At 64.7% G+C, this 57,671-nt stretch carries 46 protein-coding genes, 2 tRNA genes and 5 pseudogenes (2 of these 53 cut by a window edge); 23 read left to right on the top strand and 30 right to left on the bottom strand.

Going from position 1 to position 57,671, the window contains the following annotated elements; genetic code table 11:
• From minD to CSV86_RS03160, 6 genes are all read left to right on the top strand, one after another.
• Nucleotides 1-356: the 3' portion of a septum site-determining protein MinD gene (minD, locus tag CSV86_RS03185; protein WP_009407487.1), read on the top strand. It extends 457 nt beyond the left edge of the window; 356 of the gene's 813 nt are visible here — the last part of the coding sequence; the start codon falls outside the window, past its left edge; the stop codon is at nucleotides 354-356.
• A gap of 3 nt (nucleotides 357-359) precedes the next feature.
• Entirely contained in the window at nucleotides 360-617 is a 258-nt protein-coding gene (gene minE / locus CSV86_RS03180) for a cell division topological specificity factor MinE (protein ID WP_009407485.1), read from the top strand.
• 93 nt (nucleotides 618-710) lie between these two features.
• Complete coding sequence (locus CSV86_RS03175; protein WP_009407483.1) at nucleotides 711-1,346, top strand: RluA family pseudouridine synthase; 636 nt, start codon at nucleotides 711-713, stop codon at nucleotides 1,344-1,346.
• A gap of 187 nt (nucleotides 1,347-1,533) precedes the next feature.
• Nucleotides 1,534-2,823, top strand: a complete 1,290-nt coding sequence (locus CSV86_RS03170) for a M18 family aminopeptidase (protein ID WP_009407481.1) — start codon at nucleotides 1,534-1,536, stop codon at nucleotides 2,821-2,823.
• A gap of 130 nt (nucleotides 2,824-2,953) precedes the next feature.
• Nucleotides 2,954-3,124, top strand: coding sequence for a hypothetical protein (locus tag CSV86_RS03165; protein ID WP_009407479.1), 171 nt, complete (start codon nucleotides 2,954-2,956; stop codon nucleotides 3,122-3,124).
• Between the two features lie 49 nt (nucleotides 3,125-3,173).
• Nucleotides 3,174-5,327, top strand: a complete 2,154-nt coding sequence (locus tag CSV86_RS03160; protein WP_009407477.1) for a mechanosensitive ion channel family protein — start codon at nucleotides 3,174-3,176, stop codon at nucleotides 5,325-5,327.
• Here the strand turns inward: CSV86_RS03160 and CSV86_RS03155 are convergent.
• Nucleotides 5,324-6,037 (bottom strand): UTRA domain-containing protein, encoded by a 714-nt coding sequence (locus CSV86_RS03155; RefSeq protein ID WP_009407475.1) that lies wholly within the window; start codon nucleotides 6,035-6,037, stop codon nucleotides 5,324-5,326. The genes CSV86_RS03160 and CSV86_RS03155 overlap by 4 nt on opposite strands.
• A gap of 345 nt (nucleotides 6,038-6,382) precedes the next feature.
• On the opposite strand from CSV86_RS03155, the gene CSV86_RS03150 reads away from it, so the two are divergent.
• The 6 genes from CSV86_RS03150 to CSV86_RS03125 all read left to right on the top strand — a co-directional run bounded on the left by CSV86_RS03150 (nucleotide 6,383) and on the right by CSV86_RS03125 (nucleotide 11,690).
• Nucleotides 6,383-7,447 carry an ABC transporter substrate-binding protein gene (locus CSV86_RS03150; protein ID WP_009407473.1) on the top strand — a complete coding sequence of 355 codons (1,065 nt, stop codon included), beginning with the start codon at nucleotides 6,383-6,385 and terminating at the stop codon, nucleotides 7,445-7,447.
• A gap of 146 nt (nucleotides 7,448-7,593) precedes the next feature.
• Nucleotides 7,594-8,400, top strand: a complete 807-nt coding sequence (locus tag CSV86_RS03145) for an alkaline phosphatase family protein (protein ID WP_009407471.1) — start codon at nucleotides 7,594-7,596, stop codon at nucleotides 8,398-8,400.
• Nucleotides 8,397-9,239, top strand: coding sequence for an ABC transporter permease (locus tag CSV86_RS03140; RefSeq protein WP_009407469.1), 843 nt, complete (start codon nucleotides 8,397-8,399; stop codon nucleotides 9,237-9,239). The genes CSV86_RS03145 and CSV86_RS03140 overlap by 4 nt, the downstream gene beginning before the upstream one ends.
• The gene (locus tag CSV86_RS03135; RefSeq protein WP_009407467.1) at nucleotides 9,226-10,023 is read left to right on the top strand and encodes an ABC transporter permease; all 798 of its coding nucleotides are present in this window, start codon (nucleotides 9,226-9,228) and stop codon (nucleotides 10,021-10,023) included. Before CSV86_RS03140 ends, CSV86_RS03135 begins: the two co-directional genes overlap by 14 nt.
• A gap of 1 nt (nucleotide 10,024) precedes the next feature.
• On the top strand, nucleotides 10,025-11,014 hold the full coding sequence (locus CSV86_RS03130; RefSeq protein ID WP_009407465.1) for an ABC transporter ATP-binding protein: 990 nt from the start codon (nucleotides 10,025-10,027) through the stop codon (nucleotides 11,012-11,014).
• A 22-nt stretch (nucleotides 11,015-11,036) separates the two neighbouring features.
• Nucleotides 11,037-11,690 carry an HAD family hydrolase gene (locus tag CSV86_RS03125; protein ID WP_009407463.1) on the top strand — a complete coding sequence of 218 codons (654 nt, stop codon included), beginning with the start codon at nucleotides 11,037-11,039 and terminating at the stop codon, nucleotides 11,688-11,690.
• Between the two features lie 85 nt (nucleotides 11,691-11,775).
• Here CSV86_RS03125 and CSV86_RS03120 read toward each other — a convergent pair whose 3' ends face one another.
• Complete coding sequence (locus tag CSV86_RS03120; protein WP_009407461.1) at nucleotides 11,776-12,738, bottom strand: NAD(P)H-quinone oxidoreductase; 963 nt, start codon at nucleotides 12,736-12,738, stop codon at nucleotides 11,776-11,778.
• Between the two features lie 138 nt (nucleotides 12,739-12,876).
• Here CSV86_RS03120 and CSV86_RS03115 point away from each other — a divergent pair.
• Nucleotides 12,877-14,978 (top strand): annotated as a pseudogene (locus CSV86_RS03115) (carboxy terminal-processing peptidase).
• A gap of 133 nt (nucleotides 14,979-15,111) precedes the next feature.
• Nucleotides 15,112-16,868 (top strand): annotated as a pseudogene (locus tag CSV86_RS03110) (bifunctional diguanylate cyclase/phosphodiesterase).
• Nucleotides 16,869-16,977: 109 nt separating this feature from the next.
• Here the strand turns inward: CSV86_RS03110 and CSV86_RS03105 are convergent.
• The 8 genes and pseudogenes from CSV86_RS03105 to CSV86_RS03070 form a co-directional block, all read right to left on the bottom strand.
• Nucleotides 16,978-17,346: a hypothetical protein gene (locus CSV86_RS03105; RefSeq protein WP_009407455.1), complete on the bottom strand. Its 369-nt coding sequence runs from the start codon at nucleotides 17,344-17,346 to the stop codon at nucleotides 16,978-16,980.
• Nucleotides 17,343-17,687: a helix-turn-helix domain-containing protein gene (locus CSV86_RS03100; protein WP_037062307.1), complete on the bottom strand. Its 345-nt coding sequence runs from the start codon at nucleotides 17,685-17,687 to the stop codon at nucleotides 17,343-17,345. Before CSV86_RS03100 ends, CSV86_RS03105 begins: the two co-directional genes overlap by 4 nt.
• Before the next feature lie 100 nt (nucleotides 17,688-17,787).
• The gene (locus CSV86_RS03095) at nucleotides 17,788-18,228 is read right to left on the bottom strand and encodes a YkvA family protein (RefSeq protein WP_009407451.1); all 441 of its coding nucleotides are present in this window, start codon (nucleotides 18,226-18,228) and stop codon (nucleotides 17,788-17,790) included.
• A gap of 275 nt (nucleotides 18,229-18,503) precedes the next feature.
• On the bottom strand, nucleotides 18,504-19,265 hold the full coding sequence (bamJ, locus tag CSV86_RS03090; protein ID WP_009407449.1) for a BamJ family beta-barrel-assembly machinery protein: 762 nt from the start codon (nucleotides 19,263-19,265) through the stop codon (nucleotides 18,504-18,506).
• Nucleotides 19,266-19,442: 177 nt separating this feature from the next.
• Entirely contained in the window at nucleotides 19,443-20,375 is a 933-nt protein-coding gene (gene pcaQ / locus CSV86_RS03085) for a pca operon transcription factor PcaQ (protein WP_009407447.1), read from the bottom strand.
• A gap of 133 nt (nucleotides 20,376-20,508) precedes the next feature.
• Complete coding sequence (nirD, locus tag CSV86_RS03080; protein WP_009407445.1) at nucleotides 20,509-20,868, bottom strand: nitrite reductase small subunit NirD; 360 nt, start codon at nucleotides 20,866-20,868, stop codon at nucleotides 20,509-20,511.
• A pseudogene (nirB, locus tag CSV86_RS03075) lies at nucleotides 20,868-23,425 on the bottom strand (nitrite reductase large subunit NirB). The gene nirD and the pseudogene nirB overlap by 1 nt, the downstream one beginning before the upstream one ends.
• A gap of 347 nt (nucleotides 23,426-23,772) precedes the next feature.
• Nucleotides 23,773-27,524: pseudogene (locus CSV86_RS03070) on the bottom strand (bifunctional nitrate reductase/sulfite reductase flavoprotein subunit alpha).
• Nucleotides 27,525-27,954: 430 nt separating this feature from the next.
• Between CSV86_RS03070 and CSV86_RS03065 the strand changes: the two are divergent.
• Nucleotides 27,955-28,650, top strand: coding sequence for a DUF1266 domain-containing protein (locus CSV86_RS03065; RefSeq protein WP_009407438.1), 696 nt, complete (start codon nucleotides 27,955-27,957; stop codon nucleotides 28,648-28,650).
• Nucleotides 28,647-31,349: a DUF805 domain-containing protein gene (locus CSV86_RS03060; protein ID WP_009407437.1), complete on the top strand. Its 2,703-nt coding sequence runs from the start codon at nucleotides 28,647-28,649 to the stop codon at nucleotides 31,347-31,349. Before CSV86_RS03065 ends, CSV86_RS03060 begins: the two co-directional genes overlap by 4 nt.
• Here the strand turns inward: CSV86_RS03060 and CSV86_RS03055 are convergent.
• The 3 genes from CSV86_RS03055 to CSV86_RS03045 form a co-directional block, all read right to left on the bottom strand.
• On the bottom strand, nucleotides 31,297-32,988 hold the full coding sequence (locus tag CSV86_RS03055; protein ID WP_009407436.1) for a molecular chaperone HscC: 1,692 nt from the start codon (nucleotides 32,986-32,988) through the stop codon (nucleotides 31,297-31,299). The genes CSV86_RS03060 and CSV86_RS03055 overlap by 53 nt on opposite strands.
• 146 nt (nucleotides 32,989-33,134) lie before the next feature.
• Nucleotides 33,135-33,211 (bottom strand) — tRNA-Asp (locus CSV86_RS03050).
• A 16-nt stretch (nucleotides 33,212-33,227) separates the two neighbouring features.
• Nucleotides 33,228-33,303, bottom strand: a tRNA-Val gene (locus tag CSV86_RS03045).
• Nucleotides 33,304-33,462: 159 nt separating this feature from the next.
• On the opposite strand from CSV86_RS03045, the gene rdgC reads away from it, so the two are divergent.
• Both rdgC and sugE read left to right on the top strand, forming a co-directional pair.
• The gene (gene rdgC / locus CSV86_RS03040) at nucleotides 33,463-34,383 is read left to right on the top strand and encodes a recombination-associated protein RdgC (RefSeq protein WP_009407434.1); all 921 of its coding nucleotides are present in this window, start codon (nucleotides 33,463-33,465) and stop codon (nucleotides 34,381-34,383) included.
• Nucleotides 34,384-34,625: 242 nt separating this feature from the next.
• Nucleotides 34,626-34,943, top strand: coding sequence for a quaternary ammonium compound efflux SMR transporter SugE (sugE, locus tag CSV86_RS03035; protein ID WP_009407432.1), 318 nt, complete (start codon nucleotides 34,626-34,628; stop codon nucleotides 34,941-34,943).
• Here sugE and CSV86_RS03030 read toward each other — a convergent pair.
• A complete protein-coding gene (locus tag CSV86_RS03030) occupies nucleotides 34,940-36,814 on the bottom strand; it encodes an MFS transporter (protein ID WP_009407430.1) in 1,875 nt (624 codons plus the stop codon). The genes sugE and CSV86_RS03030 overlap by 4 nt on opposite strands.
• A gap of 181 nt (nucleotides 36,815-36,995) precedes the next feature.
• Entirely contained in the window at nucleotides 36,996-38,129 is a 1,134-nt protein-coding gene (locus CSV86_RS03025) for a TDT family transporter (protein ID WP_009407428.1), read from the bottom strand.
• A gap of 246 nt (nucleotides 38,130-38,375) precedes the next feature.
• On the opposite strand from CSV86_RS03025, the gene CSV86_RS03020 reads away from it, so the two are divergent.
• On the top strand, nucleotides 38,376-41,852 hold the full coding sequence (locus CSV86_RS03020) for a PAS domain-containing hybrid sensor histidine kinase/response regulator (RefSeq protein WP_009407427.1): 3,477 nt from the start codon (nucleotides 38,376-38,378) through the stop codon (nucleotides 41,850-41,852).
• On the opposite strand, the gene CSV86_RS03015 is transcribed toward CSV86_RS03020, so the two are convergent.
• Both CSV86_RS03015 and CSV86_RS03010 read right to left on the bottom strand, forming a co-directional pair.
• On the bottom strand, nucleotides 41,824-43,218 hold the full coding sequence (locus CSV86_RS03015; RefSeq protein ID WP_376699744.1) for a DNA recombination protein RmuC: 1,395 nt from the start codon (nucleotides 43,216-43,218) through the stop codon (nucleotides 41,824-41,826). The two genes, CSV86_RS03020 and CSV86_RS03015, sit on opposite strands and share 29 nt — an antisense overlap.
• Before the next feature lie 190 nt (nucleotides 43,219-43,408).
• Nucleotides 43,409-43,723 (bottom strand): annotated as a pseudogene (locus CSV86_RS03010) (sel1 repeat family protein); the annotation flags it as partial.
• 963 nt (nucleotides 43,724-44,686) lie between these two features.
• Here CSV86_RS03010 and CSV86_RS03005 point away from each other — a divergent pair.
• The 3 genes from CSV86_RS03005 to CSV86_RS02995 all read left to right on the top strand — a co-directional run bounded on the left by CSV86_RS03005 (nucleotide 44,687) and on the right by CSV86_RS02995 (nucleotide 47,083).
• Nucleotides 44,687-44,911, top strand: a complete 225-nt coding sequence (locus CSV86_RS03005; RefSeq protein WP_037062346.1) for a hypothetical protein — start codon at nucleotides 44,687-44,689, stop codon at nucleotides 44,909-44,911.
• Nucleotides 44,912-45,184: 273 nt separating this feature from the next.
• Entirely contained in the window at nucleotides 45,185-45,667 is a 483-nt protein-coding gene (locus CSV86_RS03000; protein WP_009407423.1) for a hypothetical protein, read from the top strand.
• Between the two features lie 147 nt (nucleotides 45,668-45,814).
• Complete coding sequence (locus CSV86_RS02995; protein WP_009407421.1) at nucleotides 45,815-47,083, top strand: OmpP1/FadL family transporter; 1,269 nt, start codon at nucleotides 45,815-45,817, stop codon at nucleotides 47,081-47,083.
• 51 nt (nucleotides 47,084-47,134) lie between these two features.
• Here the strand turns inward: CSV86_RS02995 and CSV86_RS02990 are convergent, their stop codons facing one another.
• Entirely contained in the window at nucleotides 47,135-48,070 is a 936-nt protein-coding gene (locus CSV86_RS02990) for a LysR family transcriptional regulator (RefSeq protein ID WP_009407419.1), read from the bottom strand.
• A 122-nt stretch (nucleotides 48,071-48,192) separates the two neighbouring features.
• Here CSV86_RS02990 and CSV86_RS02985 point away from each other — a divergent pair, with 122 nt between their 5' ends.
• Nucleotides 48,193-48,459, top strand: a complete 267-nt coding sequence (locus CSV86_RS02985; RefSeq protein WP_009407418.1) for a DUF2798 domain-containing protein — start codon at nucleotides 48,193-48,195, stop codon at nucleotides 48,457-48,459.
• 4 nt (nucleotides 48,460-48,463) lie between these two features.
• On the opposite strand, the gene CSV86_RS02980 is transcribed toward CSV86_RS02985, so the two are convergent.
• The 12 genes from CSV86_RS02980 to bluB form a co-directional block, all read right to left on the bottom strand.
• Nucleotides 48,464-49,012, bottom strand: a complete 549-nt coding sequence (locus CSV86_RS02980; RefSeq protein WP_009407417.1) for a glutathione peroxidase — start codon at nucleotides 49,010-49,012, stop codon at nucleotides 48,464-48,466.
• Between the two features lie 39 nt (nucleotides 49,013-49,051).
• Entirely contained in the window at nucleotides 49,052-49,174 is a 123-nt protein-coding gene (locus tag CSV86_RS32660; protein ID WP_009407416.1) for a hypothetical protein, read from the bottom strand.
• Nucleotides 49,171-50,373, bottom strand: a complete 1,203-nt coding sequence (locus tag CSV86_RS02975) for an MFS transporter (protein WP_009407415.1) — start codon at nucleotides 50,371-50,373, stop codon at nucleotides 49,171-49,173. Before CSV86_RS02975 ends, CSV86_RS32660 begins: the two co-directional genes overlap by 4 nt.
• Nucleotides 50,374-50,435: 62 nt before the next feature.
• Entirely contained in the window at nucleotides 50,436-50,840 is a 405-nt protein-coding gene (locus CSV86_RS02970; RefSeq protein WP_009407414.1) for a MarR family winged helix-turn-helix transcriptional regulator, read from the bottom strand.
• A gap of 43 nt (nucleotides 50,841-50,883) precedes the next feature.
• A complete protein-coding gene (locus CSV86_RS02965) occupies nucleotides 50,884-51,612 on the bottom strand; it encodes an adenosylcobinamide-GDP ribazoletransferase (protein WP_009407413.1) in 729 nt (242 codons plus the stop codon).
• Between the two features lie 143 nt (nucleotides 51,613-51,755).
• Entirely contained in the window at nucleotides 51,756-52,325 is a 570-nt protein-coding gene (gene cobC / locus CSV86_RS02960; RefSeq protein ID WP_009407411.1) for an alpha-ribazole phosphatase family protein, read from the bottom strand.
• Nucleotides 52,322-53,377: a nicotinate-nucleotide--dimethylbenzimidazole phosphoribosyltransferase gene (gene cobT / locus CSV86_RS02955; protein WP_009407409.1), complete on the bottom strand. Its 1,056-nt coding sequence runs from the start codon at nucleotides 53,375-53,377 to the stop codon at nucleotides 52,322-52,324. The genes cobC and cobT overlap by 4 nt, the downstream gene beginning before the upstream one ends.
• Nucleotides 53,374-53,895, bottom strand: coding sequence for a bifunctional adenosylcobinamide kinase/adenosylcobinamide-phosphate guanylyltransferase (cobU, locus tag CSV86_RS02950; protein WP_009407407.1), 522 nt, complete (start codon nucleotides 53,893-53,895; stop codon nucleotides 53,374-53,376). The genes cobT and cobU overlap by 4 nt, the downstream gene beginning before the upstream one ends.
• 1 nt (nucleotide 53,896) lies before the next feature.
• Complete coding sequence (locus CSV86_RS02945; protein ID WP_009407405.1) at nucleotides 53,897-55,351, bottom strand: cobyric acid synthase; 1,455 nt, start codon at nucleotides 55,349-55,351, stop codon at nucleotides 53,897-53,899.
• Nucleotides 55,348-56,340, bottom strand: a complete 993-nt coding sequence (gene cobD, locus CSV86_RS02940; protein ID WP_009407403.1) for a threonine-phosphate decarboxylase CobD — start codon at nucleotides 56,338-56,340, stop codon at nucleotides 55,348-55,350. The genes CSV86_RS02945 and cobD overlap by 4 nt, the downstream gene beginning before the upstream one ends.
• Nucleotides 56,333-57,241: an adenosylcobinamide-phosphate synthase CbiB gene (gene cbiB / locus CSV86_RS02935; RefSeq protein WP_009407401.1), complete on the bottom strand. Its 909-nt coding sequence runs from the start codon at nucleotides 57,239-57,241 to the stop codon at nucleotides 56,333-56,335. The genes cobD and cbiB overlap by 8 nt, the downstream gene beginning before the upstream one ends.
• A protein-coding gene (bluB, locus tag CSV86_RS02930; protein WP_009407398.1) for a 5,6-dimethylbenzimidazole synthase crosses the window boundary here: on the bottom strand, nucleotides 57,238-57,671 show its 3' portion. 217 nt of this gene lie beyond the right edge of the window; 434 of the gene's 651 nt are visible here — the last part of the coding sequence; its start codon lies off the right edge, out of view; its stop codon occupies nucleotides 57,238-57,240. The genes cbiB and bluB overlap by 4 nt, the downstream gene beginning before the upstream one ends.

Below are 57,671 nucleotides of genomic sequence, written 5' to 3'. Positions count from 1 at the left end.
ACCGCATGCTCGGCCTGCTGGCCAGCAAGTCGCGCCGCGCCGAACGCAACGAAGACCCGATCAAGGAACACCTGCTGATCACCCGTTACCACCCCGAGCGCGTGAGCAAGGGCGAGATGCTGGGCGTCGAAGACGTCAAGGAAATCCTCTCCGTCGCGCTGCTGGGTGTCATCCCCGAATCCCAGGCCGTGCTCAAGGCCTCCAACCAGGGCGTCCCGGTCATCCTCGACGACCAGAGCGATGCCGGCCAGGCGTACAGCGACACTGTCGACCGCCTGCTGGGCAAAACCGTGGAACACCGGTTCCTCGACGTACAGAAGAAGGGATTCTTCGAGCGCCTGTTTGGAGGCAATTGAACCATGAACCTTTTTGACTTCTTTCGTGCCAGCAAAAAACAGAGTTCCGCGTCGGTTGCGAAAGAGCGTCTACAGATCATCGTGGCGCACGAGCGCGGACAGCGCAGCACCCCGGACTACCTGCCGGCCCTGCAGAAAGAACTGCTGGAAGTGATCCGCAAGTACGTCAACATCGGCAACGATGACGTGCAGGTGGCGCTGGAGAACCAGGGCAGTTGCTCGATACTCGAACTCAACATCACCCTGCCCGAACGCCCCTGAGCGTCTGCGGGTAACCTGCCACGGCGACGGCCGGGCCCGGGCTGCACATGCCCGGGGCCGACCGTCGCCGTTGGCGTTTGCAGAGAACACGCAATGCCGCTGTCCAACGTCGAGATCCTCCATCAGGATGCCGCCATCCTGGTGGTCAACAAGCCAACCCTGCTGCTCTCCGTGCCTGGCCGGGCCGAGGACAACAAGGACTGCCTGATCACCCGTCTGCAGGAAAACGGCTACCCCGATGCGCTGATCGTCCACCGACTGGATTGGGAAACCTCAGGGATCATCCTGCTTGCCCGCGACGCCGACAGCCACCGCGAACTGTCCCGGCAATTCCACGACCGCGAGACCGAGAAGGCCTATACCGCCCTGTGCTGGGGCCAGCCGGAGCGCGACAGTGGCAGCATCGACCTGCCGCTGCGCTACGACCCGCCCACCAAGCCGCGGCACGTGGTGGACCACGAACAGGGCAAGCATGCCCTGACCTTCTGGCGCATCGTCGAGCGCTGCGGCGACTGGTGCCGGGTCGAACTGACGCCGATCACCGGGCGCTCGCACCAGTTGCGCGTGCACATGCTGTCGATCGGTCATCCATTGCTGGGTGACCGGCTGTATGCCAATCCCGAGGCGCTGGCGGCCCATGAGCGGCTGTGCCTGCACGCCTCGATGCTGAGCTTCACCCACCCGGTGGCGGGCGAGCGCCTCACGTTCGAGTGCCCGGCGCCGTTCTGAAGTGACCCCGATCGCTGGCAAGCCAGCTCCCACAGGGGTTTGAGTCAGCCACAAAAGGTATGTACGACGCGGGCCTGTGGGAGCTGGCTTGCCAGCGATTAGGCCATCAGCATCACCCTCGGAGCCGGCCATGTCGCTCCCAGACCATCTGCGCTAAACTCGCGCCCACTGCTGTCTGGAGTGACTTATGCGCGACGCCCTGAACCAAGGCCTGATTGATTTCCTCAAAGCCTCTCCCACGCCCTTCCATGCCACCGCCAGCCTGGCCCAGCGCCTCGAGGCGGCCGGCTACCAGCGCCTGGACGAACGCGACAGCTGGGCCACGGTGCCTGGCGGTCGGTATTACCTGACCCGCAACGACTCCTCGATCATCGCCATCAAGCTCGGCCGCCATTCGCCGCTGCTGGACGGCATCCGCCTGGTCGGCGCGCACACCGACAGCCCGTGCCTGCGGGTCAAGCCGCAACCCGAGCTGCAGCGCCACGGTTTCTGGCAACTGGGGGTGGAAGTCTACGGCGGCGCCCTGCTCGCGCCCTGGTTCGACCGCGACCTGTCGCTGGCCGGCCGCGTCACCTTCCGCCGCGACGGCAAGGTAGAAAGCGCGCTGGTGGACTTCAAGCTGCCCATCGCGGTGATCCCCAACCTGGCGATCCACCTCAACCGTACCGCCAACGAAGGCTGGGCGATCAACCCGCAGACCGAGCTGCCGCCGATCCTGGCCCAGGTGGCCGGTGACGAGCGCGTCGATTTCCGCGCCCTGCTCACCGAGCAACTGGCCCGCGAACACGGCCTCAACGCCGATGTGGTGCTGGATTACGAACTGAGCTTCTACGACACCCAGGACGCAGCCCTGGTCGGCCTGCACGGCGAGTTCATCGCCGGCGCGCGCCTCGACAACCTGCTGTCCTGCTACGCCGGCCTGCGTGCCCTGCTCGACGCCGACAGCGACGAAACCTGCGTGCTGGTGTGCAACGACCACGAGGAGGTCGGCTCCTGCTCGGCCTGCGGTGCCGATGGCCCGATGCTGGAACAGACCCTGCGCCGCCTGCTGCCGGACGGCGACGAGTTCGTCCGCACCATCCAGCGCTCGCTGCTGGTCTCGGCGGACAACGCTCACGGCGTGCACCCCAACTACGCCGAGAAGCACGACGGCAACCACGGTCCCAAGCTCAACGCCGGCCCGGTGATCAAGGTCAACAACAACCAGCGCTACGCCACCAACAGCGAAACCGCCGGGTTCTTCCGCCACCTGTGCATGGCCGAGGAAGTTCCGGTGCAGAGCTTCGTGGTGCGCAGCGACATGGGTTGCGGCTCGACCATCGGCCCGATCACCGCCAGCCACCTGGGCGTGCGCACCGTCGATATCGGCCTGCCGACCTTCGCCATGCACTCGATCCGCGAGCTGTGCGGCAGCCAGGACCTGGCCCATCTGGTCAAGGTGTTGACGGCGTTCTATCGCAGCCGCGAGCTGCCATGAAACCGGGGCGGGGCGCTCTGCCCCGCCGCATCCCCCCTGGCGGAGCCGGCGCTTTGTGACGCCAGTCAACCTCGCGCTGTCATTTAGCGCCTATGCTCAAGCCAGACTTTTCGCAGCAAGGAGAAGGATCTTGAGTCTGTCCACGTTCCAGTCGATGTTCCTGCCGGTCCTCGCGGGCCTGATTCTGTTGACCATCGGCTTCAACAAGCGGGAAAACAATTCCGGTGTGCTGATGATGTGGCTCGGCATGCTTTCCATACTTGGCATCATGGTCTGGAAGATCCTCGAGAAACTCGACTGACGGATGCTCTACACTGCGCCGATTACCTGTGTTCGAGGTTGATCGTCCAGTGTCCGCCCTTTTGCGCTGTTTCACCCTGCTACTGCTGATCTTCGCTGCCCAGGCCCAGGCCGCCGGCCTGCCGAGCCTGCTCGGCGGCAGCACGCCGGCCCAGCCCCAGGCCAGCGAACCCCTGGGCAAATCCCTCGACGAAGTCATCACCACGCTGGAAAACGACCAGCAACGCACGCGCCTGCTCAACGACCTGAAGAAGCTCCGCGACAGCACCCGCCAGGCCCAGCCGGACCCTGAGCAGGGCGTGCTGGGCCTGATCGGCGGCACCTTCGCCGAACTGGAAAAGCAGTTCAGCGGCGACGCTAGCCCGTTCAAGCGCTGGGCCGACGAAATGGAACTGGCGGGGGTCGAACTCGCGGCGCTGAAAGTGCCGGTGCAGCAATTGCCGGGGCTGCTGTTCGGCTTCATCGCCATCCTCGCCTTGTGGAGCCTGCTAGCCTACGCCTTGAACTGGGCCAGCCACCGCTTGCGCGTGCGCTTCGGCCTGACCGAGGAACTGCCCCAGCATCCCCGCACCTGGGACCTGGTGCGCTTCGCCCTGCGCAAGCTGGGGCCCTGGCTGGTGGCGCTGATCATCACCGTGTACCTGAGCTTCGCCCTGCCCTCCTCGCTGGGCAAATCGATGGCCATGGTCATCGCCTACGCCCTGGTGGTGGGTACCCTGTTCTCGGCCATCTGCGTGATCGCCTTCTCCCTGCTCGACGGCCCGCACCGCCACCGTGCCCTGCATATCCTGCGGCACCGGGCCTTCCGCCCGCTCTGGCTGATCGGCAGCTTCGCCGCCTTCGGCGAGGCGATGAACGACCCGCGCCTGTACCTGGCCCTCGGCACCCACCTGGCCCATGCCCTGGCGACCCTGGCCAATATCCTCGCGGCCCTGTCCACGGCGCTGTTCATCCTGCGTTTCCGCCGCCCCATCGCCCACCTGATCCGCAACCAGCCGCTGGCCCATCGGCTCAAGCGCCGTGCCCTGAGCGACACGATCGAAGTCCTTGGCAGTTTCTGGTACCTGCCGGCCTTGGTGCTGGTGGGCATCTCGCTGTTCGCCACCTTCGTTTCCGCAGGTGATACCAGCACAGCCCTGCGCCAGTCGTTGATGTGCACGGTGCTGGTGATCCTGTGCATGGTGATCAACGGCCTGGTCCGTCGCCACGCACTCCGGCAGCAGCGCAACAACCGGCGCCAGGCGGTGTACGCCGAGCGCCTGCGCAGCTTCGCCTACACCCTGGTGCACCTGGGCGTCTGGCTGGTATTCATCGAACTGGGCCTGCGGGTCTGGGGCCTGTCGCTGATCAGCTTCGCCGAAGGCGAAGGCCATGAAGTGGCAATCCGCATGGGCGGCCTGGCCGGCACCCTGATCGCCGCCTGGCTGGTGTGGATCCTCGCCGATACCGCCGTGCACCACGCCCTGACCCGCTCGCGCAAGGGCCTGGCCAACGCCCGGGCGCAGACCATGATGCCGCTGATCCGCAACGTACTGTTCGTGACCATCGCCATCATCGCCCTGATCATCGCCCTGGCGAACATGGGCATGAACGTCACCCCGCTGCTGGCGGGTGCCGGTGTCATCGGCCTGGCCATCGGTTTCGGCGCGCAATCGCTGGTGGCCGACCTGATCACCGGCCTGTTCATCATCATCGAGGACTCCCTGGCGATCGACGACTACGTCGATGTCGGTGGCCATCTCGGCACCGTCGAGGGCCTGACCATCCGCACCGTGCGCCTGCGCGATATCGACGGCATCGTCCACACCATCCCGTTCAGCGAGATCAAGAGCATCAAGAACTACTCCCGGGAGTTCGGCTACGCGATCTTCCGCATCGCCATTCCCTACAACATGGGCATCGACCAGGCCATCGCCCTGATTCGCGACGTCGGCCAGAAGATGCGCAGCGACCCGTTGCAGCGCCGCAATATCTGGTCGCCGCTGGAGTTGCAGGGCGTGGAGAGTTTCGAATCCGGCTCGGCGGTGCTGCGGGCGCGCTTCAAGACCGCGCCGATCAAGCAATGGGAGGTATCGAGGGCCTTCAACCTGGCGCTCAAGCGCCAGCTCGACGAGGCCGGGCTGGACCTTGCCACCCCGCGCCTGTCGGTACAGGTGCTGACCACTGCCGGCGGCACCGCGGCCGAGGGTAGCGAAAAGGCCTAGCCCGCATCGGCGCGGATGCGGATCGCATCGTGCCGCCAATACTCGAGGTCGCAGTCGATCAGTCGCCCCGTCTGGTCGCTGTTGACCCGGGTGATATGCAGGCCGGCGCTGCCCGGTGACACCTTCAATGCCGAGGCCGCCGCGGTCGGCAGCGCGGTTGGCAGGATCTCGAAGCACACCCGCCCGTAGCGGATGCCATAGTGACGATCATAGATCTCGGTCAGCGACTGGCCCAGGTCGTGTTCGAGGATGCCGGGAAAGTAGTCCGGGTTCAGGTAATGCTCGGCATAGAGCACCGCACGCCCGTCGATGCGGCGCAGGCGGCAGATCTGGATCACGCTGGACAGTGGCGGCAGCTTCAGGCGCGCGCAGATCGCCGCGGCCGCCGGTTGCAGGCGCGCCGAGAGCAGTTCGGTAGCCGGGATGCGCCCTTGCTCGCGCACCATGGCATGGAAGTGACTGCGCTCGATCAGGTCGTAGGTCAGCCGTTGCGGGGCGACGAACCAGCCTCGCCGCTCCTCGCGGTAGATCAGGCCCTGGGCCTCCAGCTGGACCAGCGCTTCGCGCAGGGTAATCCGGGTGGTATCGAATACTTCACTGAGCTTGCGTTCAGCCGGCAGCTTGCCTCCGGGCGGGAGCAGGCCGTGTTCGATCTGCTCCTGCAGGGCATGGCAAATGGCTGTAACGGCACGGGGCGGCGGTGCATGCATCAAGGGCTTCCTTCTGGACTAGTCCAGCCGCACCCGATGCCCTGCAAGGGTGCATCTGGCCTGGCCGGAAAAACGTGTTGAGCTTAGGCAAAGCAGATGAACCTGAGATGACAAGTGCGCCCAACGGTCATTCCCGCCCGGGCTGGAGGCCAAGGCCATCGTGCGCTCAACCGTGGTCTACGCTGTATTTCCAGAGTCGGTCGGCAACGCCCGGCAAGGCTGTGCGACATCAAACTGTCACGCAACATGCCTACCTTGGCTCAGGTATTGCTGACCTAGACCAACCGAAACGCAACAACGCCCCAACCTCTCATGTCGTGCAAGGCACCCATTAAGGAGCTTCGGATGAAACAGCTTTTCCTGGCCTCTCTGTTAGGCGCGAGCATTGCCCTGTCGCATGCGGCCGTGGCCGCCGACACCGACCTCAAGGCCCTGGAGGACGCCGCCCGCAAGGAAGGCACCGTCAATAGCGTGGGCATGCCCGATGCCTGGGCGAACTGGAAAGGAACCTGGGAAGACCTGGCGAAGAAATACGGCCTCAAGCATATGGACACCGACATGAGCTCGGCCCAGGAAGTGGCCAAGTTCGACGCCGAGAAGGACAACGCCAGCGCCGACATCGGCGACGTCGGCGCCGCCTTCGGCCCGATCGCCGTGGCCAAGGGCGTGACCCAGCCGTACAAGCCGAGCACCTGGGACCAGGTCCCGGCCTGGGCGAAGGACCAGGACGGGCACTGGGCACTGGCCTATACCGGCACCATCGCCTTCATCATCAACAAGCAACTGGTGAAGGAAGAGGACATGCCGAAAACCTGGCATGACCTGGAAAAAGGCAAGTACAAGGTCGCCATCGGCGACGTCGGCACTGCCGCACAGGCTGCCAATGGCGTACTGGCCGCCGCCATCGCCTACAAAGGCGACGAGAAGAACATCGAGCCGGGCCTGCAACTGTTCACCAAGCTGGCCCAGCAGAAGCGCCTGTCGCTGGCCAACCCGACCATCCAGACCCTGGAAAAGGGTGAAGTGGAAGTGGGCGTGGTATGGGACTTCAATGGCCTGAGCTACCGCGAGCAGATCGATCCCAAGCGCTTCGAAGTGCTGATTCCGGCCGATGGCTCGGTGATCTCCGGCTACACCACCATCATCAACAAGTACGCCAAGCACCCGAACGCCGCCAAGCTGACCCGCGAATACATCTTCAGCGATGCCGGGCAGACCAACCTGGCGATCGGCCATGCGCGCCCGATCCGTGCCGAGCACCTGAAGCTGCCGGCTGACGTCCAGGCCAAGCTGCTGCCGAACGAGCAATACCGCGCCGCCCAGCCGATCAAGGATGCGGCCGCGTGGGAAGCGACCTCCAAGGCACTGCCGCAGAAGTGGCAGGAGCAGGTCATCATCGAGATGGAGTGAGGCCTTAGCAGGGACCGTGTGGGAGCGGGTTCATCGGACCGCCGAACCGCCGCGATTGCGTCGGTGGATTCACTATCGCAATCGCGGGTAAACCCGCTCCCACAGGGACCGCGCAAGGCTGCACACACGGTCCTCCGGAGCCCTACATGAAGCACAAAGTCATCCTGGTCCTGCTCGACGGCCTCAACCACCAGGTCGCGCACCATGCCATGGGCCACCTGCACGCCTGGGTCGAAGCCGACCGCGCCGCCCTCTATCGCCTGGAGTGCGAGCTGCCAGCCCTGTCCCGGCCGCTGTACGAATGCATCCTCACCGGCGTTGCGCCGATCGACAGCGGCATCGTGCACAACCAGGTGTCGCGCCTGTCGAACCAGCGCAGCATCTTCCACTACGCTCGTGAAGCCGGCGTGCCCACTGCCGCCGCGGCCTATCACTGGGTCAGCGAGCTGTACAACCGCACGCCCTTCGACCCGGTCCGCGACCGCCATACCCACGCGCCGAAGCTGCCGATCCAGCACGGTCTGTTCTACTACGCCGACCATTACCCGGACTCGCACCTGTTCGCCGATGCCGAATACCTGCGGCGCAAGCACGACCCCGGTTTCCTCCTGATCCACCCGATGAACATCGACGACGCCGGCCACCGTCATGGCCTGGACAGCAGCCAGTACCGCAACAGCGCGCGCTCGGCCGATATCCTCCTGGCCGACTACCTGGCCACCTGGCTCGCCGAGGGTTACCAGGTGCTGGTGACCGCCGACCACGGCATGAACAACGACCGCTCGCACAATGGCCTGCTCCCGGAGGAACGGGAAGTACCGCTGTTCGTGTTCGGCGACGGTTTCAGCCTCGACCCCACGGCCAAGCCCCTGCAGACCGAACTGTGCGGCACCGTCTGCCAGTTGCTGGGCGTGGCCCACGACAAACCGCTTTGCCGGGAGCTGCTCTCGTGAATCCGTTTTCCCGCGGCAAATGGCTGGCGTTGCTGTGCCTGCTGCCCTTCGCCCTGTTTTTCATCATCTTCCAGATCGCCCCGCTGGCCTGGGTGGCGATCCACAGCCTGCAAGCCGAAAGCGGCTGGGGCCTGGACAACTTCAGCAAGATCCTGGGCTCGAAGTTCTATCGCCAGGCCATCCAGCACAGCCTGGAGATCAGCTTCTGGTCGAGCCTGTTCGGCATCCTGGTGGCGGTGCTGGGCAGCTATTCGTTGCAACGGGTGGACTCGCGCCTGCGCGACTTCGTCAATGCCTTCGCCAACATGACCAGCAACTTCTCGGGGGTGCCGCTGGCCTTCGCCTTCATCATCCTGCTGGGCTTCAACGGCGCCCTGACCCTGGCCCTGAAACAGGCCGGGCTGATCGAGGATTTCAACCTGTATTCCAAGACCGGGCTGATCATCCTCTATACCTATTTCCAGATTCCTCTCGGCGTACTGCTGCTCTACCCGGCCTTCGACGCCCTGCGCGAAGACTGGCGCGAGTCCGCCGCCCTGCTCGGTGCGAGTCCCTGGCAGTACTGGCGGCATATCGGCCTGCCGGTGCTGACGCCGGCCCTGCTGGGTACCTTCGTCATCCTCCTGGCCAACGCCCTCGGTGCCTACGCCACGGTGTACGCGCTGACCACCGGCAATTTCAACGTCCTGCCGATCCGCATCGCCGCGCTGGTGGCCGGCGATATTTCCCTCGACCCGAACCTGGCCAGCGCACTGGCGATCATCCTGGTGGGCCTCATGACCCTGGTGACCCTGGTCCATCAATGGCTGCTGAAGAGGAGCTACCATGTCGCGCGCTGAACCCGCACGCAGTGCCGTCTACCACCGGCTGGTGGTCTGGGCCCTGTTCCTTGTCCTGCTGCTGCCGCTGGCCGGCACCCTGCTCTACTCCATTTCCACCAGTTGGTCGGCGAGCCTTCTGCCCAGCGGCCTGACCTTCAAATGGTACCTGGCGCTGTGGAGCGATCCGCGCTTCCTCACCGCTTTCGCCCAGTCCCTGCTGGTCTGCGTCGGCGCCCTGGTCCTGTCGGTGCTGCTGATCCTGCCGCTGCTGTTCGTCGTGCATTACCACTTCCCCAGGCTCGACGGACTGATGAACATCCTCATCCTGCTGCCGTTCGCGGTGCCGCCGGTGGTGTCCTCGGTGGGCCTGCTGCAGCTCTATGGCTCCGGGCCGATGGCCATGGTCGGCACGCCCTGGATCCTGATCGGCTGCTACTTCACCGTGGCCCTGCCGTTCATGTACCGGGCAATCACCAACAACCTCCAGGCCATCAACCTGCGCGACCTGATGGATGCCGCCCAACTGCTCGGCGCCAGCACCTGGCAGGCGGCGTTCCTGGTGGTGCTGCCGAACCTGCGCAAGGGCCTGATGGTCGCCCTGCTGCTGTCGTTCTCCTTCCTCTTCGGCGAGTTCGTCTTCGCCAACCTGCTGGTGGGTACCCGCTACGAAACCCTGCAGGTGTACCTGAACAACATGCGCAACAGCAGCGGCCACTTCAACAGTGCCCTGGTGATTTCCTACTTCCTCTTCGTGCTGGTGCTGACCTGGGCAGCCAACCGCCTGAACAAGGACAAAACCTGAAATGAGCTTCGTCAGCATCCAGAACCTGGAAAAGACCTACGCCGGCAGCCCGGTGTTCAAGAACATCAATTTCGACATCGCCCGCGGCGAATTCATCACCCTGCTCGGCCCGTCCGGCTGCGGCAAGTCGACCCTGCTGCGCTGCATCGCAGGCTTGACCCCGGTGGACAGCGGCAGGATCCTCCTCGACGGCACCGACCTGGTTCCACTGAGCCCGCAAAAACGCGGGATCGGCATGGTGTTCCAGAGCTATGCGCTGTTTCCCAACATGACCGTGGCGCAGAACGTCGCCTTCGGCCTGCGCATGCAGAAGGTCGCCAGCCAGGACAGTCGGTCGCGGGTGGAGGAAGCCCTGCGCATGGTCGAGTTGCAGGACTTCGCCGCGCGTTATCCGCACCAGCTGTCCGGCGGCCAATGCCAGCGCGTGGCCCTGGCCCGCTCGCTGGTGACGCGCCCGCGCCTGCTGCTGCTCGACGAACCGCTGTCGGCCCTCGACGCACGCATTCGCAAGCACCTGCGCGAGCAGATCCGCAGCATCCAGCGCGAGCTGGGGCTGACCACGGTGTTCGTCACCCACGACCAGGAGGAGGCGCTGACCCTGTCGGACCGCATCTTCCTGATGAACCAGGGCCGGATCGTCCAGAGCGGCGACGCCGAAACCCTCTACACCGCGCCGGTGGACGCCTTCGCCGCCGGGTTCATCGGCAACTACAACCTGCTCGATGCGGAAAGCGCCAGCCGCCTGCTGGAGCGCCCGGTGAGCTGCCGCCTGGCGATCCGCCCGGAAGCCATCGCCCTTAGCCTGGACGGAGCCCTCGACGGCCAGGTGCGCAGCCACAGCCTGCTCGGCAATATCATCCGCTACCGGGTCGAGGCCCGTGGCGTCGAGCTGTCGGTGGACGTGCTCAATCGCTCGTCCGCGGATCTCTATCCGGACGGGCAACGGGTATCCTTGTCGATCGATCCAACTGCCCTGCGCGAAGTCGCGTAGGGATGCACGGGAGTTTTGCGTTATGGCTTTAGCGATCTTCGATCTGGACGAAACCCTGATCCACGGCGACTGCGCTTCGCTGTGGAGCGAGCAGATGGCCCGCCTGGGCTGGGTCGATGGCCCGTCGTTCCTGCGTCGCGACCATGAGTTGATGGAGGCCTACGGCAAGGGCCACCTGGCGATGGAGGACTACATGGCCTTCAGCCTGGAGCCGGTGGCCGGCCGCACGCCGGAGGAAGTCGAGCATCTGGTCGAACCCTGGGTCGAGGACGTCATCGAGCCGATTATTTTCAGCGATGCCTGCCGGGCGATCGCCGAGCACCGGCGCCTGGGCGACCGGATCCTGGTGATCTCGGCCTCGGGCACCCACCTGGTGGGTCCGATCGCGGCGCGGCTGGGGATCGATGAGTTCCTGGCCATCGACCTCGAGGTAGTCAATGGCGTGTACAGCGGGCGCACCCAGGGTGTGCTGACCTACCGGGAAGGCAAGATCACCCGGCTGCTGGAGTGGCTGGATCAGGAAGAGGAGAACCTGGAGGGGGCGAGTTTCTATTCGGACTCGCGCAATGATCTGCCGCTGCTGCTGAAGGTGGACCACCCGCATGTGGTGAATCCGGATCCAGTGCTGCGCGAGCACGCCGAGAAGAATGGCTGGCCGATTCTGGCCTGGAGCTGATGCTTAGTTCTTGAGGGCCTCATCGCTGGCAAGCCAGCTCCCACACCTTGTGGGAGCTGGCTTGCCAGCGATGAGGCCCTCAAAATCATACAAGGCTCGGATCAACCACCAGCACCAGCTTCCCGGAAACCTGGTTCCCCGCCAGTTCCTCGAACGCCGCCTGGGCATCCGCCACCGGATAACTGCCCACCAACTGCGGTTTCAGGCGCCCTTCGGTGAACAGCGGCCACACCTGCTGGTGCAGATCGCTGAGCAGGTCGGCCTTGAACTGGTCACTGCGGTTGCGCAAGGTCGAGCCGGTCAGTTGGATACGCTTGCCCAGCACCTGGGCCAGGTCCAGATTCGCCTCGCGTCCACCCATCAGGCCGATGATCACCCAGCGCCCGTCGCGGCCCAGCACCTTCAGGTTCAGCTCGGTGTAGCTGGCGCCCACCGGATCGAGCACTACATCGAAGGGCGCGAAGTCGTTCAGTGCCTCGAGATCGACGCCGCGCACCACACCGCCGATGGCGCCCAGGCTTTCGCAATAGGCCAGGCGATCGGCGGAGCCGACACTGACCCAGCACGGGCTGCCGAACGCCTTGCACAACTGGATCGCCGCCGAGCCCACACCGCTGGCACCGGCATGCAACAGCACCTTCTCGCCCGGGCGCAGGCCTCCGAGCTGGAACAGGTTGAGCCAGGCCGTGGCATACACTTCGGGAATCGCGGCAGCCTCGTGCAGGCTCAGGCCTTCCGGCACCGGCAGCACATGGCGCGCATCGACCACCACTTCCTCGGCCATCCCGCCGCCGGCCAGCAGCGCACAGACCCGGTCACCCACCTGCCAGGACGCCCCGGCCCCCACCTCGGTAATCACCCCGGAGCACTCCAGGCCAAGGTACTCGCTGGCCCCGGGCGGCGGCGGATAAAGCCCGGCACGCTGCAACAGGTCGGCACGGTTGAGGCCCGCGGCGGCAACCCGGATTCGCACTTGACCTACATCGCAGGTTGGACTTGTCGCCTCAACCCACTCCACATGGCCTTCAACGCCTTGCAATGCCTTCACAGTGCCTCCATAGTTGATGTCAGACGGGGCCTGGAGCTGCTAGCTCCAGGCTTTTTGCATTCTGCGCCCGGCTCTTTGGAGCCGGCGAATCAAAGACGGCCCACTATGCGTTATCAATTGCCCCTGCGTCGAATCGGCATGAAGCACTTCTTCTCCAGCACCGCCCTCGCCTTGCTGATCGGCCTTGGCAACCTGCCGCTGGCAGATCATGCCCTGGCTGCTGCCACCGCCCCGGCGGCCAACAGCTGGGACTCGCTTCAGCCCGACCGCGACCAGGCGATGGCGAGCGTCAACATCGTCGAGCTGCTCAAGCGTCGTCACTACAGCAAGCCGCCGCTGGACGACGCCCGCTCGGTGATCATCTACGACAGCTACCTCAAGCTGCTGGATCCGGCACGCAGCTACTTCCTCGCCAGCGATATCGCCGAATTCGACAAGTGGAAGACCCAGTTCGACGATTTCCTCAAGAGCGGCAACCTCGAACCCGGCTTCGATATCTACAAGCGCTACCTGGACCGGGTGAAGTCGCGTCTGGACTTCACCCTGGCCGAGCTGGACAAGGGCGTCGACAAGATCGACTTCACCACCCACGAAACCCTGCTGGTTGACCGCAAGGACGCCCCTGGATCAAGACCGGTGCCGAGCTGGACGACCTCTGGCGCAAACGCCTGAAGGACGAGGTCCTGCGCCTGAAGATCGCCGGCAAGGAACCCAAGGCCATCCAGGAACTGCTGGTCAAGCGCTACAAGAACCAGCTGGCGCGCCTGGGGCAGACCCGCTCGGAAGATATCTTCCAGGCCTACATCAATACCTTCGCCCAGTCCTACGACCCGCACACCAACTACCTGTCGCCGGATAACGCGGAAAACTTCGACATCAACATGAGCCTGTCGCTGGAAGGCATCGGCGCCGTCCTGCAGAGCGATAACGACCAGGTCAAGATCGTCCGCCTGGTACCCGCCGGCCCGGCCGCCAAGACCAAGCAGGTCGCGCCTGCCGACAAGATCGTCGGGGTTGCCCAGGGCGACGGCGAGATGGTCGACGTGATCGGCTGGCGCCTGGATGAAGTGGTCAAGAAGATCCGTGGCCCGAAAGGTTCGGTGGTGCGGCTCGAGGTGATTCCGGCGAGCAACGCGCCGAACGACCAGACCAGCAAGATCGTCACCATCACCCGCGAAGCGGTGAAGCTCGAAGAGCAGGCGGCGAAGAAATCCGTGCTGGAGCTCAAGCAGGACGGCCACACCTACAAGATCGGCATCATCGAACTGCCGGCCTTCTACCAGGACTTCAAGGCCATGCGTGCCGGCGACGCCGAGTACAAGAGCACCACGCGGGACGTGAAGAAACTGCTCGGCGAGCTGAAGAAAGACAACGTCGACGGCGTGGTGATCGACCTGCGCAACAACGGCGGCGGTTCGCTGCAGGAAGCCCAGGAGCTGACCAGCCTGTTCATCGACAGTGGTCCGACCGTGCTGATCCGCAGCGCCGATGGCCGCCTGGCCGTGCTCGAGGACCAGAACCCCACCGGCGCCTTCTACCGTGGCCCGCTGGCGGTGCTGGTCAATCGCCTGTCGGCCTCGGCGTCGGAAATCTTTGCCGGCGCCATGCAGGACTACCACCGGGCCCTGATCATCGGTGGCCAGACCTTCGGCAAGGGCACCGTGCAGAACCTCGAACCGCTCAATCACGGCGAGCTCAAGGTCACCATGGCCAAGTTCTACCGGGTTTCCGGCCAGAGCACCCAGCATCAAGGCGTACTGCCCGACATCGATTACCCGTCGATCATCGACACCAAGGAAATCGGCGAAAGCGCACTGCCCGAGGCCATGCCCTGGGACACCATCCGCGCCGCGATCAAGCCGACCAGCGATCCGTTCAAGCCGTTCCTGGCCCAGCTCAAGGCTCGCCATGACGCCCGCAGCGCCAAGGACGCCGAGTTCGTCTACATCCGTGACCGCCTGGCCCTGACCCAGAAGCTGATGAGCGAGAAGACCGTCAGCCTCAACGAGGAAGAACGCCGCGCCAAGCACACCGCTATCGAGAACCAGCAACTGGCCCTGGAAAACACCCGGCGCAAGGCCAAGGGCGAAGAACCGCTCAAGGAGCTGAAGAAGGAAGACGAGGATGCGATCCCCGCCGAGCCGGACGACAGCAAACCGGAAGACGACGCCTACCTCAGCGAAACCGGGCGTATCCTGCTGGACTACCTGAGCCTCAACGCCTCGGTGGCGAAACACTGAAGAAAGGCTAATCGATAATGGCGAAATACCATGATCGAGTAGCATTGCGTCATTAAACAGTCATCAAACTGTCGTGAAATAAGGGACTGAGCGCTATCGGCGCCCAGTCCCTTTTTTTCAAGGTAGCAGCGAGATGACCATGACCGAACAGCTCAGCGCATTGAGTTCCATCCTGACTCAAGGCGGCTTGCACAGCCTGTTCCAGCCCATCGTCTGCCTTTCCGAACGGCGCATCCTGGGTTACGAAGCCCTGAGCCGCGGCCCGTCCAACAGCCCCTTGCATTCACCGATCAACCTGTTCGCGGTGGCCCGTCATGCCGGGCGCCTGACCGAGCTGGAGATCGCCTGCCGGGAAAGTGCCTGTCGGCGTTTCAGCCAGCAGAAACTGGAAGGCAAGCTGTTCCTGAACGTCTCTCCCGAGTCGCTGCTCGAACCGCAGTACCAGTCCGGGCTGACCCTGAAGTTGCTGCAGAACCTTGGAATCCCGGCGAGCCGGGTGGTCATCGAACTTACCGAACAGACCCCGACCGACGATTTCCAACTGCTTTACAACGCCCTGCACCACTACCGCGACATGGGATTCTCCATTGCCCTGGATGACCTCGGCGCCGGCTATTCGAGCCTGCGCCTGTGGTCGGAACTGCGTCCGGACTACGTGAAGATCGATCGCCATTTCATCGACGGCATTCATCTGGATGCGGTAAAGCGCGAGTTCGTCGGGTCCATCCTGCAGATCGCCAAGGCATCGCGGGCCAAGGTGGTTGCCGAGGGCATCGAACTGCCCGAGGAACTGGCGGTGCTGACCGAGATGGGCGTGGACCTGGTCCAGGGTTACCTAGTCTGCCGGCCCCAGGAGCATCCGCCGAAGGACGTCACGCTGCTGCTTCCCGGTTCGATGCTGAACAGCCTGCCGGTGCTTGGCGACGAAGCCTCCGATCTCGGCGCACTCCTTATCGACCAACCGGCCGTCACCCGCGATACCGCGACGCCGTTGGTGCTGGAAGCGTTCCGCCGACAGGCCAACCTCAACTCGCTGGCGGTGCTCGACGAGCAGCAGCGACCTTGTGGCATCGTCCACCGCTATTCGCTCTCCGATGCCCTGCTCAAGCCCTTCGCCACCGAACTCTTCGCGCGCAAGCCGGTCAGCCGGCTGATGAGCGAGGATTTCCTTGCGGTAGAGCTGGGCCAGTCGCTGCAAAGTGTCAGCCGCCTGCTCACCAGCCGCGCGCGGCAGCGTATCGAGGAAGACTTCATCATCACCGACCAGGGACGCTATGTCGGCCTGGGGCGGGTCATCGACGTGCTGAAACTGATCACCGAGCAGAAGATCCAGCAGGCCCGCTACGCCAACCCGCTGACCCTGCTGCCGGGCAACGTGCCGATCCAGCAATGCCTGGCGCGGTTGCTGCAACAGCGGCGCCAGGCGGCGATCTGCTATGTCGATATCGACAGTTTCAAACCGTTCAACGATATCTACGGCTACGCCCGCGGTGACGAAGTGTTGCTATGCCTGGCGCAGTGCCTGAACGAACGGGTCGACCCGAGCCGGGACTTCGTCGGGCACATCGGTGGCGACGATTTCATGCTGGTCTTGAGTTCGCAGGATTGGCAGCAGCGCCTGGATGTATTGCTGGCGGATTTCGAACAGCAGTGCCGGCGGTTCTACCGCAGCGAGCACCTGGAGGCGGGATGTTTCATTGCCCACAACCGGCTCGGGCAGCGCCAGGAGTTTCCGTTGCTGTCGCTGTCGATCGGAGTGGTGCAGTTGCGTGCGGAAACCTGCGGCGAACTGGATGCGGACCAACTGGCGGACCTGGCGTCGCAGGCCAAGCATCATGCCAAGGAGGTTCAGGGGCCAGTGTGTATCTCATAGATACTGCGGCGGCCTGAAAGGCCTCATCGCTGCGGTGCGGCGGTCCGACAAGCCAGCTCCCACAGTGACCGCGTGCAGCGCTGACCCTGTGGGAGCTGGCTTGCCAGCGATGAGGCCCGCGAAGACTCAAGCTTCTTCTGGGTAGGAATACTCGAACACCCGCACCACCTCCGACGCATGCCACGACGCCGCCGCCATGCCGTCCGAAGGTCCGGAAAACCGTCCCAGCCGCTCCACGCATTCGAAGAACCCGGTACGTGGCAGGCGGCTCGCCCCCTGGCTGATCACCAGCGAACTGCGCAACGGCTGTTCGGCGCGGGCATCCAGCACCGCCAGGTATTCCAGCGCTGCAGTGAGGGTCTGCATCGCCGGGCTCGGCAGTTGCAGACGCTCCAGCAGCGCGCGGTAGGTCAGCAGATGGCGTTGACGGCGGGCCACATCCAGCTCGCCGAGCAAGCCCTCCCAGTGTTGCCGGCTGATCCGTACGGCGCTCATGACGGATCGCTCCAGCCGGATAATCCCAGCTCCCAGGCCAGGCTGCGGCGAATCGCCGAATCCGGCACGCGCTCGCCGCTTTCGATCATCGCCAGGTAGGCCGGGCTGATACCGACCTTGCGCGCCAGTTGCTCGGCAGGAATGCCCTTGGCCTCACGCAGCACGGCCAGCCTGCTCAGGGAGGGCACGCTGGCCGGGGAAGAAGCTGCTTCAGTGGTGGTTTGTGCTTCGGCGGACACCGCCTCCGGTTGCCCTGCCGCCTTGAGTAACGCCTGATATTGATCCCAGGGAACAACCGCGTACTCGGGTTGACCATCTCGGCTGATAACCTGAATAGCCATTACAACCCCCTTGTCGGACTTCTCGCATGTAATCTGTAGGCATAATCGTTATGCCAATAATATTACCAGCCATCCGGGGAATTGCAGCACGCCGCGGTAATCAGCTGTGGTTTTGCTCCAGACGCAGCGCTTCGGGCGTGTCCGGCAAGCGCTCGACCACCCGCAGCTTTTCCGGCGCCTGGCGCTGGCGCCAGGCGCGGAAGGCGTCCAGTTCGTCGCTCACGGTCTTCAGCACCCAGCCGAGCACGGCGATGTCGTCGAGCATGCCAACGCCCAGCAACCAGTCCGGAATCGCGTCCAGCGGGCTCACGAAATACAGCAGTCCGGCGACGATGGTCACCAGCGCCTTCGGACTGATCGCCCGGTACTCACCACGCCACCAGGCCACGCACAGCGCCTGCAGCAGGCGCACATCCTCCTTCAGTTGCCCCAGCCGCGGGCCTTTGCGCGCCACGGCGAACAACAGCGCCGGCAGGCGTCCGCGGCTGAGCAGACGCTCGGCGAGGGGCAGGAAGCGGGTGAAATTCCACGGTGCTTTCATGGGACCTCCATCAGCGGTGGCAGGAAGGTTATCCACATTAATTGTGGATAACCTTGTGAACAGAGCCTCGTTTCCGGTCCGGGGCTCCCGGCAGACAAGGGCCGGGGTCGGATCGGGCGTTTTTTACACACTTGTGTCACTGCGCAATCGTTTTGCGGAACTTTTTGTGAACCCGGTCACAGCGGCCCCGACCACTCTACTCCGGCCCTCCGGCAAAAACGACAACGCCCCGTAGCCGTGAGGCTACGGGGCGTTGGACAACAGCGACAGCCAGATTACTTGGCTGGAGCAGCGTCGGCAGCCGGCGCTTCAGGAGCGGCATCGGCTTCAGGAGCTTCCAGCTTGGAAGCGTCCTTGATGCCCAGCAGTTCCAGATCGAAGACCAGCACCGAGTTGGCCGGGATCATCGGGCTCGGGCTCTGGGCGCCGTAGGCCAGTTCAGCCGGGATGAACAGCTTGACCTTCTCGCCCACGTGCATCAGTTGCAGGCCTTCGACCCAGCCCGGGATCACGCCGCTGACCGGCAGGTCGATCGGCGCACCGCGCTCGACCGAGCTGTCGAAGACCTTGCCGTCGATCAGCTTGCCTTCGTAATGGACGGTAACCACGTCGGTAGGCTTGGGCTGGGCGCCGTCGGCTTTCTTCACGACTTCGTACTGCAGGCCGGAAGCGGTGGTGACCACACCCGGCTTCTTGCCGTTTTCCTCGAGGAATTTCTTGCCTGCGGCAGCGGACTCTTCGCCCTGCTTGGCCAGGCGCTCTTCGGCACGCTTCTGCAGCGCGGCGAAGGCTTCGATCAGCTCGTCGTCCTTCAGGCGTTGCTCTTTCTTGCCGATGGCATCTTCGATGCCCTGGGCAACGGCCTTGGAATCGAGGTCGTCCATGCCTTCCTGGGCCAGGCTCTTGCCCATGTTCAGGCCAATACCGTAGGAGGCTTTCTGTGCCGGGGTTTTCAGCTCGACGCTGGTCTGCGAATCGCAACCCGCCAGGACCAGGCTAACCAGGGCAACCGCAGCCGCCAACCGATGCTGTTTCATGCTATTTCCTTGTTCATGCGCCAAAGGGGCAATCGGGGTAAAGCCGCGAGAATATCAGGCGGCCACGACCAATGGCTACCGGCAATAGGAACGAGAAAAGCCCCGGAAGTTCAGGACCATGAACAGTTCTTCATGCAACCGCGCGGCACCAGGCCAGCAGGCGCGTCGCAGCCGGCCTCACGGGTAGTCGCCGTCCCGGTATTGTGCTGCAACTTCGCGCAACACTTCACATAGCCATTGCGCCGGCAGCGTGGCGGGCAAGGCCGCGTTGCTGCAAATCCCCACGGAACCACCGGGTTCGCTGACGCCCAGGTCGAGCTCGTGCAGCTCGCCGCGGTCGAGATCGACCCGCACCGCATCCCGGGGCGCGACCCAGACCGCATCGCTGCCCTGCACATAACGCCGGCTCAGGGCCGGGGACAGGGTTTCCAGACGCTGGCGCGGCTGCTCGATGGCGCATTGCACGAACAGGCTGTCGGCATGCTTGCGGATCGTGGTGCCGGCCAGCGGCAGTACCAGCGGGTAGTCGGCAAGGCGCGCGCGCTCCAGCGGGTCGCTGGCCAGCAAAGGATGGCCCGGACGCACCACCAGCGACATCGACTCGCTGTACAAGTGTTCGAACAGCAGGCCCTGGATCTGCGGGCTGTCGGTCATGCGGCCGATCACCAGGTCCAGTTCGCCCACGTGCAACTGCGCCAGCAGATGGGCACTGGGGCCGGTGGCGACGCTGACTACCAAGGCCGCATGGCGCTGGTGCAGGCGGCGGATGACCTCAGGCATGAGCAGGCTTTCGACAGTGGACAACACGCCGACCCTGACCTGCGGCGGCGCGTGCTCTTCGCCGCGCAGGCTGCTGACGCCTTCGCGCAGGGCCTGCACGCAAGGCCCTGCGTAGCGCATGAAACGCACGCCGGCCGGGGTCAGCTCGACGCCCTGGCGGCCGCGTTCGAACAGGCGGGTCTGGAGCAGGTCTTCGAGTTCCTTGAGGGTCTTGGAAATCGCCGGCTGGGTGATGGCCACGGCATCTGCGGCCTTGGCGAAACTGCCCTGGCGGGCGATTTCGAGAAAGCACAGGAGGTGGCGGAATTTGATGCGGGTGTCGAGGTTCATGAGGTGGGAGTGTATCTGTGTCCTGACATTTTTGTGCCGGGTTTGAGGGCCCTATCGCTGGCAAGCCAGCTCCCACAGGTTCACCAGTGTTCCCGAGAGCACCGCTGTACCTGTGGGGCAACCCGGTTACATGTCAGCCCGCGATTTCCACCCGCCCCTCATTCACCCGTACCGGCCACACCCGCAAAGCCTGTTGTTCATCCTCCAGGCAGCGCCCATCGCGCAAGCAGAAATGCTGCTTGTACAACGGCGAAGCCACCACCAGCTCGCCCTTCAGGCTGCCGATCAGCCCCCGTCCGATCACATTGGCCCCGGAAACCGGATCGTGGTTGTCCAGTGCATGCAGCTCGGTCTCGGCTCCCGGCACATAGAACAGCGCGACCTGCGCGCCCTGGTGCCAGACCACTACCCCGGAACGTGCAACCAGGTCGGTTTCGGCACAGACCGGCGTCCATTCGACCGGCGAGTTAACAACAGCATTCGTCTGGCTCATCAGAGCACCTCCTCGGTGACGGGAATCAGGTGCAGCTCGGCAGCGGCAATCGGCCGGCGCTGCCCGCGTTCGCGGACGAAGTGCACGTCCGGGTCGGCCCGCTGGTCGTTGACGAAGGTACGGAAACGCTTGAGCTTTTCCGGGTCCTTGAGGGCGTTTGCCCATTCGCACTCATAACGATCGACCACGTGCTGCATCTGCGCTTCCAGTTCGGCCGCCAGGCCCAGGCTGTCGTCGAGGATCACCTGCTTGAGGTAGTCCAGCCCGCCCTCCAGGTTCTCGCGCCAGACCGACGTGCGCTGCAGCTTGTCGGCGGTGCGGATGTAGAACATCAGCAAGCGATCGATCAGCCGCACCAGCGTGGCGTCATCCAGGTCGGTGGCGAACAGTTCGGCATGACGCGGGCGCATGCCGCCATTACCGCAGACATACAGGTTCCAGCCCTTTTCGGTAGCGATCACGCCGATGTCCTTGCTCTGCGCCTCGGCGCATTCGCGGGTGCAGCCGGACACGGCGAACTTGAGTTTGTGCGGCGAACGCAGGCCCTTGTAGCGGTCTTCCAGGTGCAGGGCCATCTTCACGCTGTCCTGCACGCCATAGCGGCACCAGGTGCTGCCCACGCAGGACTTCACCGTGCGCGTCGACTTGCCATAGGCATGCCCGGTCTCGAAGCCGGCGGCAATCAGTTCTTCCCAGATCAGCGGCAGTTCGTGCAGTTGCGCGCCGAACAGGTCGATGCGCTGGCCGCCGGTGATCTTGGTGTAGAGATCGTATTTCTTCGCCACCTCGCCGATCACGATCAGCTTGTCCGGGGTGATCTCGCCGCCAGGGATGCGCGGCACCACCGAGTAGGTGCCGTTCTTCTGCATGTTGGCCATGAAGGTGTCGTTGGTGTCCTGCAGCGGCACCAGCGCCGGGTCCATGATCGGCTGGTTCCAGCACGAAGCGAGGATCGAGCCGACCGTGGGTTTGCAGATGTCGCAGCCCAGGTGACCCTTGCCGTGGCGGGCGAGCAGTTCGTCGAAATCGCGGATGCCTTCCACCCGCACCAGTGCATAAAGCTCCTGGCGGGTATAGGCGAAGTGTTCGCAAAGGCTCTTGTCCACGGCCACGCCGCGCGCCGTCAGTTCATGCTCGAAGACCTGCTTGAGCAAGGCCGCGCAGCCGCCGCAACCGCTGGCCGCCTTGGTGCAGCCCTTGACCGCCGCGAGGTCGCCGCAGCCGCTGTCGATGGCGGCGCAGATCGCCCCCTTGCTGACGTTGTGGCAGGAGCAGATGGTCGCACTGTCCGGCAGGGCATCGGCGCCCAAGGCGGGGGCACCGGAGGATTGCGGGAGGATCAGCGCCGAAGGATCGGCGGGTACGGCGATGCCGTTCTGGGCGTATTGCAGCAGGGTGTCGTAGTAGCTGTTGTCACCCACCAGCACTGCGCCGATCACCCGCTTGCCGCTGGCATCCAGCACCAGCCGGCGATAGCTGCTGCCGCCCTCGTCGATGAAGCGGTAGCTGCGCGAGCCCGGGGTGGCGCCGTGGGCATCGCCGATGGAACCGACATCGACGCCAAGCAGCTTGAGCTTGGTCGACATATCGGCGCCAGCGAAGGCAGCCGAAGGTTGCCCGGCCAGGGCCGCCGCCAGGTTGCGCGCCATGTTGTAGCCCGGGGCGACCAGGCCGAATACGCTGCCATTCCACGACGCGCATTCGCCGATGGCGTAGATCTGCGGATCGCTGCTGCGGCACTCGCCATCGATCACCACGCCGCCACGGGGGGCTACGTCCAGACCGCAGGCGCGGGCCAGGGCGTCCTGGGGGCGGATACCGGCGGAGAACACGATCAGGTCGGTTTCGAGGAACTCGCCGCCGTCGAAGTTCATCCGGTAGCGGTACTCCTCGCCTGCAACGATGGCCTGGGTGGCGCGGGACAGGTGCACACCGACCCCAAGTGCCTCGATCCGCGCACGCAGCGCCGCTCCGCCTTCAGCGTCCAGTTGCACCGGCATCAGGCGCGGGGCGAATTCCACCACATGGGCTTCCAGGCCGAGGGACTTGAGGGCGTTGGCCGCTTCCAGGCCAAGCAGGCCACCGCCGACCACCACCCGCGCCGGGCGCTGGCGGCGGCGGCACGGATGTTGTCGAGGTCATCGAGGGTGCGATAGACCAGGCGCGCCGCGCCTTCGGAACCCTCGATCGGCGGGACGAAGGGATAGGACCCGGTAGCGAGGATCAGACGGTCGTAGGCATAACGGCCGGCGCTGGTCACCACTTCGCGGCGCTCGCGGTCCACTTCCAGCACGGCCTCGTGCAGATGCAGGGCCACACCGTGTTCGGCGTACAGGCCGGCGTCGCCCAGGGCCAGGGCTTCGGCGTCGCTGCCGCCGAAGTATTCGGACAGGTGCACGCGGTCATAGGCGCGCTGGCGCTCCTCGCCGAATACCCGCACCTCGAAACGCCCCAGGGCGCCGCGTTCGATCAATTGCTCGACGCAGTGATGGCCAACCATGCCGTTGCCGACGATAACCAGCTTTTCTCGTTGTTGGATGGACGCGAAAGCGTTCATGCGCGGTTCCTCACGGTGCGGGGCGTGCCCCGGAAAAAACACAAAAAAAGGCGCCTGGAGCCGAAGCTCCAGGCGCCTTTGCCTGGTCTTGATCGTTGTGGTCCGGTGCGGTGATCGACGTTGACCACCCAGGACGTTGTAACAAGGTAAAAGCAGGGACTGTGCCAAGTGCTGGCAGGGCCTGATTTCCGGGGATTTCAGGGTTTAGCGGGTGAATTTTCTGAACCATGCTGGTGCGGGAGTCACCGTTTTGGAGCATGTTTCTTTAGTGACTTTTATGGCCCCATCGCTGGCAAGCCAGCTCCCACAGTGTGGGAGCTGGCTTGCCGGCGATGGGGGCCGAGAGATCAATACACATCCCGCAGATACCGCTTGTCCTTCCCCATCTGCGCCACATACGCGGCAGCCTCATCGACACTCATCCCGCCATGCTCCGCTACCACCGCCTTCAACGCCGCATCCACATCCCTGGCCATCCGCGAAGCATCGCCGCACACGTAGAAGAACGCCCCCTCCTGCAACCAGCGCCACAACTCCGCACCCTGCTCCTGCATGCGCTGCTGCACGTAGATCTTCCGTTCCTGGTCACGGGAGAACGCCGTGTCCAGCCGGGTCAGCAAGCCGGACTCGCACCAGGCCAGCAGTTCATCCCAGTAGTAGAAATCGCACGCCTGGTGCTGCTCGCCAAAGAACAGCCAGTTTCGCCCGCGCGCCTGCCGCGCTTCGCGGTCCTGGAGAAAAGCACGAAACGGCGCGACGCCGGTGCCCGGCCCGACCATGATCACCGGCAGCTCGTCGTTATCCGGCAAACGGAAGCTGGCCGTCGGTTGCGGGAAGATGTCGACGTGCAGGCCCTGTGCGCGGTCGGCGAGGAAACTCGAACACACGCCCTTGCGCTGCCCGTAGCGTACGGTGGACATCGTCAGGTGTACCTGCGTCGGATGCCGCCTCGGGCTGGAACTGATCGAGTACAGGCGCGGCTGCAAGGGCCTGAGCAGCGCCAGCCACTCGTCCAGGGAAAGCGCCAGGGGAAACTCGGCCAGCAGGTCCACCAGTTGCCGCCCCCATAGCCAGTCATCGAGCGCAGCCTTGTCCGTGGGCAGGCCGGTGACCTTCTGCAGGATCCGCGGGGTGATGCGGGTGATGTCCAGTCGTTCGGCCAGCGCAGTGGCCAGCGGCATCCGGCCTTTGCAATCGACTTGGGCGTCACCATCGAGGCCGGTGCGCCGCAGGAATTCATCCACCAGTTCCGGGCAGTTGCGCGGCCACACACCGAGGGCATCGCCGGCCTGGTAGCTCAGCCCACTGTCGCCCAGGTCGAAGACGATCTGCCGGGTTTCCTTGCTGGCACCCGGCCCGCTGAGCAGGCGGTTGTCCAGCAGGCGAGCAGGCACGGGGTTGTACTTGCCGACCACCGGTGTCTCGCTCTCGACGACCGCCAGCGGTGCTTGCCCATGCGCCAGCGTGGCCGTCAGCGCCGCCAGCCACGCGGCAAAAGGCTCGTCGAACTCCGGCTCGCAGTCCACCCGTTCCAGCATGCGCTGGCCGCCCAGCTCGGCCAGGCGCTGGTCCAGCTTGCGCCCGAAGCCACAGAACCGGTCGTAGCTGGAATCACCCAGCGCCAGCACCGCGTAGGGCCGCCTGGTCCAATCCCCGGTTTCGCCTTGCAGCGCCTGCCAGAACGCCACGCCGCTGTCCGGCGCCTCGCCATCGCCGAAGGTGCTGGCGATCAACAGCAGGCTGGCGGCCGCACCGACCTGCTCCGGCCGGGCGGCATCCATGCATTCCAGTTGCACCGCCAGGCCAGCCGCCCGCAAATGCCTGGCGCAACGCTCGGCCAGGGTCTGGCTGTTGCCGGTCTGCGAGGCCCAAAGCACCAAATGACGCTGGCGGTCGTCAGGGGGCTCGGTGACGGCGGGTTGCAGCTCCAGGGCATCTATCCGCTCGCCAGCGACCCGGGTCAGGGCTACGGCGCAGTGCTTGAAGGCCGGCTGCAGGGAAAGCGGATCGACCGCATCGCAAGTCAGTGCATTGATTGCCAGTTGCTCACCATACAGATCGTTCCAGTGAAACGGCGCAAAGCAGTTGCCCGGCATCACCCGGGTAGTGATCCGCGCCGGCAGCACCGCCAGGCCACGACGGGAGCGAATCTGTACCTGGTCCTTGTCGATGATTCCGAGATCGGCTGCGTCGGCCGGGTGGATTTCAACGAAGGGCCCCGGATCCAGCCTGTTGAGGCTGGCAACCTTGCCGGTCTTGGTAAGGGTGTGCCACTGGTGCTGCACACGTCCGGTATTGAGCACCAGCGGATAGGATTCATCCGGCAATTCGGCAGGCGGCAACCAGGGACGAGCGAAGAAACGTGCCTTGCCCGACGCGGTGGGGAAGCTGATTGCCGGGCGCTCACCCGCTGCGTTTTCCCGCAGGGCCTGGCTCAGGCCGTCATTCAGGTAGCGCAGCGGGCTGCGGGAGGTCGCGCGCCCCGGCTCGAACGGCCACTGTTGCGGCCCTGCGCGCAGTTTCGGGTAGTCCAGACCGCGCAGGTCGTAGCCAGTGGCCGGGTTCCAGGCCTGGCGGATTTCGTCGAAGACCTGCTCGGCGCTGGTGTAGCTGAAACCTTCCTCATAGCCCATGGCACAGGCTACCCGGGCAATGATCTGCCAGTCCGCCAGGCTGTCGCCCGGCGCATCGACCGCCTTGGCGGCAAGGGTCAGGTTGCGCTCGGAATTGATCATCACCCCTTCGGATTCGGCCCACAGGGCGGCCGGCAGGAGGATATCGGCGTAGCGGTTGGTTTCCGTGTCGAGGAAGGCGTCCTGGCTGATGACCAGTTCCGCCGCTTGTAGCCCGTCGATCACCGTCTGGCGGTTGGCGACGCTGGCCACCGGGTTGCTGCAGATGATCCAGCAGGCCTTGACCTGCCCCGCTGCCATCTGCCGGAACAGATCGACGGTGCCTTCGCCCGCCTCGGCACGCAGGCTGCCGGCGGGGATGCGCCAAAGCGCCTCGATGAACCGGCGATCGGCTTCGACCAGCGCCGAACGTTGCCCCGGCAGGCCCGGGCCCATGTAGCCCATTTCCCGTCCGCCCATGGCGTTGGGCTGACCGGTGAGGGAGAAGGGCCGCTCCCCGGGCGGCAAATGGCGCCGGTGGCCAGGTGCAGGTTGCACACGGCGTTGCTGTGCCAGGTGCCATGGATGCTCTGGTTCAGGCCCATGGTCCAGCAGCTCATCCAGTCTTTCGCACCGCCGATCAGGGCCGCCGCCTGGCGGATATCGGCCTCGGCCAGGCCAGTGATCTGCGCAACACGGGCGGGTGCGTAGTCGGCGAGAAAGGCCGGCATTTCTTCCCAGCCTTCGGTGTAGCGCTCGATGAACGCATTGTCGGTATGGCCGTTTTCCAGCAGCAGGTGCAGCAGGCCGTTGAGCAATGCCAGGTCGGTGCCGGGACGAACCTGGAGGAACAGGTCGGCCTTGTCGGCGCTGGCACTGCGCCGCGGATCGACCACGATCAGGCGTGCACCCGCTTTGAGCCGGTCGAGCAGGCGCAGGAAGAGAATCGGGTGACAATCGGCCATATTGGCGCCGATCACCAGAAAGACCTCGGCCCGGTCGAAATCCTCGTAGCTGCCCGGCGGTCCGTCGGCGCCCAGGGACAGCTTGTAGCCACTCCCGGCACTGGCCATGCACAGGCGCGAATTGGATTCGATATGGCGGCTGCGGATGTAACCCTTGACCAGCTTGTTGGCGAGGTACTGGGCTTCCAGGGACATCTGCCCCGAGACGTACAGCGCGACGGCGTCGGGGCCGTGGGTATCGATGATGGCGCGCAGGCGCCGCGCGGTCTGCCCGATGGCCTGGTCGATACCGAGACGCACCGGATCGCGCTGGCGCTGGTCGCGCAGCCAGGCCCATTCCATGCGTCCGGACTCGCGCAGCGGTTGGTGGCAGGTCAGGCCCTTGGTGCACAACCGGCCGAGATTGCTCGGGTGCTGCTTGTCTCCGCTGACCCGGGTGACCTGGTTATCGGTCACGCTCATGACGATGCCGCATCCGACACCGCAATATGGACAGACACTGCGCACCGTCGTGCTGGTCATGATCCCGCCTCCCCTGCCTTTTCCGCGCAAAAACAAAAAAGCGCCCTGCCGCTCGACCTGAATGAACAGGGGAGCAGCACGGCGCCTTTGTCGTGAATGGGGCAATCGACGTTGATTGCCTGATAGGCAGGGTTAAGCAAGGGGCGCGCCAGATTGTTCGCAAGCCGGCACTCAGAGCAACGCGGACGACTGTGGGAGCTGGCTTGCCAGCGATGAGGCCGGCTCGGGCAACGATGTTTTCAGGTCTGGCCCTATCGCTGGCAAGCCAGCTCCCACAGGGTCCGTGGCGAACACAAGCTTCATGACTGGCCCCAAGGGCCCGCGTAAATCTGCACCGTCCTGGTGAGCCTCGCACCAAAGCGCGACAGACATGGCCGTAGTCTCTAACGCCTGGTTACAATTCGCCTCCTGCCCGTCCCCGGAGTGCTTCATGGAAGAAATCGAACAGCGCTGGCTTTATGCCCTGTCGGCGCCGATGGCCGCGCTCAACGGCGCGAGCTACACCTCGCCGTACTATTACGACGAAGAAAGCAAGATCAACCTGGGCGAGTCGTGGAACGTCGACTCCCGCCAACAGTTGCTGGATATCGTCATGCGCATGGCCGACAACGGCCACGCTACCGACCTCAATACCGCCTACTGGCGCTATCAGCGGGCACTGCCCGGCGAGTGGCAGACGCTGCTGGAGCAGTTGAGCCTGCGCGAGCGCATCCTCCACGATTACGCCGCGCGCACCTTCCTCGATTGCGGCTTCGGCGGCACCCGATCCTGGGACCTGGGCCGCATGGGCTTCCTGCTGCGCTGCGGGCTGCGCAACGAATGGATCAGCTTCGATGAAAGCCTCTGGCTGCAAGGGCGCCTGGCCGCCCGGGCACGGCATTACTACGGCAGCTGGTCGTCCTACGTCTCGGGTTATGTGATCGGCCGCGGCCTGTGGGCCTGCTCCGACCTACCCGACGAGCAATTCAGCCGACAACTGGAGCGCCAGGGTTCCGAGCACTGGAACCAGCACATCGTTGCCAGCCTGAGCAACGACCCCGACTCGCCGCTGGTCGACCTGCCCTGGCACCTGGAGCTGAACCTGCCGGAGCAACCCGCCTCCCTCGACTTGGGTAACTGGTCATGAGCTGCTGGATCCGCCTTGGCATCGAACCGACCAAGGATCAGAACACCATTCGCGGCGCCTACCGCGCACGCCTGCCGGAACATCACCCGGAGACCGATCCGGAAGGTTTCCAGGCCCTGCGCGAAGCCTATGAAAGCGCCCTGCGCCACGCCCGCGAGGAGCCACAAACGCCTCGCGAAGAGCCCGCAGCCGCGCCGGGCATCCTCGACGAATTCCGCGCCTTGCTCGAAGACAGCACCCGGCGCTACGACCCGCCGGCCTGGCAGGCCTTCGTCCGCCAACTGGATCAATTGCCGCTGGAAACCCTCGAGGACGTCAGTTGGTCGCTGCTGCAAGGTGTGCGCAGCTGCGGAATGATTTCCCGCGAGTGCGTGCGCATCCTCGCCAAGCGCCTGGCCTGGTCGCAGCAGTTGCTGCGCCTGGACTTCGAGGCCGCACGGGAGATCGAAGGCTTCCTTGATCATCTGGAGCAACCCGACCCCTTCCCCACCGGCCTGATGGGCCAGTGGTCAGCGATCGCCCAGCAGGAAACCCTGTGGTACCTCAACTCCCTCGAGTACCTGTTCCACCAGCGTCCGCTGTTCGAATACGCCAGCTTCGCCAACCTGCATACCTGCCTGCCGTTGCCGGCGGATGATGCGCTGATCCAGCGCCTGATGGTGCAGTTCGCCATCGCTGAAGTACCCAGCCCGAGCCTGTATGAGCGCTGCGCCGGGCAGCAGGCTGCCGATCCGGAGAATATCGATCTGCTGTTCCTCCTGGCGCAGCACGCGACCATCCTGGAACGGATTCCCGAGGCGCTCAGCAGTTGGGCAATGCTGCATTGGCAGTTCCACCATCCACAGGCTCCCCGCCGGCTGATCGAGCTGTGCCATGGGCAGCAACCGCAGTTCGTGCCACTGTTGATCCAGGCCTTCGATCGTCAGCAGGACGTCGATGCCTGGCCGCAAGGCCTGGAGGAACAGGGCCAGCTGTTCGGCAGCTTCGCCCAGTCGCCGGAGACGCTGTCGCGCTGGTACATCGCCAGGCGCACGGAACCGGACGGTTTAGCCGCCGCGTTCGTCAATTGGCGCCTCGACGACGAGTGCGAAACAAACTTGCTGGCCTTGCTGCTCGACGACCACCCGCAACCCGCGCTGCAACGCCTTTACCGTTATGCCTGGGGCCTGTCCCGAGGTAACGAGAGGCTGCTGCGGGAAATCAGCGAAGCACCCGTCAGCACCGACCTGTACGAGGAACTGGTGCTCAGGGAATTCCGCCGCCAGGCCGCACAACGCCTGCGCTGGCTGGCCGAGGCGCCGGTGCCCCTGGCCTTGGGCGGCTATCTCGCCAGCGAGGAACGCTATCCGGACTTTCCGCGCCCGCTCGGCAAGGAATTCGGCCCCCTCGCCTGCCGCAACTGGCTGCGACACATGCGCGCCTTCGACCAGCGCGCGCTGTACCGGGTCTTCGAGCAGTTCGCCCCGCGGCAGATGTATCCCCGCCCTTTCGCCCTGGACCACCAAGCACGGCTGGCCAAGCGTGGCCTGGAACTGCCGCCGGAAGACGACATGGCGCCAGCCTGGACCTGGCATGCACAGGGCCTGTTCATCCTCGCCCTGCTGGAAAAACCCGAACGCTGGCTGGGCCTGATCAGCCCGTCGATGCTGCGCAACCTCGACTACCCGGCCGGGCATCCGTTTGCCGCAACCCGCGATCTGCTCGGGCAATGGCTGGCGTCAGGGACGCCGGTCGAAGCGCTGCTGAGCCAGCTCGACCACGCCAACCCGGTCCAGGCACTGCTCGCCGATGAACTCTGCACGCTCGACAGCGTGATGGCCGGCGAACACCTGCCGCGCCCGGCGCTGCTGATCAAGACCTTCGCCAATGACCGTGAAGCCTTCGCCGGCGACCGCTACAGCATGACCCTGTTCCTCGGCGCCCTGTTCCTCGACCCGGAGCTCAGCGATGAGGATCGTGGCTACCTGCTCGAACAGATGAAGAGCGTGGCCGACGACGACCCGTGGTGCGAGAAATTCCGCCAGTACCTGCCCAAGCGCAAGATCCAGCGGCCAGCGCGCAAGGTCCTGGAGCGCCAGGGCATCGACAGCGATGCCTTCTACCTGGCCCTGGATGCCCTGGAGAAAATGGCCGCCGTGGACAGTGCCTGGCCGGCGTCCCGCGCCTTGGCGACCTTGCAGATGAGCAAGGATGACCCGGCCAACGGCAACGGCCTGCGCCTGGCGCTGACGGCGGTGCTGGCGCTGGCCGAGCGCCTGATGGCGCTCAAGACCCCGGTTGCCGCTGTCGCGCCCTGGCAGTTCTGGCGTATCGACCGGCGCCTGGGCCGGCGCAGCTATGGCCTGATGATGGGGCTCTGCGCCGGACTGCTGGCGAGCATTGCTTGGATGCCCAGCGAGCTGCATGTGCTTGCCGCGCTGTTCTTCATCGGCGCCGGGCTGGGCACCTGGGTACGCCGCCTGCGGGACCGCGAACAGCCACTGTGGCTGTGGATTGCCATGGTGATCTTCCCGGTGCTGATCCCGCTGTACATGCTGGCGTTGCTGGTGCTGCCCAGCGATGTCCTGCCCAACCGCTTCGGGCGGCCGGGCGACGGACAGGCAGCGCCGACCGGTGGTCTGCAAGCGCTGCTGCGCCAGTTGAAACCTAAGCGCCGAGCTCGTCCAGCAAGCGTGTTAGAGCCTGGCGACGGCTGGTGATCTCTTCGCCGCGCTGGCTGGCGAGTACCGCATTGAACTCGTCCAGCCAGGCGCCGATACGCTCGCGCTCCTCGCCCAGGCTGTGCATCCAGGCCCGCTCAAGACGGGCCGTGAGGGCGCGGTTGGGCAAGGTGTCGCGGGGGTGGATCTTCAATGCGGCGAGGCGCGCGCGGCTGTTGGCCCGGGCCTGCTCGTCGAGCCCGGTGGGGCTGCGGTCGATACTGTGGCTGTGGCGCTCGCCGGTTTCCAGCAACGTCACGTCCACTTCCAGCAAGCCGTTGATGTCATAGCTGAAGCGCACGTCGAGGTCCTGCTGGCGCCCGACCTGGGGCAACTGCACCTCGAAGGCATCGATGAAGATGTTGTCGCGCACCCACGGACGCTCACCCTGGTACACCTCGATGCGGATCACCTTCTGCTCGGGGTGGGTGCTGTAGAAGCGCTGTACCTTTGAGGTGGGGATCACCGTATTGCGCTCGATGATCGGCGAGAAGGCGCCGCGCACATCCTCGCCACGGGTGGTCGAGATACCCAGGGTATAGGGGCACACGTCGGTCAGGATCAGCTCCTCGATGGCCGCGTCCCGCGCCTTGCAGGCTGCCTGGCTGGCAGCGCCGAGGGCGACGATGGTATCCGGGTCGAGGTGCCGGTACGGCAGGCGCCCGAATAACGTGGCAACCATCTGCTGCACCGCCGGCATGCGCGTGGCACCACCGACCAGCACCAGGCTGTCGAGGTCCCGCGGGCTCAGGCGGGCATCACGCAAGGCCTGCTCGATCGGTGCGCGCAGGCGCGCCAGCAGTGGTTCCCAGATCGACTGGGCACGGCTTTCGTCCAGTCGCCATTCGCGCAGCTCGCCCGCGCCTTTCCAGCTCAGTGACTGCGGGCCTTGGGCCAGGCGGCACTTGAGCTGTTCAAGGGCATCGCACAGGGTGGCCAGGGCCTGGGGCTCGATCTTCGCGATATCGAGCTGCCAGTCCTTCAGGCAGGCCTGCAGCAAGGCGGCAGTGAAATCTTCGCCACCGAGGAAGTTGTCGCCGGTGGAGGCATGCACCTCGATCAGCGGCAGGGAATACTCCAGCACGGTGACGTCAAAGGTGCCGCCGCCCAGGTCGAAGATCAGCGTGCGTTCGAACTTCTGCTCGTGCAGGCCGTAGGCCATGGCCGCGGCGGTCGGTTCGTTGATCAGGCGCTGCACCTTGAGGCCCGCCAGCTCGGCGGCGAAAACCGTGCGTTTGCGCTGCTCATCGCTGAAATAGGCCGGAACGGAGATGACGGCCTCGTTGACCGGGACGCCGAGGAAGGCTTCGGCGTCCTGTTTCAGCGCGCCCAGCACCAGGGCCGAGAGCTCTTCCGGGCTGAACGACTGGCCGCCCAGCTCGAAGCGCTTGTCGCTGCCCATGAAACGCTTGAACGCTGCGGCGCTGCGCTCGGGGTGGGTAGTCAGGCGCGAACGGGCGGCGCGGCCGACCAGGATGCTGCCGTCTTCGTCGACACTGACCGCCGACGGGGTCAGCACCTCGCCGAGGGCGTTGGGAATGAGTTGGGCACGACCTTCCTGCCAGACGGCAATCAGGCTGTTGGTGGTACCGAGGTCAATGCCCAGCAACGGGGCGGAGGAAATACTGGCGTCCTGCATGGTCGATCTCTTGCTCAGAAAAGGTGCTGGCAAGTGACACCAGCGCGCTGGTTTGATTCTGGACGAACGACGGAAACAAAAAAAGCGACCCTAAGGTCGCTTTTTTTGTAACTTCCGGGTGTTCAGTGGGCCCTGGAAGTTGAATATGGCGCAGCGGACGGGACTCGAACCCGCGACCCCCGGCGTGACAGGCCGGTATTCTAACCGACTGAACTACCGCTGCGCGTAACACTGAGAAGTGGTGGGTGATGACGGGATCGAACCGCCGACCCTCTGCTTGTAAGGCAGATGCTCTCCCGGCTGAGCTAATCACCCATCGTCTCGGTGTGGCGCGCATTCTACGGAGCACCCCAAGGTCTGTAAAGCACTTTTTGAAAAAAAATTTTCAGGCGTTCCAACGACTTAGCGGACTTGGCCTGGAAGCGTCCGCCGGAGAATAATGCCCCCCTTATATAGAGAGGAGAGATCCGCCCCATGTGGTTCAAAAACCTGCTGAGCTACCGCCTGACCCAGGACATTCCGTTCGATGCCGAAGCACTGGAAACCGCACTGGCCAGCAAGCCCGCCCGCCCGTGCGCCAGCCAGGAGTTGACCACCTATGGCTTCGTCGCTCCGTTCGGCAAAGGCGAGGACGCTCCCCTGGTGCATGTCAGCGGTGACTTCCTGCTGATCGCCGCGCGCAAGGAAGAGCGCATCCTGCCAGGCAGCGTCGTGCGCGACGCGGTCAAGGAGAAGGTCGAGGAGATCGAGGCCGAGCAGATGCGCAAGGTCTACAAAAAGGAACGCGACCAGATCAAGGACGAGATCGTCCAGGCCTTCCTGCCCCGGGCCTTCATTCGCCGGGCAATGATCTTCGCCGCCATCGCGCCGAAGCTCGGCCTGATCCTGGTCAACTCGGCCAGCGCCAAGCGTGCCGAAGACCTGCTCTCGACCCTGCGTGAAGTGATGGGTTCGCTGCCGGTGCGTCCGGTGACCGTGAAGATTGCACCAAGCGCGACCATGACCGACTGGGTGAAGAACCAGCAGGCTGCCCCGGACTTCCACGTGCTGGACGAATGCGAACTGCGCGACACCCACGAAGACGGTGGCATCGTGCGCTGCAAGCGCCAGGACCTGACCAGCGAAGAAATCCAGATGCACCTGGGCACCGGCAAGCAGGTCACCCAACTGGCCCTGGCCTGGCAGGACAAGCTGTCGTTCGTGCTCGACGACAAGACGGTGATCAAGCGCCTGAAGTTCGAGGAACTGCTGCAGGACCAGGCCGAGGAAGACGGCGGCGAGGAAGCGCTGGGCCAGCTGGATGCCAGCTTCACCCTGATGATGCTGACCTTCACCGAATTCCTCCCGGCGCTGTTCGAGGCGCTGGGTGGGGAAGAGATTCCGCAGGGGATCTGACGGCCTTGCGCCACTCCCGAGGACACTGAATAAACCTGTGGGAGCTGGCTTGCCAGCGATTGCGATGGTGAATTCACTGCCGCTATCGCTGGCAAGCCAGCTCCCACAGGATTAGATGTGATCCTTGGATATTTGCTCCAGGCACCAGAACGGTGCACCATAGCGCGCACAGCGAGGACGGCCTCGCGACGCAACGCGTGAACGCCCGGGGACGGCCCCATCACACTGATGGAGTATCGAACATGTCCTGGATCATCCTGTTTTGCGCCGGCCTTTTCGAAGTCGGCTGGGCCGTCGGCCTGAAATACACCGACGGCTTTACCCGCCCTCTCCCCACCGTCCTGACCATCGCCGCCATGGCCATCAGCCTGGGCCTGCTCGGCCTGGCCATGAAGGAACTGCCGCTGGGCACCGCCTATGCCATCTGGACCGGCGTCGGTGCCGTCGGCACGGTGATCGCCGGGGTCATCCTGTTCGGCGAATCCATGGCCCTGGTGCGCCTGGCCAGCGTGGCGCTGATCATCGCCGGCCTGATCGGCCTCAAGGTCAGCGCCAGCTAGCGAACCTCTCCGCGCAGCGCCCCGACCCTTTCACGCAACAGCGCCGGCTGCGCTTCCTCACTGGGAATCGCATCGCCGGCCACTAGGGTCACCCGCGACCAGAAACGGCGGAAAAAGCCCTTGGCCGGATCGCGACTGAAGAAACTGCCCCACAAGCCCTGCAACGCCAGTGGAATCACCGGCACCGGGGTGCGTTCGAGGATCAGCCTGACCCCGCCCTTGAATTCGTCGATCTCGCCATCCCCGGTCAGCTTGCCTTCCGGGAAGATGCAGACCAGCTCGCCTTCCTCCAGATACGCGGCAATCCGCTCGAAGGCCTGGTCGAAGGTGGCGCGGTCCTCGTTGCGCCCGGCAATCGGGATGGCCCCGGCGGTGCGGAAGATGAAGTTGAGCACCGGCAGGTTGTAGATCTTGTAGTACATGACGAAACGCATCGGCCGTCGCACGGCCCCGGCGATCAGCAGCGCATCGACGAAGGACACGTGGTTGCACACCAGCAGCGCCGCGCCCTCGTCGGGGATGCGCTCCAGGTCGCGGTGCTTGACCCGGTACATGGAATGGCTCAACAGCCAGATCATGAAGCGCATGCTGAATTCGGGGACGATCTTGAAGATGTAGGCGTTCACCGCGATGTTCAGCAACGACACCACCAGGAACAGCTGGGGAATCTCCAGCCCGGCGACGCCCAGCAAGAGCATGGTGAAGATGGCCGAAACCACCATGAACAGCGCATTGAGGATGTTGTTCGCAGCGATCACCCGGGCGCGCTGGTCCTCGGCGGTGCGCGCCTGGATCAGGGCATACAGCGGCACGATATAGAAGCCGCCGAATACCCCGAGACCGACGATCGACAGCAGGATCCACCAGGCGTTGCTCATCTCCAGCAGCGCCAGCCAGTCATATGGCGCGGCGGCTGCCGGGATGTCCCCGGAGTGCCACCACCAGAGCAGGCCGAACAGGGTCAGGCCGAAGGAGCCGAACGGCACCAAACCGATCTCCACCTTGCGTCCGCTCAGGCGTTCGCAGAGCAGCGAGCCGAGGGCGATGCCCACCGAGAACAGGGTCAGGATCAGGGTGACCACGGTTTCATCGCCATGCATCCACAGCTTGGCGTACTCCGGGATCTGGGTCAGGTAGATCGCCCCGACGAACCAGAACCACGAGTTGCCGACGATCGAGCGCGATACCGCCGGGGTCTGGCCCAGGCCCAGGCGCAGGGTCGCGGCAGTTTGCGAGAAGATGTTCCATTGCAGCTTGAGCTGCGGCGACGCGGCGGCGGCGCGTGGAATGAAGCGGCTGGCGAGATAGCCGAGCGCGGCGGTAAGAACGATGCCGCAGGCCACCACCGGGGCATATTCCGAGGTGGACATCATCACCCCGGCGGCGATGGTACCGGCGAGGATCGCCAGGAAGGTGCCCATTTCCACCAGGCCGTTGCCGCCGACCAGCTCTTCTTCGCGCAAGGCCTGGGGCAGGATCGAATACTTGACCGGGCCGAACAGCGCCGAGTGGGTACCCATGGCGAACAGCGCCAGGAGCAGCAGCCACAGCTGGTTGAAGATAAAGCCCACGGCGCCGATGGCCATGATCACCACCTCGGCCAGCTTGATGGTGCGGATCAGCGCGTCCTTGGCAAACTTTTCGCCGAACTGTCCGGCCAGGGCCGAGAACAGGAAGAACGGCAGGATGAACAGCAAGGCGCAGAGGTTGACCAGCATCGAGCCATCGCCGCCCAGGCTCAACTTGTAGAGGATCGCCAGGATCAGCGACTGCTTGTACAGGTTGTCGTTGAAGGCACCCAGCGACTGGGTAATGAAGAAAGGCAAGAAGCGGCGCTTCTTCAGCAAGGCGAACTGCGAGGTGTGGCTCATCGTCCATGTACCTGTTCGGGGCGTTGGTTATTTGAGGCGCCGAAATCGGGAAAAGCCACACTTTGCCGGATAAGCCTTCCCTGCGGCCAGCCCCGGGGGCCTCATCGCTGGCAAGCCAGCTCCCACAGGGATCGCATGCACCGCGAACCTTGTGGGAGCTGGCTTGCCAGCGATGGGGCCCTCAAGCCTGTTTGATGCAGGGAGAAAAAAACAGCTCCCCCCGCCAGGCCCCGCACAAGGTTCGCCAACCCACCAGAGCCCACAACCCCACCAGCGCCACCACCAGCAGCGCGCCCATGCCCTTGAAGAACCCCAATTCCAGCCACGCCCCGAGCCTCAGGGTCGCCAGCGCATACACCCCCAGCGGAAAGGTGAAGCCCCACCAGCCCAAATTGAACGGCATGCCCTGATGCACATGCTTGAGGGTGATCAGCACGGCCGTGAGCAACCACCAGAACCCGCACCCCCACAGCACCATCCCGGCGATCAGCCCCAGCCCGCGCGCGGTTTCGCCGAAGCCGGCCAGCCCGTTGGCGGCGAAGATCGCTGGCGCATCGCCACCGAGCAGCAACATGCCCAGCGCTCCGGTGCCGATCGGCCCCAGCGCCAGCCAGCTCGACGCGGCCATGTGCGCCGGCGGCAGCTTATGCAGGACCATGCGCAGGATCAGGATGGTCAGGATGCTGAACGCTACCGGCAACGACACCGCCCACAACACATAGCTGGTGACCAGCACCTGCAACTGCCGCGCACTGTCCACAAGGTGCGGAGCAAGCAAGCCGCCGCTGGCCGCCGCCACTTCCGCGGCCACCACCGGCAGCAGCCAGACGGCGGTCATCTGGTCGATGCTGTGCTCCTGGCGGGTGAACATCAGGAAAGGTATCGCCACGCCGCAGAGCAGGGCCATGCCTACGTCTACCCACCACAGCGCCTCTACCCACGGCAGGATGCCCTGGCCAAACCGCGCCAGGCCGAATACCAGCGCGCCGTTGAGCACGGTCGCCAACCCCATGGGTATGGTGCCGAAGAACATCGAGACCGTGGAATGACTGAAGATGCGTCGCGCCTCATGGAAGAACATCAGCCAGCGCGCGCTGTATAGAACGCTGAACAGGGCGAACAAGCCCAGCGCCAGCCACCACAGCGCCTCGGCTACCGGGTGCAGCCGAGGGAACGCCTGGGGCAAGGCCAGCGCCAGCACGCCGGTGCCCATGACCACGGCGAACCAGTTGGGGGTGAATTGACGAATCACTTCCCGGGGATGGGTCAGTCGATTGAAGGGGCGCAAGGGATGGGCGGCGGTCTGGCAAGGCATGATGTCGGGTCTCCTGTCCTCTGAAGAGGTGAAAACACCTTACAAGTAAAAGATATATCCATATAACGGTTATTTTCTCTATCTGTTATCGATTTAGCAGATAACAAAACTGCCCGATGCTGCCGCGAACCGCCTGAAACGGCCTTTCCCTGCGACGTCCTGCCACCGCGACTTTCGTCGGCGCTGACGAAGTGCAGGCGGCATGCCAGACTGATTGACCGAGGTGGTTTTTGGTTCGGAGTCTCCATGTCGTTGTCCAGCGGGCTGATCGCGGTGGTCGCCCTGGCCTATATGGCCGTCATGTTCGCCATTGCCTTCTACGGCGACCGTCGCGGCACGCCGCTGCCACCGCGCCTGCGTGCCTGGGTCTATAGCCTGTCGCTGGCGGTGTATTGCACCAGCTGGACGTTCTTCGGCGCGGTCGGCCAGGCTGCGGAACAGCTCTGGGCGTTTCTCCCGATCTACCTCGGCCCGGTGCTGCTGCTGATCTTTGCGCCCTGGGTGCTACAGAAGATGGTGCTGATCAGCAAGCAGGAGAACATCACCTCCATCGCCGACTTCATCGCCGCGCGCTATGGCAAGTCCCAGACCCTGGCCGTGGTGGTGGCGCTGATCTGCCTGGTCGGCGTGCTGCCTTACATCGCCCTGCAGCTCAAGGGCATCGTCCTTGGCGTCAACCTGCTGATCGGCGCCAATGCCGACGCCACCGGTAGCCGGGTGCAGGACACGGCGCTGGTGGTCTCCCTGGTCCTGGCCCTGTTTTCCATCGTCTTCGGCACCCGCAGCCTGGACGTGACCGAGCACCATCGCGGCATGGTCCTGGCGATCGCCTTCGAGGCCATCGTCAAACTGCTGGCCTTCCTCGCCGTCGGTGCCTTCGTGGTGTTCAACCTGTACGACGGCTTCGACGACCTGTTCAGCCAGGCCCGCGCCGCCCCGGCCCTGGACAACTATTGGCAGGAAACCATCAACTGGCCGTCGATGATCGTCCAGACCGGCGTGGCGATGATGGCGATCATCTGCCTGCCCCGGCAGTTCCAGGTCACGGTGGTGGAAAACATCGAGCCCCAGGACATGCGCCTGGCGCGCTGGGTCTTTCCCCTGTACCTGGTCCTGGCGGCGCTGTTCGTGGTGCCCATCGCCCTGGCCGGGCAGATGCTGCTGCCGGGCACGGTGATTTCCGATTCCTTCGTCATCAGCCTGCCCCTGGCCGAGGCCCATCCGAGCCTGGCCCTGCTGGCTTTCATCGGCGGCGCTTCGGCGGCTACCGGCATGGTCATCGTCGAGGCGGTGGCGCTTTCGACCATGGTTTCCAACGACATGCTGCTGCCCTGGCTGCTGCGGCGCAACAACGCCGAGCGGCCGTTCGAGGCGTTCCGCAGCTGGATGTTGACGGTGCGCCGGGTGACCATCGTGGTCATTCTCCTGCTGGCCTATGTCAGCTATCGCCTGCTCGGCTCCACGGCGAGCCTGGCGACCATCGGCCAGATCGCCTTCGCAGCGGTGACCCAACTGACCCCGGCGATGCTCGGTGCCCTGTACTGGAAACAGGCCAACCGCCGCGGCGTATTCGCCGGCCTGGCGACCGGCACCTTCCTCTGGTTCTACACCCTGGTCCTGCCGATCGCCGCCCATAGTCTCGGCTGGCCGCTGGAGGTGTTCCCGGGCCTGGCCTGGCTGCACGGCAACCCGCTGGGCCTGCCGATCACCCCGCTGACCCAGGGCGTGGTGCTGTCCCTGGCGGGCAACTTCATCATCTTTGCCTGGGTCTCGATCTTCTCGCGCACCCGGGTCACCGAGCACTGGCAGGCCGGGCGCTTCATTGGCCAGCAGAGCAGCTCGCGGCCGAGCAACCGCTCGCTGCTGGCGGTGCAGATCGACGACCTGCTGCACCTGGCCGCGCGTTTCGTTGGCGAAGAACGGGCACGGCAGAGCTTCATCCGCTTCGCCTATCGCCAGGGCAAGGGCTTCAACCCCAACCAGAACGCCGACGGTGAATGGATCGAACACACCGAGCGCCTGCTCGCCGGGGTACTGGGGACGTCATCGACCCGCGCGGTGGTCAAGGCGGCCATCGAAGGCCGCGACATGCAGCTCGAAGACGTGGTGCGCATCGCCGACGAAGCCTCGGAGGTGCTGCAATTCAACCGCGCCCTGCTGCAAGGCGCCATCGAGAACATCAGCCAGGGCATCAGCGTGGTCGACCAGTCGCTGCGCCTGGTGGCGTGGAACCGCCGTTACCTGGAACTGTTCAACTACCCCGACGGCCTGATCAGCGTCGGCCGGCCGATCGCCGATATCATTCGCTACAACGCCGAACGCGGCCTGTGCGGGCCGGGCGAGGCCCAGGTGCATGTGGCGCGGCGCCTGCATTGGATGCGCCAAGGGCGTGCGCATACCTCGGAACGCCTGTTCCCCAACGGGAGGGTCATCGAACTGATCGGCAACCCGATGCCCGGCGGCGGCTTCGTCATGAGCTTCACCGACATCACTCCGTTCCGCGAAGCCGAGCAATTGCTCAAGGACTCCAACGAAAGCCTCGAACAGCGGGTCGCCGAACGTACGCGCGAGCTGTCGCAACTGAACCTGGCGCTGACCGAGGCGAAAAGCCATGCCGAGGCAGCGAACAAGTCCAAAACGCGCTTCCTGGCGGCCGTCAGCCATGACCTGATGCAGCCGCTCAACGCTGCGCGACTGTTCTCCGCCGCCCTCTCCCACCAGGCCGAAGGCTTGTCGGAGGAAGCCCAGCAACTGGTCCGGCATATGGACAGCTCGCTGCGCTCGGCGGAAGAGCTGATCAGCGACCTGCTGGATATCTCGCGCCTGGAGAACGGCAAAATCACCCCGGACGCCAAGCCATTCGCCCTCAATGAGTTGTTCGACACCCTCGGCGCCGAGTTCAAGGTACTGGCGCAGGAACAGGGCCTGGACTTCCGCGTGCGTGGCAGCAAGCTGCGGGTGCACAGCGACATGAAGCTGCTGCGACGCATTTTGCAGAACTTCCTGACCAATGCCTTCCGCTACGGCAAAAGCCCGATCCTGCTGGGCGTGCGTCGCAGCCAGGGGCATCTGTGGCTGGAAGTCTGGGACCGTGGCCCGGGCATCGCCGACGACAAGCTGCAAGTGATCTTCGAGGAGTTCAAACGCCTGGACAGTCACCAGACCCGCGCCGAGAAAGGCCTGGGCCTGGGCCTGGCGATCGCCGACGGCCTGTGCAAGGTGCTCGGCCACCCGCTGGAAGTACGCTCATGGACCGGCAAGGGCAGCGTCTTCAGGGTCAGTGTGCCGCTGGCCACGGCCCGGGCGCCGGAACCTGCGAAATCGCCGGAACAGGCCGGACAACCGCTGGCGGGCCTGCAAGTGCTGTGCGTGGACAACGAAGACAGCATCCTGATCGGCATGAACAGCCTGCTCAGTCGCTGGGGTTGCCAGGTGTCCACCGCGCGCAACCGCGAGGAGTGCGCGGCGCTGCTGGACAAAGGCCTGCGCCCGCACCTGGCGCTGGTGGACTACCACCTCGACGATGGCGAAATCGGTACCGAGCTGATGGCCTGGCTACGCACCCGCCTCGGCGAGCCGGTGCCGGGGGTGGTGATCAGCGCCGACGGACATGGCGAGACCATGGCCAAGGTGCACGCGGCCGGCCTCGACTTCCTCAGCAAACCGGTGAAGCCAGCAGCCCTGCGCGCGTTGCTCAATCGCCATCTGAGCCTGGTGCAATAAGCGCATCGTTGGCCGGGTCGGCCTCCCCGGCCATGGCCCGCTCCAGCAACTCGCCGGGCAGGCTCTTGCTGGCCCGGGCGCCGAGCAGCTTGAGCTGCTCGCTGCGGCTGACCAGGTTGCCGCGTCCCTCGCAGAGCTTGTTGCGCGCGGCCGCATAAGCCTTGTCCACCTGCTGCAGGCGGCTGCCCAACTCGTCCAGGTCCTGGATGAACAGCACGAACTTGTCGTACAGCCAGCCTGCCCGCTCGGCGATTTCCCGGGCGTTCTGGCTCTGCCGTTCCTGCTTCCACAGGCTGTCGATGACCCGCAGGGTGGCCAGCAGGGTGGTCGGGCTGACGATGACGATCTGCCGGTCGAACGCCTCCTGGAACAGGCCCGGCTCGGCCTGCAGGGCAGCCGAAAATGCCGCTTCGATGGGGACGAAGAGCAGAACGAAGTCCAGGCTGGTCAGGCCGTCGAGGCGGTTGTAGTCCTTGCTCGACAGGCCTTTCACATGGCTGCGCAGCGAATGCACATGCTGCTTGAGGGCGGCCTGGGCCACGTCGTCCTCACTGGCACCGATGAATTGCTGGTAGGCGGTCAGGCTGACCTTGGAATCCACCACCACCTGCTTGTCGCCCGGCAGCATGATCAGCACGTCGGGCTGGTAGCGCTCGCCGTCGGCACTCTTGAGGCTGACCTGGGTCTGGTACTCGCGGCCCTTCTCCAGGCCGGCATGTTCAAGGACCTTTTCCAGGATCAGTTCGCCCCAGTTGCCCTGGGTCTTCTGGCCCTTGAGGGCCTGGGTCAGGTTGGTCGCTTCGTCGCTCAGGCGCAGGTTGAGTTGCTGCAGGCGCTCCAGTTCCTTGCCCAGGGAGAAACGCTCGCGGGCTTCCTGCTGGTAGCTTTCCTCAACGCGTTTTTCGAAAGCCTGGATGCGCTCCTTGAGCGGATCGAGCAACTGGCCGAGATGCTGCTGGCTGGTCTGGGCGAAGCGCTGCTCGCGCTCATCGAAGATCTTCGTCGCCATCTCGGCGAACTGGGCACGCAGTTCATCGCGCGAAGCCTGCAGGTCGGCGAGGCGCTGCTGATGGCTGTCCTGCTGCTCGCGCAATTCCGCTTCGAGGCCGGCGCAACGGGCGTCGAGGCGGCGCAGTTCGGCTTCGCGCGCACTGCGCTCCAGGTTCCAGGCGTGGGCGGCATCGCGGGCGTTGTCGCGCTCGATCTGCAACAGATCGATTTCGCGGGCCTGGGCCGCCAGGCTGGCCTGCTTGGCGCTGTTGGCCTGGCTGAGGTCGCTGATCTCGTCGCGGCAGGCGTCCAGTTGCGCCTGCAACCCCTCCTGGGCCAGCAAGGCGCCGCCCAGGCGCTCTTCCTGCAAGCTCATCTGCGCCTGGCGCTCGCTGTGCCGACGCTGCCAGCGCACCAGCACCACGGCTGCGGGAACCGCCGCCAGCAACATACCCAGCATCAGGCTGGTCAGATCCAGTGCAACCATCGACAGCATGTTCACCCCTCGGAAAAAATCCCGCTGAGCTTAACAGTCATCAGGTCGGTCCGGCTCTTCAGTCGCGCGGCAATCGCCGAAGTTCCAGCTGCGCACTGTGATCGCCGGCACGAGCAGCCTGGCGCAGCAGCTCGTGCCCGATACGACGATCGCGGGCGTTGCCGCATTCGCGGCACAGCATGCGCCCCAAACGGCTCTGCGCCTCGACCACCCCTTCGCGCGCCGGCTGCTTGAGCAAACGCCCAGCGAAATGCTTGACCTGCGGCTTGGCGCCGAGGCGGGGACTGTCGAGCAGCCACAGGGCAACCTTCAGCGACAGCCGTCGGGGTTCGGCAAGGGGAGAAGCGGAGGGATTTGATTCAGTGGATCGACCGCGAAACTTCATAAAAACAGGCAGGACATTTCTTGGGGCGCGCACTCTACCCGATTTTTCCGACGATCGCTCATGCGATTTTTTAAGTTCCTTAAGAAATTTCTGATGTTTTTTCTTGACCTTTCCGACGCTATTTTTCATCCAACAAGACCTCATCAGAGAATTGTCCGACACGCCTCGCCTTGCTGGCACGCCCGTCCTAGAGCAAGCGCCCGGGACAATCCACAGAAGCTGTGGATAACTCAGTGGACAACCGCCTCGTACACCCCGCAAACCCCGATAGAATGGGGCCTGCGCTCAAACTGACGATTTTTTCACCAGCTAAAAAAAGTGTTTTTTTTCATTGACTTGTCGGATCCGACCGGTCAATGGGGCACCCATGCAGGGGCATGACCCGGTGGTGACAAGGGGCGCCCCAAGTGTGTACAAGCGCCCCAAAGCGAAGCGATCGAGCGCACCATCACGGTCATTCGCAGCGCCACACTGGGCTTCCCAGCGCCGCATAAAATCGAGATAATGCCCGGCTAGCCGGACGAAAGATGAAAACCACTTGCCAGCGAGAGCGGAAGCCGGTATCTTCGCCGCCGTTAGTACCAAGCTGAAAGTCAATTCTGGCCAAAGCGGTCCTTGCAGCATCGCTCCTCCATCTCAAAGGAATGGGCCATCCTGCTGAAACCAGGACCCGCCAACCGAAAAGCTCCCCAGGCTATCCATACCGCCCTGCCGAGCCCTCCAGCAGACTGAACAGGATCCTCACCCAGGGGCACAGAACCTATTGCCCTGGCGTGTTGCCCGTCTTCCGAAGTACCTACCAGTCAGCCCAAGGCGCCACCTTTTATATTGCGCTCGTTCACTGGCTGCCCTGTTCCAGGGGTTCTGCCGCATCCTGCCCGCCAAAGGCACGCGTCACTGGAACGTTTGAAACATATACGGCTCAAACTAGCCGTATCTCATGCAGGAACGTCCAAAACAATGATGACTCACAACGCTCATACCCAAGCGGCCATCCGCACCCTGTCCCAGGCCTTCGCGCCGCTGAACTGCATCATCCTTGCTTCGCGCAAGAACAGCTTCAGCTTTACCCTGGTCGATGAACACGGCATCGCCCAGCACAGCGAACGCCTCTACCCCGAGCAATACACCCGTGCCGAGCCGCTGCAGGCGGTGATCGACCGGACCCGTCAGGCGTTGATCGCCTGATGGACCACTCTCTCCAAAGCCCCTCATCCGAGGGGCTTTCGCTATCCGCCACACCCTCCCGCATTGCGCAAATATCCCCGCATTTTTAAGTACCGTTCGGCATATGGCTTATGAACAGATGCCGGAAACGATTTAAAAACAGCCCTTTACAGCCGGAATATGACACTACACTTCAACTCAAGCGGCCCTGTCCGCTTCCGGCGGGCCTGACTCCGACCCACCCTGCTGCCAAGCACCAGCGTCCCGCCGGCCACTTTTCTGTTCGAGGGCATCATGGGAATCGCCGCGAGCGAGTTGAGCCAATACGTGATCCGGCCGACGCTGATCTACCTGGATCGCCACAGCCCCTGCGCCGAAGCCCTGTTGCTGGGGATCGCCGCCAGCCAGTCGGCCCTTGGCGCCGCGCTTCACGATCGCCGCGGTCACGGCTTGTACCGCATCGCGGAAATACGTCACCAATCGGTCTGGGATCACTTTCTCGCACGCGATCCGGAACTGGCCAGCCTCGTCCGCGGTCTGGCTAGTCAGCATGCTTTTCTCAACGGCCCGCACCTGGAACTGACGGTGAACCTGCGTTATGCCACTGCCATAGCATGGATGCTGATCGAAGAGCAGGCGCCGCACCTGCCGGAACCCGACGACCTGCTCGGACTGGCCAAGGTCTGGCGTCAGATTTTCCAGCCGCAAGGCCGGCTGCGCGACTTCACCCAGGCCTGGCAGGCCTGCATCGCACCCGTGGAACGTCAGGCATGTTAGGAAAACACCTACAACACCAAACGGAATAAATGCCAATTTTGGTCGGATTGTCCTACAAAATGCGTCTATCTCCCGCGATAGGGGCTATAGCGCGCTCCGGAAAATGTTGGTAATTTGCGCCCCGGTGATCCCCTGGAGTTTCTAATAATGAAAAAAGTCACACTCATCAAAAGCACCCTCGCCATTGCGGTAACCCTGGCTTCCTCCCACCTGCTCGCCAGCGGTTTCGCACTCAACGAACAAAGTGTCAGCGGCATGGGCACCGGTTTCGCCGGTCGTTCTTCTACTGCCGATGATGCCAGCACCGTGTACGGCAACCCTGCCGGCATGTCCCGCCTGAAACGCGAACAAATCACTGTCGGCGGCGCTGCCGTGATCGCCAAGACCGACATCAAGGATGGCCGTGGCACCTTCGGCGGCAGCAACGACGGCGACATGGTTCCCGTGGTTGGCGTCCCGATGGGCTACTACGTCAAGCCGATCGACGATCACTGGAGCGTCGGTTTCGGCGTCTACGTGCCGTTCGGCCTGATCACCGACTACGAACACGGCTTCGCCGGCCGCTACTTCGGCAGCAAGTCGGAAGTCCAGGTGGTCACCTTCCAGCCGACCGTCAGCTACGCCTTCAACGACAAGGTCTCGATCGGTTTCGGCCCGACCATCAACCGCATCGACGGCGCCCTCGAGTCGGCCACGCTGAACACCGCAAGCCTGGGCCGCAACGACGGCAAGGTGAAGATCTCCGGCGACGACACCGCCGTCGGCTACAACATCGGCATCCTGGTCCAGGCGACCGACAGCACCCGCGTCGGCCTGACCTACCACTCGATGGTCGACTACAAGCTCAAGGGCGACACCAAGATCCAGGGCACCGGCTTCGGTCCGTTCAACGGCGCCAAGTTCGACGCTTCGCTGAACATCAAGACCCCGGAATCCGTGGACCTGTCCGTCACCCACGAGCTGGATGACCAATGGACCCTCTACGCGGGCAGCACCTGGACCCGCTGGAGCCGCCTGGAGGCCATCACCGTCAAGAACGACGGCGTACCGGCCCCTCTGCGCGCGAACCTGGGCACCATCAGCGAAGAGCAGAACTGGCACGACACCTGGGCCCACGCCATCGGCGCGTCCTACAAGCTGAACAAGGAATGGACCCTGCGCACCGGCTTCACCGTCGACCAGTCGCCGACCAACAACGTCAACCGCTCGCCACGCATCCCCACTGGCGATCGCAAGATCTTCAGCGTTGGTGCGGGCTGGTCTCCGACCGACGACATGACCATCGACGTGGCCTACTCCTACCTGTGGGAAGAGGACACCAAGGTCAATCTGCGTGATCCGAGCAAAGGGGCCTACAGCGCCAAGTACGAAAACAGTGCACACGGCCTGGGTGCGTCCCTGACCTACCGCTTCTGATTTCGCTGCTGGCTGCATGAAAAAACCGCCCTCGCTGGCGGTTTTTTCATTTCAGCTGGAGGCCCTGACCTTCCATTCGTCGCCCAGGCTCTCCTTGAGAAACGCCATGAAGGCACGGACCTTCGGCGTCATGGCAAACCGATCGGTGACACACAGGTAGATATCCATCGGCTCGGTCTGGGCATAGGCACGCCCGCCACCCTCCTCCTCGAACAGCGGGACCAGCTCGCCGCGCTGCAGCCAGGGACGGGCGACGAACTCGGCCAGCCGGGTGATGCCGCCATCATGGACCGCCATCTGTGCAAGTACGTCGATATCGTCGCTGATCAGCACATCGCCGAACTCGGCCTCGAAGCGCAGGCCGTCACGCACGAAGCCCCAACGCAGGAAGCGTCCATCCACCGGATAGCGAAACACCAGGCAACGGCGCTGCTTGAGTTCCTCGGGACTTTGCGGCCAGCCCTCACGTGCCAGGTAGCCAGGCGACGCACAGCAAATGAACGGCACCTGGGCGATATGTCGGGCCAGCAAGCCGTCTTCCAGTTGCGGGGTGATACGCAGGCTGACGTCCACCCCTTGCCGGGCATGATCGACCTTGGCATCACTCGTAAGCATTTCGATTGAAAGATGGGGATACAGCGCACTGAACTGCGGGATCAACCGCGCCAGCACATGACGCCCGAAAGCCGAGCTGGTGGCGATGCACAAGCGCCCGCGTGGCTCGCTGTCGGTTGCCGTGACCGCCAGTTGCGCTTCTTCCAGGTCACGCTCGATCAACCGCACCTTGTCGTAGTAGAGGCTACCGCTGGGGGTCAACACCATGCTGCGGGTGGTACGCGATATCAGGCGCACCTGCAGATGAGCCTCCAGGCGGGCGATATTCTGGCTTACCGCCGCCGCACTCAGGCCGAGGCTGCGTGCGCCGCCGGCGATGCTGCCAGCCTCGACCACCTTGATGAAACTCTTGATCAGGCCCAGCAGGTTCACTCGGCGATCTCCACAAGATTCGTAAGTTTTCCTTTATAAAGACCAAACCCCTGCCCGTCTACTTGCCTGCAAGGCGCCTTGCTAACCTGCGTCGATCCAAACACAAGCCCGCAGGAAACAGCATGCAATCAAGGACCACCAGCCGCATTCGCCCCCGCAAGCTTGGCGCCCGCGCCACGCCCTATGTTTTCGCCCTGTATATGTCGTCGATCATGGCGATGCTCATGTGCTTCGTCATCACCGCAGCCAACAGCGGCATTGACCAGCATTACCTGGGCAACGTGCTCAGGGCCTACCAACTCGCCATGCCGGTAGCCTTCGCTTGCGTGCTGGTAGTGCGCCCGATCGTGGTCAGGCTGGTGGCCCTGACCGTGCACTCGGGCAACTAGCTGTTCACGGCTTGGAGGCGATGGCCTGTTCGATGGCAGCCCTGAATTTCGGATCGTCCGGCTTGGTCAGGCTGGAGAAACTCTCGACCACCCGGCCCTGGCGGTCGATCACGTATTTGTAGAAGTTCCACTTGGGCGCAGCGCTCTGGCTGGCCAGCTCGCGGAACAATGGGATCGCGCCGTCGCCACGCACCTTTTGCGCCTCGGCCATGGTGAAGGTCACACCGTAGTTGGCGTAGCAGACCTTGGCGGTCTTCTCGCTGTCGGCGTCTTCCTGCTTGAAGTCGTTGGACGGCACACCCAGCATTTCCAGGCCCTTGCCGTGATACGCCTTGTACACCGCTTCCAGCCCTTCGAACTGCGGGACGAAGCCGCAATAACTGGCGGTATTCACCACCACCAGCGGCTTGCCGCCGAACTGCTGGCACAGATCGATGGTTTCCTTGGACCGCAGCTTGGGCAGGTCGCCCTGGAGCAGGGCCGGGCAACCGTCGGCCAGGGCGAAGCCACTAATGCCCAGGGCCAGGGCGGCAATCAACAGGCGTGCTTGCATGACGATTCTCCATTCGCTGTACGAACGCTCAGAGTACGCCTAACAAACGCCCATGCCCAATTGCATCAGCGCCAGCCCGCCGCGCTGCCAGCCCCACCAGGCCAGGCCCAGCAACAGGATTGCCAGGCCCAGCCCGATCAGCCAGACACGCAACAGGCTCACGCCGATGCAGCCTGCAAACGCGCTACCGGGCGCTCGCGTACCGGCCAGTTGAGGGCACCGGCCAGCAGGCTGAGCAGGATGGAGATATGCCAGACCAGCTCGTAGTTGCCGGTCTGGTCGTACACCACGCCGCCCAGCCAGCCGCCGAGGAAGGCGCCCAGTTGATGGAAGAGAAAGACGATCCCGCCCAGCATCGACAAGTTGCGCACACCGAACAGAGTGGCCACGGTGCCGTTGGTCAGCGGCACGGTGGACAACCACAACAGCCCCATGGCGATACCGAACAGATAGGCACTGAACTGGGTCACCGGCGCCCACAGGAACAGCACAATCACCACCGCCCGCAACAGGTACAGCGCGGTCAGCAGGCGCGGCTTGGACATGCGTCCGCCAAGCCAGCCGGCGGTATAGGTGCCAACGATATTGAACAGCCCGACCAGGGCCAGCACCGTGGTGCCGGTGGTCGCCGGCAAATGCTGGTCAACCAGGTAGGCCGGCAGGTGCACGCCGATGAAGACCACCTGGAAACCGCACACGAAGAAACCCAGCGCCAGTAGCCAGAAACCACTGTGCGAGCAGGCTTCGCGCAGCGCTTCACCGAGGGTCTGCTCGTGTCCCTGGGCCGCCACCGGACGGTCCTTGAGCATGCCCACCAGCGGCACGATAAAGGCCACCATCAGGCCCAGCACCAGCAAGGCCACGGACCAGCCCAGCCAGTTGATCAGGCCGAGGGTACCGGGAAGCATGGCGAACTGGCCGAAGGAACCGGCGGCGCTGGCGATGCCCATGGCCAGGCTGCGTTTCTCCGCCGGCACCGCGCGCCCGACCACGCCGAGAATCACCGAGAACGAGGTGCCGGACAGGCCGATCCCGATCAGCAGGCCGGCACTCAGGGACAGCGACACCGGCGAATCCGACAAGCCCATCAGCACCAGGCCGGCTGCGTAGAGAATGCCGCCGATTATTACTACCTTCGCGGCCCCCAGGCGATCGGCCAGGGCCCCGGCAAACGGCTGGGCCAGCCCCCACACCAGGTTCTGCAGGGCGATGGCGAAGGCAAACACGCCGCGGCCCCAGCCGAACTCGGCACTCATCGGCGCCAGGAACAGGCCGAAGCCGTGCCGCACGCCCAGCGACAGCGCCAGGATCAGGGCCGCCCCCAGTAATACCCAGCCGCTGGTACGCCATACGGATGTCATTGTTCTTCTCTCCTGTTTGCGCAAGGTTGCGGGTATATACCCGCTTCAGGTCGTGAAAAAGCTCAGGCCAATTGTTTCAGCAGGCGGATCAGTTCATCGCGCTGGTCCGTTCCCAATGTTTGTACCAGGCCCTCCTGGGCTTTCTCCCAGGCCGGTTCGGCACTGCGCAGACGCTCGGTGCCCTCGGCAGTCAACAGCACCACGCGATTGCGCAGGTCGCTGCCTTCGGCCAGGGCCACCAGGCCTTCGCTCTCCAGCACCTTGAGGTTGCGGCCCAGGGTGCTGCGGTCCAGCCCCATGGCTTCGGCCAGGGTCGAGATACTCGGCTTGTCCAGGCGTTGCAGGTGCCGCAGCAGGGAAAACTGGGCGACATTGATGCCGAAGCCTTCGAGGGCCTCGTCGTAATGCCGGCTCACCCCACGGGCAGCGCGACGCAAATGGGTGCAGATGCAGATACTGGTCAACATGAATGCGTGTATATACCCGCATCAGCGGCGACGCAAGGAAAAGTTACGAAACATTGCAAGCAAGGGTCACAACCACGGCCAGTTCAAGCAGTTCCAGCAAGGCGCCAGCGGTATCGCCGGTGGTGCCGCCAAGACGCCGCAGCATGGGGCGACGCAGCGCGAAGAAGGCCACGGCCGCCACCAGCAGCGGCAGCCAGCCCCCCAGCAGCAGACAGCCCACGGCACTGACGCCGAGGACCCACAAGGCGGTTTTGTGCGGCAGATGATCCTTCAGGGCCTGCCCCAGCCCACCCCGACGCACATAGGGCGTACTCAGGAACAACGCCAGCATCGCTGCCCGGCCGACCACCGGCGCCAGGATCAGCAACGCACCCTGCCCGCCCTCGACCAGCGCCAGCAAGGCACAGAATTTCAGCAGCAGGACCAGCACCAGGGTAACCACGGCAATCGGCCCGCTGCGCGGGTCCTTCATGATGGCCAGGGTGCGCTCGCGATCGCCGAAGCCGCCGAGCCAGGCATCGGCGCTGTCGGCCAGGCCGTCCAGGTGCAGGCCGCCACTGAGGATGACCCAGGCGCTCAGCAGCAGTGCCGCATGGAGCAGTGGCTGGGTACCTTGCAGCAAGGCGTCCAAGGCCCAGAGCAGGACGCCGAACAGCAGGCCGACCAGCGGATAGAACAGCAACGAGCGGCCGTTCTGCTCGGGGGTCGGCATACCCGGCAGCGTGACGGGCAGGCTGCTGAGAAATTGCAGGGCGATCCAGAATGGCAGCATGGCCGATCTCTCCAAGACATACATGATTGGTTCGGCTTGCCTAACCCACTGTGGGAGCTGGCTTGCCAGCGATTAGGCCCGACCTGACAACGTCATTGACCCTGCCGGCCTCATCGCTGGCAAGCCAGCTCCCACAGGGTCCTTCACATGATTTCGAATAATTCGTTACCAGTTCCGACGCGCAACCGATGCAACGCCCCATGCCCCACCTGCACCTGCAGCAACTGCTCCCTCGGCAACCCTCGGGCCCGGGCCAGCAACAGGCGCATCACGCCGCCATGGGTCACCAGCAACACCCGTTCGCCAGCATAGGTGGTTTGCAAACGCGCCAGGCTGGCCAGCACGCGCTCGGAGAAGTCAGTCACCGGCTCGCCACCCGGTGGCGTGAAGGCGTAAGGATCCGCCCAGAATTTGCCGAGCGCCGCCTCATGATCTTCCATCAGTTGCAGCGCCGTACGCCCTTCCCATTCGCCGAAATGCAATTCTCGCATCCCCGGTTCCAGCACCAGCGGTAAGGCAAGCTCCCCGGCCAGGCGCTCGGCGAACCGCGCACAGCGCTGCAACGGCGAACTGACCAGCCGATCCCACGGCCCGCCACCTGCCACTGCCGCCTGCATCTGCGCCCAGCCCTGTTCGGTCAAGGCATCGTCGAGACTGCCGCGAAAGCCGCTACCCAGCTCGGTCTCGCCGTGACGCAAGAGGTCGAGGATCATGCCGGCCGATCCGCCACCGCCGCTTCGGCGAAGGTCGCCATCTGTCCATGCAGGTCACAGGCCAGGCGCAGCAGCGGCACCGCCAGCGCCGCACCGCTGCCCTCGCCCAGACGCAGGCCGAGCTCCAGCAACGGCTCGCCGTCCAGCTCGGCCAGCACCCGACGATGACCCGGCTCGGCACCACGGTGACCAAAGAACAACCAGGCCCGGCACGACGGATTCAAGCGCACCGCCAGCAATGCCGCCACGGTGCAGATAAAGCCGTCCACCAGCACCGCGACACCTTCCTGGGCACAGGCCAGATAGGCGCCCGCGAGTGCAGCGATTTCCAGCCCGCCGACATGCAGCAATGCCTGCCACGGGTCGCCGGCGATCCCGTCATGCTTGCGCAGGGCCGCCTTGATCACCTGGGCCTTGTGGCGCACGCCGGCCGCATCCAGCCCGGTCCCGGGGCCGCTGAGCTCGACCGCCGCACAGCCGAGCAAGGCGCACGCCAGCGCGCTGGCTGCCGTGGTGTTGCCGATGCCCATCTCGCCACCGATAAACAACCGCGCCCCGGCCTGCACCGCACGCAAGGCGCTGTCACGACCGCCCTGCAAGGCACGCTCGCCCTGCTCTACGGTCATGGCCGGGCCGCGGGCGAAATTCGCCGTTCCCGGCGCAATCCGCAGATGCCGCACCCCGGGCAGGTCCAGGTCGAGGTTTACCGTGCCCAGGTCCACCACCTCCAGGCGCGCATCCAGCTGGCGAGCGAGCACGCTGATCGCCGCGCCGCCACTGACGAAGTTGAGCAGCATCTGCCCGGTGACTTCCTGCGGATAGGCGGAGATACCCTCGGCAACCACGCCATGGTCACCGGCAAAGATGCTGATCCACACTTGGTCCAGCGTTGGCTTGAGCTGCCCCTGCAACGCTGCCAGCTCAACCGCCACCTGCTCCAGCCGCCCCAGAGAGCCGGCCGGCTTGGTCAGTTGCTGCTGGCGCGCGAGGGCCTCGGCGCGTATCTGTTCGTCCGGCGCGCGGCATGGATCGAGCCACCAGGCGTGGGTCATGATTGGGTTCCTTTGAGATAGAGCGGCAGGCCGGCGACGGTGAGGATCACCCGCTGGCAACGTTCGGCGACAGACTGGTGCAACCAGCCGGCCTCATCGACATAGCGCCGGGTCAGTTCACCCAGGGGCACCACGCCCAGGCCGGTTTCGTTGCTGACCAGGATGATTTCCCCCGGCAGCTGGTCCAGGCATTCGAGCAGCGCATCGCGCTCGGCCGCCAGGCGCGCGGGGTCTTCGAGCATCAGCAGGTTGGTCAGCCACAGGGTCAGGCAGTCCACCAGCAGGCAGCGGTCGGCGGCGGCATGGGCGCGCAATACCGAAGCCAGGGCCAGTGGCTCTTCGATCAGCGCCCATTCGGCGGGGCGCCGCTCGCGGTGCAGTTGCACCCGGGCATTCATTTCACCGTCGAGGGGTTCGCTGGTGGCGATATAGGTCACCGCCAGGCCGCTGGCCTGGGCACGTTGTTCGGCCAGGCGGCTTTTGCCCGAACGGGCGCCACCGAGAATCAGGTTGAGCATGTCAGTCGAGCCCGCAGAGTTGACGAAGGTGCGCCGGGTCCAGGTGCTGGTCAACCAGGTCGGCAAGGCGCTCGATATCCCGCTCGCGCAGGGCGTGGTAGTCGATGCGCTCGACCTGTTCGAGCCCGGCCCAGCGCAACAGCGCGGCACAGGAGTCGGGGGATTCGAACAGGCCATGGAGATAAGTGGCGAGGATCTGGCCGTCGGCGCTGATGGCGCCGTCGTCGCGACCGTCGGCCAGCTTCACCGCCGGACGCTCCAATGCCGGCCCCTCGGTGACGCCGGCATGGATCTCGTAGCCGCTGATCGCCGCCTGTTCCAGGGTCAGCCTGCCACTGACATTGCGCAGCTGCTTGTGCGCCTCCAGCACCGTCGAGTAGTCCAGCAGTGCCAACCCCGGGCTGCTCCCTGCGGGCCCTTCCAGCCCCAGCGGATCATGCACCTCATGGCCGAGCATCTGCAGGCCGCCACAGATTCCCACCAGCTTGCCGCCATAGCGCAGGTGACGGGCAATCGCCTGTTCCCAGCCGCGCTCGCGCAATTGCGCCAGATCGCCGCGCACGCTTTTCGAGCCGGGCAGGATGATCAGATCGGCCGGCGGAATCGCCTCGCCCGGGCCGATGAATTGCAGGTCCACCTGGGGATGCAGGCGCAGCGGGTCGAAGTCGGTGTGGTTGCTGATCCGCGGCAGCACCGGAACGATCACCTTGAGTACCTGCGCAGCCTTGGCGCCCTGGCGGCGGTCGAGACCATCCTCGGCCTCCAGGTGCAGGTCCATCACGTAGGGCAGCACGCCCAGTACCGGCTTGCCGGTGCGCTCTTCCAGCCAGTCGAGGCCAGGCTGGAGCAAGGCGATGTCACCGCGGAAGCGGTTGATGACGAACCCCTTGACCCGCGCCTGCTCGCTCGGCGACAGCAGTTCCAGGGTACCGACCAGATGGGCGAAAACCCCGCCGCGATTGATATCGGCAACCAGGATCACCGGGCAATCCACCGCCTCGGCAAAGCCCATGTTGGCGATATCGCCGGCACGCAGGTTGATCTCGGCCGGCGAGCCGGCACCTTCCACCATCACCACGGGATACGCGGCACTCAGGCGCTGGTGCGAAGCGAGCACCGCCTGCATGGCGATGGCCTTGTAGTCGTGATAGGCCACCGCATTCATGCTGGTGACCGCGCGGCCATGGACGATGACCTGCGCCCCGGTGTCGCTGTTGGGCTTGAGCAGCACCGGGTTCATGTCGGTATGCGGCTCCAGCCCGCAGGCCTGGGCCTGCACCGCCTGGGCCCGACCGATCTCGCCGCCGTCTGCGGTGACCGCGCTGTTGAGCGCCATGTTCTGCGGCTTGAACGGCACCACGCCGACGCCCTGGCGTTTCAGCCAGCGGCACAGCGCAGTGACCAGGGTACTTTTGCCGGCATCGGAGGTGGTGCCCTGCACCATCAGGGTGGTCATGGCTGTTCCTTGCGGTAGGCGGCCAGCGCAGCGGCCAGGCGTTGCCAGTCGGCTTCGTCGGCAGGCAGGCCGAAGCGCAGGCCCGGAGGGTGGTCGAACAGGCGCAGGAGAATGCCGCGCCGGGCCATGAAATCGTGGAACAGGGCCGCCTGGTCGTGGCGCAGGTACTGGAACAGGTCACAGCCACCGGCGGGCGCCAGGCCGGCGGACGCCAGCAAGGCGGCGAGACGGGCGCTGGCGGTGGCGCAGCGTTCGGTCTGCACGCGCTGGCTTTCACTGTCGGCGAAGCTCGCCTGCCCGAGGACCCGGGTTGGCCCGCTGATCGACCAGGGGCCCAGCTCTTCCGCCAGGGCGCGCAACAGCGCCGTTTCGGCCAGCACGAAACCGAGGCGCACCCCGGCCAGGCCGAAGAACTTGCCGAACGAACGCAGCACGATCAGCCCCGGTCGCTGGCTGAACGCAGCAATACTGTGGGCCGGGGTGTTGTCCATGAAGGCTTCGTCCACCAGCAGCCAGCCACCCCGCCGGGCCAGGCGCTCATGCCAGCCAAGCAGGGTTTCCGGGCCGAACAGACGTCCGGTGGGGTTGTTCGGGTTGACCAGCACCAGCACGTCGAGATCATCCAGCCGCGCCTCTACCTGATCTTCGCTCAGCTCCGACAGATGATGCCCGGCCCGGCGCCAGGCAGCGGCATGCTCGGCATAGCACGGCGAAACCACACCGACGTTGCCTCGCGCCCGCAAGCGCGGCAGGGCCTGGATCGCCGCCTGGGAACCGGCCACCGGCAGCAGTGTGCTGACGCCGTAGTAGGCAGCGGCGGCCTGCTCCAGACCATCATCGGTCTCCGGCAGGCGTGCCCAGGCGCGCAATGGAATTTCGGGAACCGGGAAGGCCCAGGGCGCGATGCCGCTGGACAGGTCCAGCCAGTCCTCGCGGGGGATGCCGTAGTGTTCGATCGCCCGCAGCAGGCGGCCACCGTGTTCAAGCATAGAATTCCGCTCCCAGGCACAGCAGCAGCAACCACAGCCACACGCCCTTGCAGACCAGTTGCCAGCCGCGCTCGATGGCGCCGGCGTCCGCTGGCGGGCCTTCGCCGAGTTGCGGGCGTTCGTGCAGCTCGCCGTGATAGACCGCCGAACCACCCAGTTCGACACCCAGCGCACCGGCGCCGGAAGCCATCACCGGCCCCGCATTGGGGCTGTCCCACTTCGGGCCCTGCTGGCGCCAGCACTTCAGCGCCAGACGGGTTTTGCCGAGCAGCGCGTAGGTCAGCGCCACCAGCCGCGCCGGCACATAGTTGAGGACATCGTCGATCCGCGCCGCCGCCCAGCCGAAGCGTTCGAAACGCTCGTTGCGGTAACCCCACATGGCGTCCAGGGTGTTGCTCAGGCGATAGAGCACCACGCCCGGCGCGCCGGCGATGACGAACCAGAACAGCGCGGCGAATACCGCATCGCTGCCGTTCTCCAGCACCGATTCGGTGGCAGCGCGGGCCACGGCGGTCTCATCGAGTTCGGCGGTTTCCCGGCTGACCAGGTAGCCGACCCGCTTGCGCGCCTCGTCCAGGTCGCCGCCGCGCAGGGCATCGGCCACCGGCTGCACATGCTCGCCAAGGCTGCGCAGGCCAAGGGTGCAGTACAGCGCGAGAATCTCCACCAGCCAGCCGATATAAGGCAACCAGGACAGCGCGGTCGCCAGCAGGGTCAACGGAATCACCGCAAGGAACCAGGCCGTGACACCATGACTGCGCCAGCCGCGCCCACCGGAATTGAAGCGTTGCTCCAGGCGCCCGGCGAAACGGCCGAAGGCCACCAGCGGATGCCAGCGCCGCGGCTCGCCCAGCAGCGCATCCAACGCTACCCCGGCCACGGTCAGCAAGGCCACACTCATTCGGCTTCTCCCCATTGGTTTTCAAACAGCATGTCGGCCAGCGGCCGGGGCGTGGTCCAGCCTTCCAGCGCGAGCATCGGCGCCGGATAGAACTCATGGACCGGGCCGAGGCAGAGTATCGCCAGCGGCTTGGCCCCGGCGGGCATGTGCAACAGGTCGGCCAAGGCCTGCGGATCGAACAGCGACACCCAGCCCATGCCCAGGCCTTCGGCGCGGGCGGCCAGCCAGAGATTCTGGATCGCGCAGGACAGCGAGGCCAGGTCCATCTCCGGCAGGGTGCGGCGGCCAAAGATATGTGCCTCGCGCTTGTCCATCAGCGCCGCCACCAGCAGTTCGGCGCAATCGTTGATGCCCTCCACCTTGAGTTGCATGAACTCGTCGGAGCGCTGGCCGAGGGCCTCGGCGGTGCGCAGGCGCTCGTCCTCGACCA

The organism is Pseudomonas bharatica CSV86, from assembly GCF_000319305.2.
GTDB classification, from domain to species: Bacteria; Pseudomonadota; Gammaproteobacteria; order Pseudomonadales; family Pseudomonadaceae; genus Aquipseudomonas; species Aquipseudomonas bharatica.
This window is presented reverse-complemented; position numbering and strand designations above follow the sequence as displayed.

Bases quoted from the DNA above. Each gene is read 5' to 3' on its own strand.
- CSV86_RS03175 (WP_009407483.1), top strand. From the start codon at position 711: ATGCCGCTGTCCAACGTCGAGATCCTCCATCAGGATGCCGCCATCCTG.
- CSV86_RS03170 (WP_009407481.1), top strand. From the start codon at position 1,534: ATGCGCGACGCCCTGAACCAAGGCCTGATTGATTTCCTCAAAGCCTCT.
- CSV86_RS03015 (WP_376699744.1), bottom strand. From the start codon at position 43,218: ATGAGCTTGCAGGAAGAGCGCCTGGGCGGCGCCTTGCTGGCCCAGGAG.
- CSV86_RS03005 (WP_037062346.1), top strand. From the start codon at position 44,687: ATGACTCACAACGCTCATACCCAAGCGGCCATCCGCACCCTGTCCCAG.
- CSV86_RS03130 (WP_009407465.1), top strand. From the start codon at position 10,025: ATGAGCTTCGTCAGCATCCAGAACCTGGAAAAGACCTACGCCGGCAGC.
- CSV86_RS03155 (WP_009407475.1), bottom strand. From the start codon at position 6,037: ATGCATGCACCGCCGCCCCGTGCCGTTACAGCCATTTGCCATGCCCTG.
- CSV86_RS03105 (WP_009407455.1), bottom strand. From the start codon at position 17,346: ATGAGCGCCGTACGGATCAGCCGGCAACACTGGGAGGGCTTGCTCGGC.
- CSV86_RS03065 (WP_009407438.1), top strand. From the start codon at position 27,955: ATGGAAGAAATCGAACAGCGCTGGCTTTATGCCCTGTCGGCGCCGATG.
- CSV86_RS02965 (WP_009407413.1), bottom strand. From the start codon at position 51,612: ATGCTGCCATTCTGGATCGCCCTGCAATTTCTCAGCAGCCTGCCCGTC.
- cobT (WP_009407409.1), bottom strand. From the start codon at position 53,377: ATGACCCACGCCTGGTGGCTCGATCCATGCCGCGCGCCGGACGAACAG.
- nirD (WP_009407445.1), bottom strand. From the start codon at position 20,868: ATGAGCCAGACGAATGCTGTTGTTAACTCGCCGGTCGAATGGACGCCG.
- cobU (WP_009407407.1), bottom strand. From the start codon at position 53,895: ATGCTCAACCTGATTCTCGGTGGCGCCCGTTCGGGCAAAAGCCGCCTG.
- cobC (WP_009407411.1), bottom strand. From the start codon at position 52,325: ATGATCCTCGACCTCTTGCGTCACGGCGAGACCGAGCTGGGTAGCGGC.
- CSV86_RS03060 (WP_009407437.1), top strand. From the start codon at position 28,647: ATGAGCTGCTGGATCCGCCTTGGCATCGAACCGACCAAGGATCAGAAC.
- CSV86_RS03025 (WP_009407428.1), bottom strand. From the start codon at position 38,129: ATGCCTTGCCAGACCGCCGCCCATCCCTTGCGCCCCTTCAATCGACTG.
- CSV86_RS02945 (WP_009407405.1), bottom strand. From the start codon at position 55,351: ATGACCACCCTGATGGTGCAGGGCACCACCTCCGATGCCGGCAAAAGT.
- CSV86_RS03150 (WP_009407473.1), top strand. From the start codon at position 6,383: ATGAAACAGCTTTTCCTGGCCTCTCTGTTAGGCGCGAGCATTGCCCTG.
- CSV86_RS02985 (WP_009407418.1), top strand. From the start codon at position 48,193: ATGCAATCAAGGACCACCAGCCGCATTCGCCCCCGCAAGCTTGGCGCC.
- minE (WP_009407485.1), top strand. From the start codon at position 360: ATGAACCTTTTTGACTTCTTTCGTGCCAGCAAAAAACAGAGTTCCGCG.
- CSV86_RS03135 (WP_009407467.1), top strand. From the start codon at position 9,226: ATGTCGCGCGCTGAACCCGCACGCAGTGCCGTCTACCACCGGCTGGTG.
- CSV86_RS02980 (WP_009407417.1), bottom strand. From the start codon at position 49,012: ATGCAAGCACGCCTGTTGATTGCCGCCCTGGCCCTGGGCATTAGTGGC.
- CSV86_RS03020 (WP_009407427.1), top strand. From the start codon at position 38,376: ATGTCGTTGTCCAGCGGGCTGATCGCGGTGGTCGCCCTGGCCTATATG.
- rdgC (WP_009407434.1), top strand. From the start codon at position 33,463: ATGTGGTTCAAAAACCTGCTGAGCTACCGCCTGACCCAGGACATTCCG.
- CSV86_RS03095 (WP_009407451.1), bottom strand. From the start codon at position 18,228: ATGAAAGCACCGTGGAATTTCACCCGCTTCCTGCCCCTCGCCGAGCGT.
- cbiB (WP_009407401.1), bottom strand. From the start codon at position 57,241: ATGAGTGTGGCCTTGCTGACCGTGGCCGGGGTAGCGTTGGATGCGCTG.
- bamJ (WP_009407449.1), bottom strand. From the start codon at position 19,265: ATGAAACAGCATCGGTTGGCGGCTGCGGTTGCCCTGGTTAGCCTGGTC.
- CSV86_RS03030 (WP_009407430.1), bottom strand. From the start codon at position 36,814: ATGAGCCACACCTCGCAGTTCGCCTTGCTGAAGAAGCGCCGCTTCTTG.
- CSV86_RS02975 (WP_009407415.1), bottom strand. From the start codon at position 50,373: ATGACATCCGTATGGCGTACCAGCGGCTGGGTATTACTGGGGGCGGCC.
- CSV86_RS02970 (WP_009407414.1), bottom strand. From the start codon at position 50,840: ATGTTGACCAGTATCTGCATCTGCACCCATTTGCGTCGCGCTGCCCGT.
- CSV86_RS03100 (WP_037062307.1), bottom strand. From the start codon at position 17,687: ATGGCTATTCAGGTTATCAGCCGAGATGGTCAACCCGAGTACGCGGTT.
- sugE (WP_009407432.1), top strand. From the start codon at position 34,626: ATGTCCTGGATCATCCTGTTTTGCGCCGGCCTTTTCGAAGTCGGCTGG.
- CSV86_RS03055 (WP_009407436.1), bottom strand. From the start codon at position 32,988: ATGCAGGACGCCAGTATTTCCTCCGCCCCGTTGCTGGGCATTGACCTC.
- CSV86_RS03000 (WP_009407423.1), top strand. From the start codon at position 45,185: ATGGGAATCGCCGCGAGCGAGTTGAGCCAATACGTGATCCGGCCGACG.
- cobD (WP_009407403.1), bottom strand. From the start codon at position 56,340: ATGCTTGAACACGGTGGCCGCCTGCTGCGGGCGATCGAACACTACGGC.
- pcaQ (WP_009407447.1), bottom strand. From the start codon at position 20,375: ATGAACCTCGACACCCGCATCAAATTCCGCCACCTCCTGTGCTTTCTC.
- CSV86_RS03145 (WP_009407471.1), top strand. From the start codon at position 7,594: ATGAAGCACAAAGTCATCCTGGTCCTGCTCGACGGCCTCAACCACCAG.
- CSV86_RS03125 (WP_009407463.1), top strand. From the start codon at position 11,037: ATGGCTTTAGCGATCTTCGATCTGGACGAAACCCTGATCCACGGCGAC.
- CSV86_RS02995 (WP_009407421.1), top strand. From the start codon at position 45,815: ATGAAAAAAGTCACACTCATCAAAAGCACCCTCGCCATTGCGGTAACC.